This window comes from Arthrobacter sp. 01T428, assembly GCF_056398685.1.
This window is the reverse complement of sequence record NZ_JBFTPW010000019.1, coordinates 1-55318: the sequence shown is the minus strand read 5'-3', so window position 1 is coordinate 55318 and position 55318 is coordinate 1. Positions and strand designations below refer to the sequence as shown.

The window sequence follows — 55318 nt, the reverse complement described above, 5'->3', positions numbered from 1 at the left end:
GGAAGGCCCCCTTCTCAACGCCGTCCAGCAGACCCTGCTTGAGCGGCTCTTGCACCAGGACCTTTCACCGGTGTCCGTCCGTCTCGCGGCAGACGCACAGGACATTGTCCTGCGCGGAGCCGCCGTGATGGTCCTGTGGAACCAGCTTGGTGTGGCCTGAGTGCCGCCCCGCCGTTTCCAACCCTTACTACAGACCAAGCATCCCTTCGAAGGAGCCGGACATGGACACGATTCAGTCCCCCGCTACCCACTCTCTTGCCACAGGGGCCGCCCGCGCCCACCTCCGCCGTCTCGCGGCAGGCACACTCATGCCCGGATTTACCGGCATCGCGGTCCCCGTCTGGATCCTTGAAGCGTACGACGCCGGGTTGGCGGCTGTGTGCCTCTACGGCACCAACGTGGCGTCCCCCGTCCAGTTGCGCGAGCTCTGCGCCGGGCTCCGCGCACATTCCCCGAACACGCTCATCGCCGTCGATGAAGAGGGCGGCGATGTCACGAGGCTGCACTACCTCACGGGATCGACGCAGCCCGGGAACGCGGTGCTCGGGCGTCTGGACGACGTCGAACTGACCGCCGCCAGCGCCAGCGCCATCGGCCACGAGCTCGCAGGCCTGGGCATCAACTTGAACCTGGCCCCGGATGCCGACGTCAATTCCGCTCCGGACAATCCCGTGATCGGCGTGCGTAGCTTCGGGGCCGAACCGGGCCTGGTGGCACGGCATACCGCCGCCTGGATCCGTGGACTCGAAGACGCCGGTGTTGCGTCCTGTGCCAAGCACTTCCCGGGCCACGGCGACACCACCACAGACTCCCATCTGGCGCTCCCCCGGGTCACGGCCGACGCCGCCACCCTGGACGCACGCGAACTGGTCCCGTTCCGCGCGCTCGTCGCGGCTCGCGGGGCCACCGTCATGACGAGCCATATCCTGGTCGAAGCCCTGGACCCGGACCACCCCGCCACGTTCTCCCCGCGCATCCTGCAGGACCTGCTGCGCCGTGACATGGGGTTCGAGGGCGTCATCATCACGGACGCCCTGGACATGGCCGGCGCGTCCGCCCAGACCGGCATTCCGGAAGCAGCCGTCCGCGCGCTGATCGCGGGGGCGGACCTGCTGTGCCTTGGTTCGGAAACCGGACCGGCCCTCTTCGAACAGACGATCACCGCGATCGCCGATGCCGTTGGCGACGGGCGGCTGCCCATGGAACGCCTGGCAGACGCTGTTGCCCGCACGCAAGCACTGTCCTCGCGGTTCCCCGCCGCGGGTGCCGCGGAAATCCAGGAAGCCGCCATCAGGGGCCAGCTCGGCCTGCCCGGCCAGCCGCAGCATGCCGGGGTGCCTGCCGAGCCGAAGGCGCTCGACGGGGAGCGCATCGCCGAGGCCTTCGAGGTGTCCGAAGCCGCCGAAAGGTGGCTGGCGCGGGAGGAACCCGTGGCGATCGTGCAGGTCGAAACCGGGTCCAATTTCGCGGTCGGCCGCGTGCCGTGGGGCCCCGCTGCCGCGACTTCGGCAGTGGTCCGCGAAGGCGAGGTGCCCGACGGCGCGCGGGTCGCCGTCGTCGGGCGCGGCCTGGATGCCGAACACCCGCTGTGGACCGTCTTCGCCCGCTTGAGGGCCGAGGGGCACGCGGTGATCGCCGTCGAGTGCGGCTGGCCGCGCGGCGGGGCGGACATCGTCACCTATGGTGCGTCGCTCACGGTGTCCCAGGCCCTGACGGCGCTGCTGAACGGCACTGCCAAAGCCTGACCGCACCACGCCCAATCCATCGACAGAAAGTTGCCATGGAAGTCATTGTCACGCCCACTCCGGAATCGGCTGCTTCGGCCGCCGCCCAAGCCGTCCTCTCAGGACTCCCTGCGGGCGCGGGACCAGTACTGGGGCTGGCCACCGGTTCGTCTCCGCTGGGACTGTATGCGGAGCTCGCAGCCGCGGCCGCTGCGGGACGCGTGGATTTCTCGACCGCCAAGGGATTCGCCTTGGACGAATATGTGGGCCTTCCGGCTGGACATGTCCAGTCCTACCGCGAGGTCCTGATCCGCGAGGTCTGCGAAGTCATCGGGCTTCCCATGGCCGGGCTGAATGTCCCCGACGGTAGCGGCGCCACCCAGGCCGAGCTCGAAGCGGGAGCGGCTGACTACGACGCCGCCATAGCTGCCGCCGGCGGGGTCGACGTGCAGATCCTCGGCATCGGCGCCAACGGCCATGTGGGCTTCAATGAGCCCGGATCCTCGCTGTCCTCGCGGACCCGTTTGAAGCGGCTCACGGCCCGCACGAGGCTGGACAACGCCCGTTTCTTCGAGCACGACGGCGACGTCCCGACCCACTGCATCACCCAAGGATTGGGGACCGTGCTGGAGGCGCGCCGGCTGGTGCTCATCGCCACCGGCGCCGCGAAGGCCGCCGCGGTCGCTGCCGCCGTCGAGGGCCCGCTGACGGCGTCGTGCCCAGGTTCGATCCTGCAATGGCATGCCGACGCCGTGGTGGTTCTCGACGAGGCGGCAGCGTCCGGATTGGCTAACCGCGAGTACTACGACGACGCCGCGCGCGGCCTGGCTTTGGCCCCCTAGAAAGGCGCGGGCCGCTTTGCGCGACGGCCCCGAGTGGCATCATTCCGCCGCCCCTTCAAGAGGGCTAGGGTGGACGTATGAACGTGGATGAGACAGAACTTCCAGGCCTCGGGGTCCGCAAGGATTTCATCACGGCCTCGGGACGCCGGATCGGTGTTGTCGAGATGCGGGAGGGTGAGACCGAGCTTTTCGTCTCCACGTGGGACGATCCCGATACCTGCCAGGCATCCATCCCGTTGACCGCAGACGAAGCCGCCGCCCTGGGCAACCTCCTGGGCGGTCAGCACATCGCCATGCGTTTGGCCGAAGCCCACAAGGAAATCCCCGGCATTGTCACGCGGCAGTTCTCCATCACCGCTGACTCCCCTTTCAACAACCAGCCCATGGGCAAAGCCCAGATCCGCACCCGCAGTGGTGTCTCGATCGTGGCGATCATGCGCGAAGGCGAAGTGGTTCCCTCACCGGCTCCCGACGTCGTCCTTCACACGGGTGATCTGCTGGTGGCTGTCGGTACGCAGGAAGGTCTTGACTCTGCGGCTGCCATTCTGCGCAACGGCTGACGTTCATGGACCCCCTGGCCCTGACCCTCATTGAGCTGGGCGCAGTCGTTTTCTGTCTCGGCCTCTTGGCTCGCTTGGCCGGCAGGATCGGCATGTCCCCCATTCCGCTCTATCTGGTGGGGGGACTGGCGTTCGGGGCGGGTGGACTGATCAAACTGGATGGCATGCACGAGTTCGCCCATCTTTCCGGCGAAATCGGTGTCATCCTGCTCCTGTTGATGCTCGGCTTGGAATATACGGCGGCGGAACTCGTCACGGGGCTGAGGCGCTCGTGGCAAGCCGGTGTGCTGGACCTGGTGTTGAACTTTCTTCCGGGTGCCGGCATCGCCGTGTGGCTCGGTTGGGGGCTTGTCGGGGCGATCGTCATGGGCGGTGTCACCTATATTTCTTCCTCCGGCATCGCCGCGAAAGTGATCACGGACCTCGGCCGGATCGGTAACCGTGAGACGCCGGTGGTGCTGGCCATCTTGGTTTTCGAAGACCTCACCATGGCCATCTACCTTCCGATCCTGACTGCGATCCTCGCAGGCGTGGGCTTCCTGGGCGGGCTCCAGACGGTGGGTATTGCGCTGGCCGTGGTCACCTTGGTGCTGGTGGTGGCCCTCAAACACGGCCACCGGGTATCCCAGGCCGTGCACAGCGAAAACTCCGAAGTCTTCCTGCTCAATCTCCTCGGAGCCGCGCTCTTGGTGGCCGGCATCGCGTCCGCCCTCCAGGTCTCCGCGGCCGTGGGGGCGTTCATGCTGGGCATTGCCATTTCGGGGGCAACGGCCCACAACGCGACGCGGATCCTTGAACCGCTCCGGGATCTCTTCGCGGCCATCTTCTTCGTAGCCTTCGGCCTCAACACGGACCCGTCCAGCATCCCGCCGGTCCTGGGCTGGGCGCTGCTCCTGGCACTCGCGACAGCCGTGACCAAGGTACTGACCGGATTCTGGGCGGCAAAGCGGGCAGGGATCGCCGTTCCCGGCCGTTTCCGCGCAGGAGCCGCCCTGATTGCCCGCGGTGAATTCTCCATTGTCATCGCAGGCCTGGCCGTGGCCTCGGGAGTCGTGCCGCGCGAGCTTGCCGCCCTCGCTACCGCGTATGTGCTGCTCATGGCCATCATCGGACCGCTCGCAGCCCGCTTCGTGGAGCCCACGGTCAAGGCCTTCCGCAAGTCCTCACGCAAACCGAAGGCATCCGAGCCTATTGCGTCCTTCGAGGCGTGAGCATCGGCCGTTCCCCGACGCTCGCTCACTTTTGGGGCGTTTCCTTTGGACGCTCGCTCACATGATGAGCGAGCGTCGCGGCTATTGCCCACATATCTGAGCGAGCGTCTTGGAAAACCCAAGCAGGCAGGGGCTAGACCGTCGTCCGGTGGAAGTTCAAGTGGCTGCGGCTCGCGGTGGGGCCGCGCTGGCCTTGGTAACGGTTGCCGTATCCGCCGGAACCATAGGGATGCTCAGCCGCCGAGGAGAGCCGGAAGAAGCACAACTGGCCGATCTTCATGCCGGGCCACAGCTTGATGGGCAACGTGGCAACGTTGGACAGCTCCAAGGTCACATGGCCTGAGAACCCGGGGTCGATGAAGCCGGCCGTGGAGTGCGTCAGGAGGCCGAGGCGCCCCAGCGAAGACTTTCCTTCAAGGCGTGCGGCGACGTCGTCCGGCAGGCTCACGGTCTCGTACGTTGAACCGAGCACGAACTCGCCCGGGTGCAGGATGAAGGGTTCGTCGCCCTCCACCTCAACAAGGCGGGTCAGCTCAGGCTGCTCCTCGGAGGGGTCGATGTGCGCGTATTTGTGGTTGTCGAACAGCCGGAAGAAGCGGTCAATCCTCACATCCACCGAGGACGGCTGAACCATCGCGGGGTCGTAGGGCTCCAGGACGATACGTCGGGAGTCGATTTCGGCACGTATGTCGCGGTCAGAGATCAGCACAGGATCAAAAGTACCGTATCCACCCCGTACCCCGTGGTGCCGGAGTGGCGCATGGGACTATAGTGCACCACATAGACTGCCGTTACCGCTGTTGCATTTGGGAACGGTGGCACGATGCGAATCTGGGGAAACATTGAGACGAATTGCGGTGCCCGTTGCCGTAGTGGTGGCCTGCCTTCTCACGGTGATGGCCCCTGCCTCCGGACCGCTAACCGTCGCGGCCCTGCCCTCCGGAACTGCCGCCCCTTCCACCTCAAGCACCACCGCAAGCGCTGAAAGTACGACGACGGCGTCCGCACCGCCGTCGGGATCCGGCCTTCCATGGGCCGCACCTGCGCCGGGGTCACCAACTGCCACCCCCGCAGCACCAGCAGCGGCCGCCCCCGCTCAAGCGGCACCCGCTGCTGCGGGCACCGCGTCAACGGTACAAGCCGCGGCCTCGCCCGCGCAGGCAAGCCCCCCCGTCGCCCCAGGCAACGGCACGTCACCCCAGGCGGCGGCCGGCCCGCCCCCGGTGCCCTCCATCCCGCCGGCTTCGGGCCCGGACCCGCTCCCCGGCGCCGCAGGGGACGTCCCGCCGCCGGATCCGGCTCCAGCCCCGACCAAATCCTCCCCCGCGGCCGTCCCGCTCGTCTCAGCGCAAGCATTGGTCAATGACGACAATTCCGCCCAGGTTCTGGCCGTGTTCAACGCCATCAATGCCTACAGGACGTCGCTTGGCTTGAACCCGGTGAAGTACAACCCCACGGTGTCCACTCTTTCGCAGGACTGGTCCAACAACATCGCCAGCCGCCAAGTGATTGAACACCGCCCCAACTTCTGGACCGATCCCAGGGCCTTGAACCCCAACAACGGCGCAGGTGAAGTCATCGCTGTCCGCTGGGATCGGGATGCCGCCCAGCTTGTCGAATGGTGGAAAAGCTCGCCCGCCCACGACGCACTGCTGCGTGATCCACGTTTCAACGTGATTGGCGTCGGCATCACTTTCACGGACGGCAACTACCAAACCACCCCCAATAGCTTCACGATGTGGGGCGTGGTCAATCTCTTCGGCTACACGACGCTGCCCGCCGGCACAGTCAACAGCCCGGGCGCGGGCACAGCCCCTCCCCAACTTCCGCCACCGACGGTCTGCGACCCCATCGTGAAGCACGAGCCGCCCACGCTGGACCTCAGTACGGCAGCCATCCGCAGCGCAGGTGACCTCGTCGCCGTCGACCCTTCGGGAAACCTGAGGGACTACCCTGCACTTGGCAACGGCACGTTCGGTCCTGCCCGGACAGTCGGGACCGGTTTCGCCGGGGCGAAAGAAGTGATGACCACTGATTGGGACCGCGACGGCGTGATCGATGTCCTCGTCCAGATGCTGGATGGCAGGCTCCTCCTCTACCCCGGAGTGGTGAGCGGCGGGTTCAAGGCCCCAGTGGTGTTGGGCCTATCGGGTTGGCAGTCGATGACCATGGCCGTGGGCATCTGGTGCGGCAACAACCGGCTCCCGCAGATCCTCGCCATTGATTCCAGCGGCGCGCTTTACCTGTACCGGAACGTGGGGCTCACCGCCATGGTGGGGCGGACTCAAGTGGGCACGGGCGTCAGTGCCATCCGGCTCAGCATGGTGGACTACGACGCCGACGGCTTCCAGGACCTGCTGGCCGTGGAAGCAAACGGGAACCTGCGCCTCTACCGCGGCTCCGGGCTCACCACGCCGAAGTCGGAGGCAAGGCTGCTAGTGGGAACCGGATGGACGGACTACTCCGGATTGCGCTCGCTCAACGGTGTCACGGGCCTCAACACGACTGGAATCGCGGGCCTCCTGAGCAACGGAACGATCGAATATTGGGACCTGACCGGCGGACGCCTCACGACGCCGAGCACTCCGGTCACCGGCTTGGGCGGACTCAAGCTGGCGCAGTAACTGGGCCCTAAGCCTCGGAGGTTTGCTCCTCGATGACCGACTTGAGCTGCTCCAGCTGGACTACTTCCTCTTCCATGGTCTTCTGGATCATGCTGTTCATGAGTTTCTGCAAGCCTTTGGGGTGGTACTCCAGGGCGAACCGCAGGCGGGTATTGGGCCCCTCGGTGCTGAGGTAGTAGCCGCCGGTGGGCCGCGCAGGACCGGCAACGACGGCGAAGCGCACTTCGGCGCCCGGCCTGGCTTCAGTGATTTGGAAGTCAGCCGCGATCGGCCGCCCGCCCGGCCCCGCCAAAGTCTGCTGATAAACGGCGCCTTTTTCGCCGGCATGTCCGGAACGGAGGGAAATGCTGCGGATTCCACTGCGCCACAGGGGATTGTTGAGCCCGTCCACCAGGAATTGGTAAACGGTCATGGCGTCGCGACCAATGAGTACTTCATGCTCTGCAAATGCCACGGAATCCTCTTTCGGCGTACGGCTCTTGGACATAGCCGGGTTCCCCATGACACAGCAGCTAACTGCTACAGAATAGTCAGGCGTGGCGCAGCGCAACACACCCACGTCGAGCCTTAACCGAATCTTTACGAGCCCGGCAGGGAATTTGATGAGACCGTGATACCGGTGAGTCTGTGTCCGGATCAGCGCGCCATCTGCGCTAAGCTGGGATCTGCTCCGGCTGGTTTGCGGAGCAATGCGGGCGTAGCTCAATGGTAGAGCGCTAGCTTCCCAAGCTCGATACGCGGGTTCGATTCCCGTCGCCCGCTCCATTTCTGCCCTGATACAAGGTGCCCAAGCCCTTGGGTGTATCGTCAGGAGCTAGGAGCCATTTCGGCTCTGCTCTAGGGAGCGATCATGGCTGACAAATCACCTCGCCAAGCTGCATCGAAAAAATCCGGCAAATCCATCAAAGAAAAGCGCGCCGATAAGAGGGCTTCAGAGTCCTCCGCGACCACGGTGGCCAAGCCGGCAACCGGCAACAAAAAGTGAGCGGCCATATAGGCGCCATGACCCTCGGCATCCTGTCGACATCGCGGAAGCCGGACGAGCGCCGGCTGCCCGTCCATCCCCTGCATCTGGAGCGCATTGCTCCGGAACTCCGGCAACACATCCGGCTGGAGCGCGGCTACGGCGAGCGCTTCGGCTTTTCGGACAGCCAACTTGAGCCGCTGGTCGGTGGCATGGCAAGCCGTGAAGAACTGATCTCGAATTCGGATGTCATCCTCCTGCCCAAACCGCAGCCGGAAGACCTGGCCGACCTCCGCGACGGGCAAGTCCTCTGGGGTTGGCCGCACTGCGTCCAGGACAGGGCCATCACCCAACTCGCCATCGACAAGAAGCTGACCTTGATCGCCTTCGAGGCGATGAACCACTGGGCCAGCGACGGCGGCTTCGGGCTTCACGTGTTCCATAAGAACAACGAACTTGCAGGCTACTGCTCCGTCATCCATGCCCTTGCCCTGACGGGCTCGACGGGTGACTACGGGAGGCGGCTGAGCGCCGTCGTGATTGGTTTCGGAGCTACGGCGCGTGGCGCGGTCACCGCCCTGAACGCGCACGGCATCCACGATGTCCAGGTGCTGACCAACCGCGGAGTTGCGGCGGTCGGTTCGCCCATCCACTCGGTGCGCATAGTGCAGTTCGACCACGACCAGAACGCCCCTTTCCTGAGCGAGGTCATTACCGATCGCGGACGCAAGCCGCTGGCTCCGTTCCTTGCCGCCGCCGACATAGTGGTCAACTGCACGCTGCAGGATCCGAACTCGCCGCTGACGTACCTGCGGACCGAGGACCTGGATGCGTTCCAGCCGGGCAGCTTGATTGTTGACGTCTCCTGCGACGAAGGCATGGGCTTCAGTTGGGCGCGGACCACGACGTTCGCCGAGCCCATGTTCACGGTGGGCGACCACATCAACTACTACGCCGTGGACCACAGCCCGTCCTACCTGTGGAACTCGTCCAGCTGGGAAATCAGCGAGGCGCTCCTGCCGTTCCTCGAGACTGTCATTTCGGGCCCCGAGGCCTGGGACGCCAGCGAAACAATCTCGCGTGCCATCGAGATCCGCGACGGCATCATCCGGAACCCGGACGTGCTCCAGTTCCAAGAGCGCTCAGCCGACTACCCGCACCTCGCGGCGTAGTCGCCTCGTAACCTCATAATGCGGCTGAGCCGGGCGCCTTGTGGGTGCCCGGCTCAGCCGCATTTTGGCGACACTCCGCTACGCCGACTGCGGGACGATCCGCACCATCCGGCGTCGGTCCCGGACATTCACTTTGAGCCGCAACTCAGACTTCCGGGCCAGCACGACGGCGACCGTCGCCGCTGCGAGCGCCGGCACCCCGCCTGACACCAAGAGTGCAGCGTGCGGGTTCAGGTGCTCGGCAAGCCAGCCCATCATGGGTCCACCGATGGCTTGGCCACCAATGAGCACCATGATGTAAAGGCTCATGACGCGGCCGCGGATGCTCATGTTGGCGCTGACCTGGACCAGCTGGTTGGCGGCGGTCAGGAACATGAGGCACCAGAATCCGGAGAGGACCATGGCAGCGGAGAGCCACACCATCGATGGCGCCAACGCGGCCAGGCACAGCATCAAGCCATACATCCCGGCGCACAGCACCACCGAGCGCAGGCGCAACTGGCGGCGGCGGGCCGACGTGATTGCTCCGGCGAGCGCGCCAAGGGCCACCATGGCGTTGAGCAAACCGTAGCCGCCGGCACCGGCATGGTAGATGTGGTCCGCGAAGGCAGCGAGGAGCACGGGCAGGCTCATCGCGAAGACCGCTACAAAGCCGGCCATGAGCCACGGCCAGTAGATCGTGGGCTTGCTGAGTGCGTATCGCAGTCCCTCCTGCAGCATCCCCTTGCGTTTTGGCACGGGCGTGCTGACATAAAGTTCATTCTTGCGCAGCATCAAGAGCATGGTGACCGTGGAGCAGCAAGCAACCGCGTTCGCCGCGAAGGCCCAGCCCGCTCCGACCGCGGTCAGCAGCACGCCGGCCAGGGCGGGACCAATGAGGCCGCCCAACTGGAATGTGGTGGAGTTGACGCTAATCGCATTGCGCAGGTATTTCGGCCCCACGAGTTCGTTGACGAAGACCTGCCGTGCAGGCTGGTCGAGGACCGTCACGAGGCCCAGGACAAAAGCGATCACGTAAACGTGCCACACCTCGATGTGGTGGCTCAACGCCAACACGGCAAGGATGGCAGCCAGGGAGGCCGCGACGCTTTGGCACAGGATGAGGATGCGTCGCTTGGCGAAGCGGTCCGCCATCATGCCGCCCCAGGGGCCCAGGAAAAGCGACGGCGTGAACTGCAATGCCACCGTTATTCCGACGGCGGTGACGGATCCGGAGAGCTGTAGTACCAACCAGTCCTGGGCGATTCTCTGCATCCAGAGTGCGATGACGGCCACGAAGTGGCCTACGGCGAAGATCCGGAAGTTGGGTACTTTGAGGGAAATGAAGGTGTGCCGCCAAGGCAGCCGTTCGTTGACGACGGCGATCGGCTGGGTGACCGTGTCAGGGTCGGCAGCGTGCGGAATTCGGCTGCTTGCGGCGAGTGAATCGATGGCAGGTTGGCTGACGTTTGCCGCTGAGGGCGGTGGGGGTGCCAAAAGTAGTCCTTGGATAGGCGTTTCGCTGGGATGCCTTTAACGCTAGGGTTGGCCGCGGTGATTATGGAAGTGAATTGGCCGTATAACTAGCATTGCGAAGTGCAATACACCGGCGTGAGCGGCGGTGAAGGTAGCTATCCAAGGAGTCCCGTGTTCGAACCCGTGCAGCTGCGGTCCTTCCTGGCCGTGGCCGAGACTTTGAGTTTCACGAAGGCAGCCGAGCGCCTCGGCCTGGCCCAACCCACGGTCAGCCAGCATGTGCGAAAGCTGGAGATGGCGGCCAAACGGGCGCTCGTAGCCCGCGACACCCGGGATGTCCGGCTCACCGACAATGGCGACGCCATGGCAGGCTTTGCCCGCAACATCCTCTCAGCGCACGATTCCGCGGCGAGGTACTTTTCCGGTTCAGCCATGCGCGGCCGTTTGAGGTTCGGAACCGCCGACGACCTCGCGATCACGGGGCTGCCTCGGATCCTGCGCGAGTTCCGGCAGCTGTACCCCCAGATCAACCTTGAACTCACGGTCAGCCAGAGCGACCAGCTCTACAAACGGGTCAATGCGGGCCAGTTGGATCTCGTCTTCGTGAAGTGGGTGGGCGAGGCGAAGGACGGCACGGTGGTGCGGCACGACAAATTTGCCTGGGTCGGGGTCGAACAAACGGTGCTGGACCCGGCCAGCCCCGTGCCGCTGATCTGCTATCCGGCTCCGAGCGTCAGCCGGAAACTGGCCATCGACGCGCTGGAGGCCATGGGCCGGACGTGGCGGGTCACCTGCTCGACCAAGCAGATCGCCGGTGTCCTGGCAGCGGTGCGCGCGGGCATCGGCGTCGCCGTGATGCCGTCGTCGTTGGTTCCCGAGGACCTCACGGTGATCACCAAGCGCTTCGACCTCCCGCCCGTGGGCGACGTCGACTTCACCTTGATCCGCAACCCTTTGGCGAACGCCGAGGTGGTGGATGCGCTGACGCAGGCGATCATCGGCAGAACACTCAATAAGCAGGCGTAGCAAGCGCCACCAAACCGCGCGTGGCTAAACCGCGCTGCGCTCCGGGGCGAGCGCCTGCGCGGCGAGAAGGACGGTCCGGACGATCGCCTTCCGGCGCCGCTCCGCCCTCATTGGCCCCTTGCTGCCGGCCATGAGGCCATCCAGCTCGGGCAGTACCGGCCACGCGTCACACAACGCAATGATGGTGAGCATCAGATCGGCCGCGTCTTCCTTGGACGTCCCCGGCATGGCCCGGATGACACCGTCAACCTTGTTCCTGCAGTTCGCGGCCCGGTCCGGACGGTTCACCACATATTCGCCCCGCTCCAGACCCTCCCAAAACAGCAGCCTCGGAAGGGTGGCGTCCTGGTGGTGATGGTCGAACAGGCGTCCGGCGTAATCGGCCAAGGCTTCGGGACCGGCGCCCTCGATGCGGACTTCGTCCACCACTTTGCTGAGCTGGGACGCGATCACGGCGTCGAAGAGAAGATCCTTCTTACCGAAGTACTGATAGATGCGTTCCTTGTTGACTCCGGCCGCAGCAGCGATGCGGTCCACCCTGGCGCCGGCGAGTCCGAATTGGCAAAACTCGGCAGTCGCCGCCTCAAGGAGGAGTCGCTTGGTCCGCTCGGTATCCCATGCCATGTGTCCACCTTAACAGATTCCAACCAAGTAGTTGCAGTTTTCGAGGGTGGGGTCTAGTCTGAACTCACGCCGAAAGCAACCAATTAGTTGGAGAATGTCATGAACACCCAAATCCCCGTTGCCGCATCCGCGGACAGCGCCGCGGTTGCGGCGTTTGCCGAGCCGGCCGCACACGCGCACTCTGCGCATCTGCCTTCCATGCACACACCGTCGGTGCATATGCGTGCCGTGATCACCTGGCTGGCCATTTTCCCCCTCGTGGCGATCGGCATGACGATCCTCGCTCCGCTCACGGAGTCATGGCACCCCGCGCTGCGCGCCCTCGTCCTGACCCTTGTTGTGGTGCCTACCGCCGTCTACCTCGTTGTCCCCAAACTGATCGCTGGCTACGGCTCGCTGAAGAGGCGGCAGGCACGGAAGGCCGCCGCCAAGGCCTAGCGTGTGTCAGGCATCACCCGGCGATCGGGCGGCCACACGCTAAACTTGTCACGTTATGAACCGCACAATGTTTAAGTCCAAGATCCACCGTGCCACGGTGACCCATGCCGATCTGCACTATGTAGGTTCAGTGACGGTCGACCTGGATCTGCTGGATGCTGCGGATATTCTCCCCGGCGAGCTCGTCTCCATTGTTGACGTGACGAATGGCGCGCGCCTGGAGACTTACACCATTGCCGGTGAACGCGGCTCCGGCGTCATCGGCATCAACGGGGCCGCGGCGCACTTGGTGCACGTGGGCGACGTCGTCATCCTCATCACCTACGCGGAGATGACCACCGAAGAAGCCAAGGCCTACCAGCCCAAGGTTGTCCATGTGGACAGGGCCAACAAGATCGTCCAACTCGGCAGCGATCCCGCCGAAGGCATCACTCCGGGCATCATGCGCCCGCCGCACGCCCTCAACAACGCCCAGCTGAACTAGGCTTCCCGTAGTCGCGGGGCACCTCCTTACGTGGTCCACATGGCGGAACATGCCGCCGTCGTGCCTTACGGGCGAATAAAGCTGATTTAGGCTGGGACTGTGAACCCACGCCGCCCCGCGCCCGTCCCCCGCCGGATGTCGTAGTGCTGGGCGTCCTTTCCGGGTTCTTCGTGGTGTGGGCCATCATCCTGGTGGGCATGTTCGTCGGCAAGCGCGGGATCCTGGGGGACAATGCGCGTTCGGTCCTCAGCGGCCTGACTTTCTTCGTCGCGAGCCCTGCGCTTCTCTTTGAAACCCTGGGCAAGGCCCGTCTTCACGATGTCTTCGCCGCTCCACTCCTGGTCACGGCGGTGGGCGCCGTCGCCACAGGCAGCCTTTTCTTCATCGTCGTGAAGTTCTGGCTCAAACGTTCCCTGCCCGAATCGCTTATGTCCTCCATGAGCGCTTCGCTAGCCAACTCGGCGAACCTCGGCATCCCTATCGCGGTGTTCGTCCTCGGCGACGCCAGCTATGTGGCGCCCCTGCTGATCTTCCAGCTCGCGTTCTTCACGCCCATGTACCTGATGGCGCTCGATGCCAGCACCAGCAGCCACCGCACCACTCCCCTGCGCTTCGTCCTGATGATCGTCCGGAACCCGATGATCGTAGGATCCGCCCTCGGTTTGGTGGTCGCCGGGACGGGCTGGCAGGTGCCTTCGCTCATCATGGAGCCGATCCATTTGATCGGCGGTGCCGCAATTCCCGCGATGCTGATGGCTTTCGGGATGAGCTTGAATGGTTCGCGGCCCCTGCAGAAGGACACGGGCCGCCGGACGGATGCCCTCCTGGCCAGCGGTTTCAAGCTCTTTGTCCACCCCACGATGGCGTACCTGTTCGCCCGCTTCGCGCTGGGCCTGGAAGCGCATGCGTTGTTCGCCGTGGTGGTCACGGCGGCCCTGCCCACCGCGCAGAACGTGTTCGTGGCGGCGAGCCGCTACAACACGGGAATCACCGTGGCCAAGGATACGGTCCTGATCACCACGGTGGTGGCCGTCCCGGCAATGATCGCCGTGGCCCTCCTGCTTACCTAAGCCCAACTGACTCGCATTTGTTGTCGTTTTGGGCGCCGAAAACGACATTAAGTGCGAGTCAGTTGGGTGGGGCGGCTGGCTGGTGTCCTTGCGCCTACTCTTCGTCCACCGAATCCAGATACCTGTCCAGGAGCTGCGCGCAGCGGATGAAGCCCAAATGCGAATACGCCTGCGGGTGGTTTCCCAAGTGGGTTTCCGTGCCGGGATCGAACTCCTCGGGAAGCAGCCCGGTAGGACCGAAGAGCGCCACCAGCTGGTTGAACAACTCCAGCGCATCGTCCAGCCGGCCCACCGCCAGATACGCCTCAATCAGCCAGGTGGTGCAGATGTGGAACCCGCCCTCCAAACCCGGCAGGCCGTCGTCGTACCTGTACCGGAACACGGTGGGACCCACCCGCAGTTCCCGCTCGACGGCGGTGACGGTGTCCAGGAAGCGCTGGTCGCGGACGTCCAGCAGGCCTGAAAGTCCGATGTGCAGGACAGCCGCGTCCAGGTCGGGGCTGTCGTAGGCCACGGTGTAGGAGCTCGCGGAATCATCCCAACCCTCCCGGAGGACCTCCGAGCGGATGGTGTTGGCCGTTTCCTCCCATTCGGCCCCGATGGGACGGCGGAACCGGACCGCCGTGTGCATCGCCCGGTCCAGCGTCACCCAGCACATCACCTTGGTGTAGATATGGTGCCGAGGCGCGCGCCGGGCTTCCCAGATGCCATGGTCCGGTTCGTGCCAGCGGGCCAGCACGGCCGACGCCATCTGCTCCATGAGTTTCCAGTGCTCGTCCGGCAGCGTGCCGCGGCGTCTGCTGAGGGTCTGGATGAGTTCGGCGATCGGGCCGAAGACGTCCAGCTGCACTTGGTGGTCGGCTGCGTTCCCGATCCGCACGGGCCGTGAGCCGGCGTAACCGGGCAGGCTCTCGATAATTGCCTCGGTGGACAGCGGGGAGCCGGTCACGGAGTACAGGGGGTGCAGCCATTCCGGCCCGGGCGCGTTCTCGAGGATGCGGCCGAGCCAGCGGAGGAACCCGTCTGCCTCCTCGGTGGAACCCAGGTCCACGAGCGCATTGACCGTCATGGAGCCGTCGCGGAGCCAGCAGTAGCGGTAGTCCCAGTTGCGGGTGCCGCCGATCCCTTCCGGCAGCGACGTGGTTGGAGCCGCGAGGACGGCCCCGGTCGGCTCGTGCACCAGCGCCTTGAGGACCAGTGCCGAGCGCCGCACCAACGAAGGTTTCATGTCGGGCAGTTCCAGCCCACGGACCCACTGCCGGGATTGGTGCGCGACGGCGGCCCGCCGGGCAAGCTCTCCGGCGGGGTCCGGCGTCGTCGGCTCAGTGTCTCCGCACCTCAGGTTCATGACGATAGGACCGTACGCGAGGCTGACTTCAGCGGTGGCGGTTCCGTGCTTGCCGTCGCTCGTGACCGTGAAGGACACTCCGGGGGCGAACAGGATAATGGGATCCGAGGTGCCCACGACGTGCAGTTCTTCGCCGCGGATCTCCATGTTGAACGGAGCGTTGGCGTAGTCCGGCCGCGGGGCGAAAACAATCCGCGCGCTGCCGGTTCCGGAGAGGACACGGACCAGGCTGGTGATGCCGTCCGGTGCCGGCTCAAGGTAGTCGGTGACCGTGACGTCCGCCCAGCGCGTCTCCACGATCATGGTGTTGTCCACGTAGCGCTGGCCCAGCACCTTCGACGCCTTGACCGGTTCCACACTGAAGTGGCCGGCCGGGTCTCCACCCAGGATGTGCGCGAACAAGGACCCTGAATCCGGGAGGGGATGGCTCATCCAGCAGATCTTGGCCTCCGGGGTGAGCAGCGCCGTCGAGGTCCCGTTGCCGATCATCGAATGCCGCTCCAGCCCCACTGCGTCCTCGCCGAACAGCCACGCTCGGCGCAGTTCGAACAGGATGGCGAGCACTTTGGCGAAGGATTCCGGGTCCGGCAAACGATGGCGCGCCTTGGTTTCTCCGTCTCCGACGTGCAGGCCAAGGTCCGGGCCCCGCAAGGTGGCGATCGCGAGCTCATCGCTGTCCGCGTCGCCGGCAAACAGGGCCGCGCTGGCCCCCAACTGTGTGCGCAGATGCTCCAGCGCGGCGTCTTTGGAGGGTTCCACGATGGACAGGTCCAGAACGGATCCGTCCACAATGAAAAACAGTCCCACTTCACGGGCGATCTGGTGCGCCTCCCGGGTCACCCTGGCGACCACGGCAGGCGTGGCCGGCCGGGTGTGGATGGCTACCGCCACGGGCTTGCGCTCGATGCTGATGCCCTTTTCGAAGCCAATGGATTCGTTGAGGGCCGTGGCTGCCTGTTGAAGGACGGCTTCCGTGGCCATCGAGATGCTGTACGCGTAGGTCATGTCGAACTCGGCGCCGTGCGAGCCCACCAAGTGGACTTCCGCCGGCAGCCGCGACACTGCGGCAAGGTCCCGCAGCGACCTGCCGGAGATGACGGCAGTGTGCGTGTTCGGCAGCGCTGCCAGTGCCCGGAGAGCGACGGCGGCACTCCCCAACGGGAGTGTCTCAGTGGATACGCCTTCCGCGGCGCAGAGTGTTCCACCGTAGTTGCAGGCCACCAGGAGTCCCGGAGTGCGGGCCAGCATCCTCAGTTCCGCGAGCAGCTCCGGAGTGATTCCATCGTGCGCGGCCTCGGATTGGACTGCCGTCCGCAGGAGACCCAGCGGAAGCGATTTTGTCAGCAGTGCCGAATCGGCCACGGACAAATTGAGCGGAGTAGCCATGGGGACGATCCTTCCGGGGTGGATTCGTCCAGTTTCCGCCCGGCGGGTTTCGCCTCCATGACCCGCGTATTGCCGGGGTGTAACGAGTTTGATCGGCACAACAGCCATCCTCCGCGTGCTCGCTCGTTCCTCGCTTAGACGCACGCTTCCGGATAACTGCCGCGCCGATCGCTCAGTCCTTACACCCGCGTCAGCCCCACGGCCTCCGCCACCAGCTCCACCGAACGCAGGCGCTGCTCCGTGCCCGTGCTTTGGTGGGCGACGATCAGTTCGTCGGCGTCGGCGTGGCGGGCAAACTCGTCAAGGTAATCCCGCACGACTTCCGGCGTACCCACTGCCGAGTACTTCACCATTTGCGCGATGTGCTGGCCTTGGGGCGAATCGAGGATGAGGTCCGCTTCGGCGTCGGTGAACTCGCGTCCACCGCCCAGGAAACGGGAGACGCGGTCCCGCTTGACCTCAAGGAAGAGCCGTTGGGCTTCAGCCGCCGAATCCGCGGCCACGACGTTGACGCCCGCGATCACGTATGGCTCCTGCAGCTGCTCGGACGGCTTGAACTCGCGGCGGTAGACGACGACGGCGTCCTGCAGCGCATTGGGTGCGAAGTGCGAGGCGAAGGCGTAGGGCAGGCCGAGCTGCGCCGCCAAATGCGCGCCGAACAGCGAGGACCCGAGGATGTAGAGCGGCACGTTGGTGCCCTTGCCCGGTGTCGCTTCGACCCCTTGGATCCGGGTGGGTCCCGTGAGGTAGCCCTGCAGCTCCAGCACATCCTGAGGGAAGGTGTCCGCGGCCATGGGATCGCGGCGGAGTGCACGCATGGTGTTCTGGTCGCTGCCGGGTGCCCGTCCGAGGCCGAGGTCGATGCGGCCCGGGTGCAGCGTCTCAAGGGTGCCGAACTGCTCTGCGATGGCGAGCGGCGAGTGGTTGGGCAGCATGACGCCGCCTGCACCGAGCCGGATAGTGCTGGTGTTGGCCGCGATATGGGCAATCAGCACGCTCGTAGCCGAGGAAGCGATCGAGCCCATGTTGTGGTGCTCCGCGTACCAAATCCGTCGGTAGCCGAGCCGTTCGGCCAGTTGCGCCATGGCGACGCTCCCGGCGAAACTCTCCGCCGCCGTCTGGCCTTTGCCAATGATTGCCAGGTCGAGGATGGAGAGGGGAACTGTCACGTTGGTGCCGGCCTTTCGAAGGTGGTTTCGTTCAAGGGGCCGGTTTCCCAACCACTCTTGCGACAACGACGGCGGTGCCCGGGTTATTTCTCCAGCTTGCGTGGCTTCCGTCTCAGCTCGCGAAGATACTGCACATCGTTGAACTCGACCTGGACGCGCTCGTCGCCGAGCGAAGAGAACCATTCGGCCGCCATCGACCGCCAAGACTCGATTCCCGTGTATTGCCATTGCCCCCAGGAATCGTAGATGTGGACGTTGTCGTTGTAGAGCGCCGCGAATGCGTCAACGTCCTTCGCGTGGACAGCGGCTGCGTAAGCTTCCAGCGCCTGATTGACCAGGGTTTGCTCGTTGCTCACGAAAAATCTCCTCATGTGTCGGCAGTTGTGTGGGAAGCCTACACCGCGGTTGTTTTGTGACCCTTCGGGACCTCGAATGAACCCCAGTTAACCCTTGTATCCCCGCGTTTCAGAGCGCTTTGACCGGCTCTTGTCGCTGCCGGATAGTTGCAGCAACGCACACCATCCATCACTTTCGAAGGGGATTCCATGGCTATTTCACGACTCAAAACAGGCGCCGTACTGGCACTCGCCGTGACCACGACTCTCGGCCTCGCCGCTTGCTCTGACCCGGGCGCCTCAGCGGCGTCAGCGCCGTCGTCGTCCGCTTCCGCGGGCAAGACTTTCAACCTGTCGCCGGAGCAGAACCGCTTCCCTATCACCAAGGACGACGCCGCTGCGGCGCTCGTCCCGGAGGCCATCAAGGCTGACGGCAAACTCACCGTGGTGACCACAGGCGGCACCGCTCCGTTGAGCCTCTTCGCGACGGACAACAAGACCCTCATCGGCAACGAAGTCGACCTCGCCTACGCAGTCGGAGAAACCTTGGGCCTAAAGGTTGAGGTCCTTCCCGTGGCTTGGGCCGATTGGCCCTTGGGTATTGAATCGGGCAAGTACGAGGCCGTCCTCTCCAACGTCACGGTCACGGAGGCGCGTAAGGAGAAGTTCGACTTCGCCACCTATCGCACGGACCTCCTGGGCTTTTACGCCAAGAGCGACTCCCCGATCGGTGAGATCAAGGAAGCCAAGGACGTGGCGGGCAAGCGGATCATTGTGGGCTCGGGCACCAACCAGGAAGCAATCCTGTTGCGCTGGGACGCCGAGAACAAGAAGAACGGCTTGAAGCCGGTTGAATTCCAGTACTACGACGACGACTCGGCTTCCTCGCTCGCCGTGCAATCCGGCCGCGCGGACCTGACGTTCGGCCCGAACGCTGGAGCGGCGTACAAGGCCGCAAAGGACGGCAAGACCAAGCAGGTGGGAACAGTCAACGGCGGCTGGCCTCTTAAGGCGGACATTGCCTTCACCACCAAGAAGGGCAACGGTCTTGCCGTTGCAGCCCAGGCAGCCCTCAACAAACTGATCCAAAACGGCACGTATGGAAAGATCTTGGACCGCTGGGGGTTGTCTTCAGAGGGTATCGCGAAGTCGGAACTGAACCCGCCGGGCCTTCCGAAGAGCTAGCGCCGGCTCCGGGGTGTAACTTTCCACGTATCCGGAACCGCTGCGGACCGGACAAGCGAAAGGGAGTTCCATGGGCCAGCGCCTTGCCATCCTCGACGACTACCAAGCTGTGGCCTTCGACTACGCGCCGTGGGCCGAGCTCGCCGACGACGGCGTCGATGTCACGGTTTTCACGGAGCCATTGGCGGACGTCGCGGACTCGCTCCGCGACTTCGACATCATCATGGCAATGCGTGAACGGACCACTTTCGACGCCGGGCTCTTCCGGCAACTGCCGAAGCTGAAGCTCCTGGTCACCACCGGGATGGCCAACGCGGCCATCGATCTACTCGCGGCCGAGGAGCAGGGCGTCACGGTCTGCGGGACGGGCGGCTCGCCGGCCGCGGCGCCCGAGCTCACGTGGGCCCTGCTCCTGGCTTTCGCACGGAAAGTGCCGTTCGAGGACCGCCGGCTGCGCGCCGGAAATTGGCAGAGCACCGTGGGTTTCGAACTGTCCCGGAAGACCTTAGGAGTACTTGGACTCGGTAAGATCGGGAGCAAAATCGCCGGCTACGGCAAGGCGTTTGGCATGGAGGTCATTGCTTGGAGTCCCAATCTCACGGAGGAAACCGCGGCTGCGGCGGGTGCGCGCAAGGTGGGCAAGGAAGCACTCTTCCGGGAGTCCGACGTCGTTAGCGTCCACGTGCGGCTGTCGGAGCGGTCCCGGGGGCTCGTCGGGGAGGACGAACTGCGGCTCCTCGGGCCCAACGGTGTCCTGGTCAACACTTCGCGTGGACCGATAGTGGATGAGTCCGCCCTCCTCCGCGGACTGAACGAGGGGTGGCTCGGCGGAGCGGCCCTGGACGTGTACGACGTCGAGCCCCTGCCGGCGGACCACCCCCTGCTCACGGCCCCGCGAACAGTCCTGACGCCGCACCTGGGTTACGTCACGTCGCAAAGCTACGCCCGCTTCTACGGGGAGGCCTTCGAGGACGTCCGGGCGTGGTTGCGGGGCGATCCGTTGCGGGTGCTTACGGGTTAGTGCATCAGTTGGGCTTAGATTGTCAGGTGCCTGCCGAATTCTCGCTCCGCCCCGCCCTGCCCGCCGATGCCGCGTGGATCGCGGAACTGCGCGCCGTCGTCATGCGACCCGATTTGGAGCGGCTAGGGCGTTGGGATCCGGTCCGCGTCAGGGAGCGTTTCTTGAAGGCGTTCCAGCCGGAACACACGTTTGTCATTGCCGTGGAAGGCCAAGCTGCCGGTGTTATCGCCGTCCGCCCGGAATCCGACGCTCTGTGGATCGAACACTTCTACGTCGCTCAGGAGTTCCAGGGGCAAGGGCTTGGTGCCGGCGTGCTCCGGCGGATCATGGGCGAGTCCAAGGACCACCGGCCATTCCGTCTCAACGTGCTCCAGGGCAGCCCGGCCCGACGCCTCTACGAACGCCACGGCTTTGTCTTGGAGACCGAGGATCCGGTGGACGTGTTCATGGTCGCAGGCTGACCTTCAGTCGTGAAGGACCACTTGGTAGAGGTTGTGGTCTTGCCATTTTCCGGCGATCTGCAGGTATCGCGGTGCCATACCAATCTTCTGGAATCCGGCCTTTAGCAGCACCCGCTGCGAGGCAGAGTTGTGGAGAAGAGTGCTCGCCTCGATGCGGTGCAGTCCGAGTTCGTCGCGCGCCATTTCGACTATCGCCTGGACCGTAGCGGACGCCAGCCCGCGGCCTGCGTACTCGCTGTCCACCCAGTAACCGAGCCCCGCGCTCTGGAAGGGCCCACGGACGATTCCTGCCACGTTGAATCGACCGATGAGTCGATCGCCGTCGAACAGGCCGAGCGGATGCGCTTCCCCGGTTTCGTGCGCAACGAGGCGGTTCGCAATGTCGGCGGACTGCCAGGTCTCGGTGTAGTACTCCTCGGGCCGTAGCGGCTCCCACGGTGAAAGGTAGGCACGGTTGCGCACATATGCGGCCGCAAGCGCCGCCGCATCACTGACGCGCAGTACACGCATGCTGACGCTCTCACTGAGTTGGCGCGGTTCAATCATCGGTCAACATTAGTCCCGTCGCAGCCGAAACATCACGGATGGCCGCCTCAACACCGAGCTTGTCGTGCACTGTTAACCGATCCGCGTCCCACTCAGTGACATCGCCGTACGCCGCGCGCGTTCCAAGCGCGCGCAGAAGTCTGCCGGCACTTGAACTGGTAATTCATTGATCGGGAACCAGCGGACGTCATCGCTTTCTTCACTCACGGCGATTTCCACATCCGGGTTTGCTGTCGCGGCGAACCCCACATCCCAATGGGCGGTACATGAGAATCCCCCATGCAGATCGTGTCGGTCAAGATCCACGATTGCTGGAGAAAGCAGAACCAGGTCATCAATTCCGGACTCCTCGCGGGCCTCCCTCTGGGCAGCTTCCGCCACCGACGCGTCGTTCGACTCGACGTGACCGCCGAACTGCACCCAGAACTGCCCCTTGCGATGGAAACACAACAGAACACGATCGAATTCAGGCGAAAACACGAAGCAGGACCCGGTGACATGCTCCGGCCCACCATTTCGACGCAACGCGGCGTCCACCGCCAAGTTCAGGAACTGCAGATACGCGTCCCGTAATCCCGATTCAGGAAGTGTCCTGAGGCTGGCAAGCAGATTGGCAAGAGGCATCCTGCTATTTTGCCGCACAGGGCAACGAACAACTCAATGCCACGACGAGGGGTGTGATGCGTCGGATAGATGTCACCCTGGGTGCCCGTTAGCCGATCCTTTACCGGGACGGGGGACTGATCGTTTCGGTGACGGCGCCGCGCGTGCTCGACTAGTCGCCAGTGTCCACTCGTGGCGCGAGCCGCTTCGAATCAAGCCACTCCTCGTCATTCCAGAGGACAGGTGTGGCGCCGACTGGATCAAAACTAATCCTGGGATCACTGCTCTGCGCAAGGCAGACCATCCTGTGCCCGAATAGAGCCGCTTCGCGGGAGCGCTGGGCGATGATATCCAGAAGGGTCTGCGCCGTCCGGGGACAAGCCAATGCGAAGGCGTCGTATCCGAGGAACGCCAGCACGAAGTCATGCGAGATGACATCCCGAAGGCAGTCATTCAGGGCGTCTAAGTTATGGCCGTAGTAGCTCGGGAAATCAAGCGTCTCGGAGATCGCCCCGTGCATTTCCGCCTCGCTTGACCACGATGATGCGTCCAAAATAGTGACCTGGTAGCCTTGTTCGGCCAGCCATGTGGTTGTCTCATCGAACACATGCCGCCGATAGAACAACGAGACCGCCGTATTAATCAATAGGCGGAAGTCTAGATCGTGCTCAAGATCTGCCTCGGAGTCGAAAGCATTCATGCAGAGATCTTACGGTCCTTCGCCTGATGGCCAGCCTCGAGGAATTGGAGACGACCCCGGCGAGTCGAGAGACACGGGATCGGCACCGACCGAGTCATAAAATGGCCAAGTCCGCCCGGTAGCCGATCGGCTTACGGGCATGCAACGACTGAAAAGTGAACTATCGGAAACAGGCTCCTGAGCGACTTGCCGCGTTGTACGGTGGCATTATGGCGTACCCCGATAATGAGCACGGGAAGAAGGGCTCAAGGCAATGGCCGGCTGATTCGCTCGAAGGGATGCCACGATGTACAACGGTCGAATTTCCGGTGGTGAGGGGTTACCAGGCGCTCATACCTCAAGGGGTCGACCCCCGTGCAGTTCTCCGACAAATGGCCGCGAGGACGCTCGGATGATCACCATTGAATTGGCGCGCGTCCTCGCCGCTATCCGAGAACTCCTTGACGCTCATGGTCAAGCGTCGAAGGCAGCTTGGCTTGCTGACCGCGAGCAGGCGCTCGAAGCCGCCGAGTCCCCGGAAACGGTGAAGCTAACGATCGCGGAGCTTCACTCGATTGTCTTGGGTATGGGCGGCCTTTTTGATCTCCCACTCACGGCGGCCTCAAAGGAGGCTACGGAGTCAGCCCGGACGCGGCTGGATGAACTGGCCGATCAACTGTTCGAGATGACGCGGAATACGTGATCGGGGCCGGCGCCAGTTCTCCGTGCTTGCCATCTGAGTGCTGATGCTTGCCATTACCTTTTTGAGGCTTCGAATTGGGGAAATCCGAGGCGCAAACGGCCCGGATGCTCCCAGGAACTAGACCAAGTTCCCCCGAGATCGCTTGAATTTTGAAAATACGACGCTTCGCCACGGACGCCATGTAAGCCAGTGGTGACTCCTTGGTGTGTCCGTTTAGCCATCCTTTTGCGTGCAGAGGATCGGCGGTTACCAGGTGGCGCGGATGACCTGGAGGACTTCGCTGAGTTCGAGGTTGTCACGCTTGCAGGTGTCGATGAGCTTCCGGGCGGCTCGGGAGACGTCTTTGGAAATTGCTGTGGCGTGTGGGCTGACCCGCGTGCCGGCTCCGATTCGAGTTTCAACGAGTTGTTCTTCTTCGAGTTGCTTGTAGACCTTGGCGACGGTGCCGGGGGCGACCCGGAGATCGGCGGCGAGTTGCCGGACCGATGGGAGGCGTTCGTTTGCAGCGAGTGCCCCGGTGGTGATGAGGCCGCGGATCTGGTCGTGTATCTGTTCTGCCGGCGTTCCGCCGGTCGTGGAAAGGGTGATGATCATGGCGCGGTCTTGATGGTGAGTTGCCGGGCCCGGGCGGTCCATGGAACGGCCGTGAGTGCAACGCTAAGGCAGAGCACTGCGCCGAGGCACGTGGCCACGAAGCTGCTGGCGGAGAGGAATGAGCCCAGTGCGGCGAACGGGGACCCCACGTTGATCACCCCGGCGTCGGTGGCGAGCCCGCCTCCCAATCTGGATGTGCCTGCGAGTGAGCCGAGGATCGCGGCGAGCTCCAAAGCAGGCCAAGTCCGTACTCACCCTCGATGCCATTCGTCTCAGCAAGGAGCTGCCGAAGGTGATCAGGGAGTCTGTGCCCGAGTTGGGCTTCGCACGCTTGGATAGCGTCGGCTGAAGCTGGGGCGCCAAAGGTGACATCACCCCAGCGCTGAATCTTCTCCACGAGCATGGCACCATCATGCCGGACCGGCGTCTATCTCGCTTAAATGCTTGTGAATCGCAGCGATAAGTGGCGGCATTCTCGCAGCGCTAAATGTCACCCCTGGCGCCCGTAAGCCGATGGTCTTACGGGCAACCGAACCCTGATGAAGCCGGGCCGCAACTGGAGTGTTGAAATGGCATATGAGTTCAAAGGCTGCTGAAGCTTCGTATTCGCTGGTGCCGTTTCCATTGAAAGCCCCGCGTCAGGTGCCCTAAACGCTCGTCGGGTTCGTCATGGTCCGTATGTGTGCGGCGACACCGAGTCCGCTCCCACGGGCCGCCCGCTGCCCGGCGCAGCCCCTTACGGCAGGCAGGAATAGAGCCTAGGCTGACATCCGTGGAGGACACCGATAACGGCATCTTTGCTCCGGCACTTCGATACGAGTTCATCGGCGGTGGCTACAGCAACTACCGGTTTCAAGCCGGCCCTCCCTGGATACGCTTCGTCGTCACCCCGGAACAACTGGAGTTCCACGGCCGCGGCCTGAACCTTTTCCACATCGGCCCCTGGATAGTGCCACGGAGCGAGGTCAAGGAGGTCTTCTCCAAGCGGCGGCGGCACCTGCTTCCGCCCATCGTGTGGGAGGTCGAGATCGTCACCACCGACCCCAGCGTGTGGTGGACGTTCTGGTCACCTCACCATTCCGGCCCGGTCCTCCTCTCGATGGAAGAGTGCGGTTATCCCGTTGACTGGACCCCGCACAACTGGGCAGGCATGCCGATCGAGTGAGGGGGCGAAGCTTTCGTCACAGCCTCGTCCCCACTTCCTTAGAACAGGACACCCCTCACTGGGAAACTCCCCGCGCATTGGTGTCGGTTTCCGAAGTCGTCTGCACAACCGCTCCCGGTCCGCAAGGGGATTGCGTGCTCCTAAGAGCTTCCGTAACTATTACTTAGAGGCCCGCTAAGGGATGACCGCTCGGGCAGGGCCCGGATCCTGCCGTACGTGTCGCGGCGCCGCCAGTTGCTCGGCATGAGGGACGATCGTGCCATGGAGTCAATCTCGTGGCCAAAAGCGTGGCAGCCGGAGGCCCGTGCCGCCCTGCTCGAATTCATCGACAGCGAGGACCGAGTCGAGATCACCGTGGGCGATCCCAGCACCTCGATTCACGGCACAGTTCTTGCGGGGTACATCTACCTCGAAGGTGCCGAACTGATGATCGCTTACGAGCGCTCGGGTCGTGCAGACGTTCATCCGTGGCCCCTTCTTGCCGGTCCCGTGCTCGAAATCGTCAAACTCTCACGCCCTCGGCGCAGGTCGATCTATCGGCATCCGAAGTGGCTGAGCCCCCGACATAATTGACCACCGAAAGCCGGGCTTACCGACCGGAATGCTCGCCAGTCCATACGGCTGAAAGATGTCCGCTGGCGGATCCTTTAACGTGCTTGCTTCGCTTGGTGCGCGCGACCGCCCGACCGGACGCCAAACGGGCCGTTCCAGGGCAATTAACGAGGAGGAATCCGGTGAATCAGAACGCCATAGACTGCTGGGACCACGTCAACCTACCTTTTCGGATCGGACCAATGAGCGCGATAGACCTCTCGCAGCCGTTCACCATTCACCTCGACGTGGACGAGCCACAGTTCGAACGCTTCGAAGATGACGCCCTCATGCGTGGAATGATGATCTTTCGACTTGACCTGACAGGCCTGCCAGATAGGACAGCTCTTGCGGACTACCTCGCTCAGGAGTTCATGTACCCCTTCAGGACAGCCGGACTTGACGCAGCAGTTTCACTCATCTCTGATCTTGAATGGTTCGGAAACACCAACGGCCACCTCGTGATTGCACGGGGACTGGCCACTCCATCTGATGTGGGGGACCTATTCGTTTCAATCCTTCCGAACATCACCGATCGCTGGCGTACCCAGGAAATCCCTTTCATTGTCGCCATCGATGGGAAAGGCGACCGCCTCAGGTCGTCGTTGCAGGACGCGAACGACCGCATGGATGAGTTTGCTCGCCGCCCGTGGGCTATTCCGGGATACGACGAAGGTGCCGTGAGTGTGGTCATCCACGGGTCAGGAAATCCCTGACCCCGGGATTGGTGCGGGGATCCTTCGGCCAGGCCCATGCCATGTGCAGAGGGACGGCTCTTCAAGGGGCGCATCGCGGCGCCGTCACCGAAACGACCACTCCCCGTCCCGGTGGAGGATACCCCAAAGGGCGATGGCTCCTCTCGTGCTCACGTGCCAGGCAGGTGGCAGAATTCTTCCCCCACTCGTCTACGGACTCGGCTGGTTAATCGGAGCGTTTTGCCCTCGGGTAGGCGCGTCTCATTGATTCTAAGAAGTAGTCACAAGCATCAGCTTCAGAAAGAAATTCGTGTTCATCGCTTCGAGACCCACGCTCTGTGTAATAGACAAAGAACTTGGACCCTTGCTGTTCGATGTTCAACGTGTCGTTCCGGTCGCTGCCGTGCATGACGTAAGAATCCGGTGAGAAACCTTCTGCCGCGAGGGTAAGTTCGAGCTGCTTTCTGTCCATGCATTGATTATGGAACCAGCAATGGGCAATATGCTCCTCGGGCCTTCCCCCAGCTTCGCCCGACAGCTAGCCGGGAGGGCCTTGTTGACGTCGCATTTTCGAGGGTGCGCCCCCAATCCCTGCACACAGATTTTGTTCAGAACCTCAAGAGCGTCCGGTAAAGGATGCTCAAATGAGACTGGCCGGCGCTGTGCGCTGGACGGGCGGTCTGTGAAAGTCGTCGGGCTCTGAGCTCTGGGTCTGTATCCGCTGAGGTCGGTGATGGTTGCGTGGTGGTGTTTATGCTGTCTTCATGGGTAGCTGGGGTACTGCGATTTTTTCCGATGACGTGGCTGCTGATGTGCGTGCGGACTGGCGGGACGGGATCCTCGACCGAGTCCCTCCCGAGGAACTGACGGCAAAGCTCATCAATTCTTATGCGGCGCAGGCAGACGAGCCGGACGACGGTGTGGTGTTTTGGCTTGCCTTGGCCGCGGCCCAGCATGAGACCGGTCGACTCCGTCCCGACGTGCGGGACACGGCACTGGACATCCTTGACCGCGGGGGCGACGTTGCCCGCTGGGAAGAGGAGGACCCTGGCCTGGCTAAACAGCGGCAGCAGGTGCTGGAGAGGCTACGGAGGAAGCTGGCCGGACCGCAGCCGGCACCGAAGCGTTTGAAGCGTCCGGTGCCGCACGGTGTGGCGTTTGACGTCGGTGATGCTGTGTTGCTGCGGTCTCCGGGCGGTAAGCGCGCGATCGTGGTGGTGGTAGGGCATAAACCCGGCTGGCCAAAAGGCACCGAAAACCCGGTGGTGGAACTGCTGCTATGGGATGACGCAGGAGAGCTGCCGACGCGAGAGTTCATGGCCACCGCACCGCCCCTGTTTACCGACAGTGAAGTTCCCAATCGTTTCAGGCAGGGACCGGCCAGGATACGGCCGGAACTGTTTAGTGTCCTCACAGCGCAGAAAGCCTCAGCGTTCAGCGCGAACATCGGTGAGGTGATCGCCAAGGGTATTCCCCGGCCTCCGGCGGGCGAGTACCGCGACGGGTCCGTAATGAGTGGCGACGTCATCGTGTCCGGGGTTCAATGGAGATGGTTCGGCGTATTCATGGACCAACCCCGTTACGAGGCGATGCGTGAACTGACGCGTGCCCACACGGGCCCTCGGAGGAAACGGTGGACGGACCTCTTCAAAAGAGGTGGCCTCTCATAAACCGCGAGGCCGTGCAGCATTCCGCAACGAGAATGGCCCACCGGGCCGCCTGCAAAAAGCCAGCTCAACGTTCGGCTAACAGGCACCAAGGATACGGTGATCGATCCACTCAGCGCGTGAGGGGATCCCCCACCGGACGGTTCGCACGGGTAACAGCGGATACCTCTCGGGGCTAGATTTGGAGAATGAGGCGGACTGGGCAGAACCCAACCTCGTGGTCCCCTAGCCCCGGCCCGGCGGCCACACACCAGATGGCCTGGAGTGTGTTTGGGCATGGGAGCATGCAGATATGACCCGACCACGAAGGACGCTTCCCTCAAGGAGCTACAGCTCAACAGTTCAAGGACCCGGCGGGGACCCTGCCATCCTTATTGAGTCCTTGGAGGTCCGCCCGGGCCAGAAGATTTGCCTGACGTTCGAGAGCGCCGATCCTGCGTGGCGGCAAGGCCTGTTCCTGGGAACGGCCGGCTTGTTGTCCGTTGTCGGCGCCACCTCGCCTCAGCTGAATCTCTGGACAGACTCGGCCCCGCCCGAAGTCCTCATCGACGTTCTTGAGACGGACGGTTCCCTGGTTCTCTATAACATCTGGGATTCTGGCCGGGGACGCCGATCGCAAAGCCACACCTCAGGAATGATCCTGGAGCACCTTGCCGACAACGGGCGCCGGTACAGGTGCACAGACTTTGGATCAAACCCGGACTTCGGAAAGCTCGTATTCCGGATATCCTTCGACGAACGGTAGGCGTGGGTTGAGGATTTTGAATTTCATTCAAGCGAGGTGATGGCTTGGGCCGCCGACTCGCCGAGTAGCGACACGTGTCACTCACCGTTCGTGTCTGGTTACTCTCACTTGTATGGATGCTCTGTATCAACCGAACAAGACTGGCTTCGATGCTTTGGACGAACTCGACCAGGTCGACTGGAGTCGGCTGGAGCACTGCTACGGAAAAGGCGTCGTGTCGCTGGGCGTCGCCGGAGGCGTGTCACTCGCCATCGCAGGCGACGTGTCGCGATCGTTGGCTGCACTTCGAACTGATTCTTCCTTGGCAATCAGTGACGGGCTTTACTCGAACATCTGCCATCAGGGCACCGTTTATCGGGCAACGGCCTATGCAGTGCCGTTCATCGCAGCTGTGGCGGCCGGCAATGTTCCGGAGGGGATCCGCGTACCTCTGCTAGCGCTCCTGGGCGACATCGCGATAGGAGGGAGTTATGTAGCTCCAGACGGGTCTTACGCGGGCGCCGTCGGAGACCACGTAGAAGTCCTCGTCACCGAATCGCTTGCCACTTCGATGGAACGCCTTTCAACAATCCGAACGCCCAGGCTTGTGGCGCTAATCCAAGCTATCCAGTCGCTTCTTGTTCAATCGACCGACGCGCGCCGCGATGCAGTCGAGTCCGCCATCGACGTTGCCCTTACGCCGCCGGCCACACACTGGGACCGGCGTCCGTAGGCCGATCCCTTGCCGGGCATATCACATCGACTGGACGAGAGCCGGGTCTGGTCGGGCCTGTCAGCGTTACGGAACGAGGTCCTTCGTTAGCCGAAGGATTCCGACGGTCCAAACGCTTAACAGCACGTGCAAGAGGACGAATGAGATTTTTATTGGATCGAACGGTTCGCCCCAGAAGAACATCAGCAGCACGATTGACGCTGCGGAAACTAAAATCGCCGCGACCAACGGTGATCTTGCCGTACTCCTTATGGTTACGAGATTCCAGACTCCGATGATCACGCCAGCAATGGCCACCACGCTGAAGGCCACGATTATGGCGATGATGGACGCAACCCATCCTGCCTGCCGTTGCACTTCTGAAACCCTTAGGTTCTGTATTTGCCCGATGACCGGGATGGAAGCGAGCAGTATAACCCCTCCCATGAACAATCCAGATACCGCCTCGAAAAGTCCCATCCAAAAGCGCCAATGCCGTGATCTCATTGCTTTATCCCAAGAAAAGGCAAAGGTTCGAGTTGCTCGTGGTGTCAGGTCGGGCCGCTTGGATGTCTCCTCGGTCAGCCGCTGCGGTTCTTGGCTCATGTAGTCCGTGCCCTTTCTGGCGACCGAGGCCGCCCCCGCTCTTTCCATGGAGGATTCTACTTGGGCAAGGCGCATGAAACTGACGTGACCGGCAAACGCCAGAGTCAGACAAACGTGGCCCAGTACCCGAGGCTCACGCCGTCCGGTTGCCGGATGGTGGTTATTTTGCGGTGCGGAGGTCATACTCATCCGGCTTCCAGAACCCGTCCGTAAGACGGTGGTTCACCTGACACCCTGGTGCCCGGTAAAGGATCCCTCTTCGGCACGGTTCGCTCGGGCTCCCTCATCAGGCATTACAGGGCATGTCCGCCGGAGCGCTCTCATGGATGCGTTCGTTGGGTAGTCTCAGCTGGTGACTGACTACCGGCAACATCCCAGCGTCGTGGCACACTGGCGCGATGACTCACTCCAGCCCCTTCCAGAAGCTCAGGAAGCGCAAGAGACCCTATGGTTTGCGGTACCCCCTGAACCTGACACGGAGCAGATGTGGGAGGGTCTTCGCGGTCGCTTGGAAAAGGACGGAACGGCGACTGTCCTGGCAGTCCCCGCGTATCTCTATGACGTCAACTTTGGCGACCGCGTGAACGTGATGCGATCGGCGGAGAATGCGCTCGTTGCCACCGGAGTGAAGCGCGACGCTCTCAACTTCACATTCAGAGTCCTGCTGAAATCGGATGACCCCAACGCCTGGCAGCCCCTGGCCTCTGAACTTGCCGAGCAAGGTTGCCTCCTCGATTTCATCTCTCCGGGGTTCTTCGCCATGTCTTGCTGCGAGCCCCAGGCGCGGGAAGTCGCCGACAGATTGTTCGCATTGGAATGCGATGGCGTCCTTCATTATGAGACTGGCCGAACACAACAGTTGAGGTAGGCAGCCGACGGAACGGGTGTCCGGTGAAGGATGGTCCAACGGGCGGCTTCGATTAGCTTCAGCGGCCCAAGAACGTCCGGGCGAAGCCGAGGAGCTCGGAGGCAGTTCGCTCGCGGCGCTGCGGCATTTCGTCCCAGACATCCAGGAGGTTCACGAGCTCGTTCAGCTCCGTTGGCTGTCCCAGAGGGAACCAGCCGACTCGGCACATGAGCCTCGACCCGGGGAGGACGTCAATCCGTCCTTCGACGATTTCCTGGGCCCAATATTTGAGGAGAAACTTCGCCGCGTCCTCATCGTCTTCGTGCCGGACGCTGAGTTCATCGCGGACTGCGTTCCACATGTCTGCTGCGTCGGCCCGGTCTCCTTTCGGAAGGCCTGCCAGTTCGCGAAGTGATGGGGTGTCGTACCCCAAGACGAGGAGTTCGGTGGCAAAGTCAGGCAGCTCGTGTGGCGGGATTAGCCCTGTCTGCTCGCAAAGGAAGATTGCTCGTGCCCTCACGATGGTCTGACTCTCCACGATGTAAATGTAGCCTGGCGGGATCGACCCTGCTCAGTGTCCCAGTGATGGATCCTTTACCGGACGCTTTCCCGCGATGACCTAGCTTTGAGTTGGCGGCCTCTTCGCGGCTCGGCGCAACCACCACAAGCTCGCGACAAGGAAAACGAAGTTCAAACCTTGCGTCGCCCAGTAGGTGAATTGGCACGCCCGGAGCAAAACGGCGCTACCGGTATTAGGCTCTCAACATGAGCGAGACCGGCGACGGCCGCAAACGATTGGAGCCTCGGATGACTCGCGGCTCCTTTCGGTTCATGTTGTGCGCGTGGGCAGGCCAAACTGTCATTAGCGTCCTGCTCGCTCTGAATGGCCTGGTATGGCGGAGCCCGTGGGACCCTCCATCCTTCTTCCTGGCTTTGGGGCTTTTCGTTATCACCGCGGTCTACCTCGTATACCTGCTCCGTGTTCGCAGAAATGATGCGCCGTTCTGGGACGAGGAAGAGGCGCGCCGGGCAGATTGGGACCGCAGGGGAAGGCAGCTGTAACCCAGCCGATCTCTTCGACCCGCTAAGGGATCCTTTACTGAGATGCTCCTACAGGCAAGCGTCCATTTGTGTCGCACCCCGAGTGCCGTATGCCTACCTGAATGCCTCGATTGCCAAGCCTACAAAGGCCAGGGCTCCCATGCACATGTAGATGAAGCCCATGAATTTTATCGTCGGGACATCGGCTAGCGTGAAGCCTTCGGGCGGTATTCCTTTGCTCTCTTTGTACATGCGGGACGAGCCCGTTGCCACGCCGTTGACGTCCCTGAATATGCAGAGGCCAAAAAGGAAGATTGCGAGTCCAGTGATGAAGGCAAACAGCAGCATCAACCATTCCGGACCCTTCAGCGCTCCAACTAGAAAGCTGAGCGCGAAGAACGCGAGGAAGCATCGGAAGAGGGTTTTGGCAGGCTGGGGCATCTCGAGGAACTGACGCTTGATGAGACGGATCGTTCTCATGGTTCCTCCTTCAATTGAGGAGCCCGGACCGCACTTCGCCCACCGTCGAAAGTCTTAAGGCAGCCTCACCGGGAAAGACCTTAAGCTCGCCATGGCACGAAGCGCCAGTCGACGGGAATGGTTACCCTCGCCGTGCACTGCTACCGATCAGTCCTGTTGTTTGTTGTGTTCTGCTGAGGGCCGACCAGGGCTGAATAGGTATCGGTGCCAAATGATGATGTGAGGACCGGCAAGAATCCCGGCAAAAAGGATGCTCATCCATGGAGGCTGGCCGCTGTGAACAACGATCAGAAGTGCCCATGGCACTGAGCAGAACAGCGCCACGATCGACCACAACAGTCTCTTACGCACGTCGGCTGGTTCCATGCCGCCATCGTAGCTGCGCACGGTTACGGGCGACAGCCTCCGAACGAAGAGTTTTCCCGCAGGAGAAAGTGCACGCTGGTGGATCCTTCACCGGACGGATCCGAAACCGATGCTCGATGATCGAGCGACGACGTAGAGTTCGAGCATGTCGAAAGCTTCGGCCAATCTCATGTCGCGGCCGGTTGAGAAGGGTCTCATTGATGGGTAAACAATGGTGGTCGTCTTGGGTGCTTGCTGTGACCCCTTACGGTGTTTTGCTGCGGCTACTTATCGATGGGCGCATCAGCGGCGAGGAGTTCGAGGTTGTGTTCCTTCCCCTTTACAAGAAGGACTCTACTCAGTGGTCCCCGGAGATCTTCGATGTGCTCGACGGCTTGTTTGCCGATGTCGACGACTTCTGTTCGGATCCTGACCTGCTAATAAAGGTTGGCGGAATCGATGAGCTGGAACTTCGCCGCCGGGCAACGTTGGCCTTCGAACGATTGTCGGCGCTGGCTGGTTGATCCCAGAGATCATCTTCTCTCCCACCTTCCCGGAGAAATGCTCGATGGACGGTTTTGAGGAGGTTCGCATAAGCCCGGTAGGCGGAGACTGCTTCTAGATCCTCTGTTCCGGCGCAGCGCAGTTCCTCGACCTGTCCTACGAGGTTCTCGAGCGCACCTAGCACGTCGTGAACAGCAGGCTGCCAGATTCCTCGGTCCATGAACGGCACGACAGATTCGGCGACCCAGGTGTCATAAAGCGCAAGGTTCGCGTGCACCTCGTCCAAAGGGTCAATTGAACTGCCCCGCGGAAGCGGCGCATCGCGCCACGATTGGAAGGCCCCTTCGAAGGTTCTCGTCATACCGGAACCCTAATAATGCTGTCTGCAGGTTGTCGATGAGGTCACCGGCTAGGCGCCCGTAAGTCGGTCCCCCACCGGCCAGCTCGACACCTTCATGCCTGCCCTTCAGGAAAGCCTTAATGTGGGTACTCTCTGATTCCCGTATGACCCGCCCGCAAAAGTGCCCGGTGAAGGCGCCCTAAACGCTACACTTCAGGGCTCCCGGCAGCCCTGAAAATTCGAGGACGCACTAAGGCTTCTCGGCCCGCGAAGGCGTCCCGGTGAACACCGCCCGCGGTGCTCACCGTTTACGGCCTCCATATGAACCAAAGTGATGAATGCCGGCGTTCATCCCCAATTGGCCGCTCAAGAAGTTTGCGGATATGGTTTTGGCTATGGAGATCGAGGTCGACAGAGCCTAGCCACCTGACGTTCGGTGGCCGCCCGGTTGTTTGCGCTCATGCACACCCGGTGAGAAATCTCGCTGTCAGTTGTCTGCAGGCGCTATTCCCTGCGGTCCAGCTTCGCTGAAAGATTCCGTACGTCAGGTGCAGTGCCCTCCGAAGTAGCGCGCGTTTTCGCGCCCCGGAGTGAGCACGTCGACCCATGACTGCGCCCTGGATGGGCAAGAACCAAAGGACTGTGTCTCATGTCAGCACAATCAGCCATCTCCTTGCACGATCTTTCATTCGAGTGGCCCGACGGCACTCCCGCTCTTCAGCGGCTCAATGGCACCATGACCACCGGCCGGACTGGACTCGTCGGCCGCAATGGTGCAGGAAAATCGACCCTGCTCCGTTTGATCGCCGGCACACTGACGCCGACCCTGGGCCGGGTCGAAACCGTCGGTGACGTGGGCTATCTTCCTCAGACCCTCACCCTCGGGCAGCACACGACGGTCGCCGCGTTGCTCGGCATCGACGACATACTCACGTCGCTCCATGCCATTGAGGACGGCGACGTCGATGAGCGCCATTTCGACACGGTCGGCGACGACTGGGACATTGAGTCCCGGGCAGACGAGGCTCTGCACGAAATCGGCTTCTCCGCGGGTGATCTCAAGCGCCAGGTCGGGGAGCTCTCAGGTGGCGAGGCAATGCTCATCGCGCTGACCGGGCTGCGCATCCGCCGCACCCCGGTCACGCTTCTCGACGAGCCGACCAACAACCTTGATCGGCGCACCCGGGCCAAACTTGCCGACTTCGTGGACAGTTGGCCGGGCACCCTCGTGGTGGTCAGCCACGACCTCGAGTTGCTTGAGCACATGGACTCCACTGCTGAGCTTCATGCCGGAAAGCTTGACGTGTTTGGTGGCCCGTACAGTCTTTTCACCGAATATCGCGAGCAGGAACAGGCCGCCGCCATCCAGGCAGCCCGCAGCGCCCAGCAAGCGCTGAAGGTCGAGAAGAAGCAACGCGTCGAAGCCGAGACGAAGCTTGCCCGCCGCGAGCGCACAGCGAAGAAAACCCAAGCCAGCGGCGGCATCCCGAAGATCCTGGCCGGCAACCGGGCTAGCAAGGCGCAGGCATCTGCCGGCTCGATGCGCTCGACCCTCGACGACAAGGTGCTGTCAGCCCAGGCCGCCGTCGACGCCGCCGACGCGAGGGTCAGGGAAGTTGAGCACATCCACCTCCCCCTTCCAGATCCCGACGTGCCACGGAGCCGCCGGATCGCCGAGCTGAGCGACGGTTCCGGCACGATCGTCATCCAAGGCCCCGAGCGCGTGGCCCTGGTGGGACCCAACGGCTCAGGCAAATCGACGCTCCTCAAACACCTCGTCGAGAGGCGCCCTGCAGAATCCTCGGGCCGGATCACCGGAAGGCTGCTGACCGGCCGGGTGGGATACCTCCCGCAACGGCTCGACGGACTGGACGATTCCCGCTCGGCGCTGGACAACGTGCGGGAGGCGGCACCGGCGTCGGCGCCCGGAGACATCCGCAATCAACTCGCACGTCTCCTCCTCCGGGGATCCACCGTTGATCGCCCGGTCTCCAGCCTGTCGGGAGGAGAACGGTTCCGGGTCAGCCTCGCGAAGCTGCTCCTGGCGGAGCCGCCCGCCCAGCTGCTGATCCTCGACGAGCCGACGAACAACCTCGACATTGCCAGCGTCGAGCAGCTCGCCGAAGCCCTGGACGCCTACCGTGGCGCACTGCTCATCGTGAGCCACGACCTCGAGTTTCTCCGGCGCCTCAACATCGACACGGTAGCCGAGCTCGACGGCGAAGGGGGCCTGCGCGAGCGCACGGAGCCACTCACCTAGGGCCCGCAGCAAATCAGAGCTGTTGTTCCCACACGGTCAGTTGGAGCCGCACCAGCTCCGCGTCCGGGTCGCGCGAACCGCCGTCGTCGGTCTGCAAGCCGACGACGGCGGCCGCGACTCGCGCACGGAAGCTCACCGCGCGCCCCCGGCGGGTACCGACTCCAACGACTCCGAGCGCGCCGGCGTCGCGAGGCCCAGGTTCTCGCGGAGGGTCCTGCCGACGTATTCCGTGGGGTACACGCCACGTTCCTGCAGCTCGGGCACCAAGTGGTTCACGATGTCGTCCAGGCCGGTGGGGATAAGCCATGGCGAGATGTTGAAGCCGTCGACGGCACCCACCCGGGCGTACTCGGCCAAGGTATCGGCCACGGCTGTGTAGGATCCGGTGAACGTCGCGTCAACCCTGGACGTCCTGGAGCTCACGAACTGCCGGATGGATAAGCCCTTCTCCTTGGCCTCGGCGCGCCATTGCTCGGCGAGCTGCCGGGCTTTGGCCCCGTGGAACCCGCTCCCCCGGGTCTCGGAGGTCTCCTCCACCACCGGATCGATCTCCGGAAGCGGACCATCGGGATCGTAGGCGGACAGCTCGCGGCCCCAGAACTGTTCGAGATACGCAACTGCCTGCTGCGGCCCGATCTGCAGGCCGCGGACCCATTCCTTCTTCTCGCGGGCTTCCTCGTCAGTCGCAGCGAGGATGAATTCGCTCGCCGGCATGATCTGGACGTCGTTGGCACCCCGTCCGGCAGCCAGGGAGCGCGAGACGATATCGGCGCGGAACTCCACGGCGTCGTCGAACTTCGGGTGCGCCGAGAAGATCACATCCGCTTGGCGGGCGGCGAAGTCGCGTCCTTCCGGGGAATCCCCGGCTTGGAACAGCACCGGCCTGTACTGGGCGCTGCGCGGCAGCCGGGGGGTGACGTCCACGGAATAGTGCTGCCCGGAGTGGTGCACGCGCCGCGCATGGCCGGGAACCGCCCAGGAATCCGCGGAGACGGACGAGGAGACCGCTCCGTCCTCCCACGAATCCCAGATCTTCTTGGCGGTCTCCACGAATGCTTCGGCGTGGATATAGCGATCGGCGTGGTCCAGGTAGCCGCCCCGGCGGAAGTTGGCCCCGGTCCACGCGTTGTCCGTGGTGACGACGTTCCAGGCGGCGCGCCCGCCGGAGAGCAAGTCGAGGGAGGCGAGCCTGTGAGCGAGGTCGGCGGGATCGTTGTACGTCGTATTCTGCGTGGCCACGAGCCCGATATTGGACGTCACCGACGCGAGCGCCGCCAGCATGGTCTGCGCGTCCGGCCTGCCCGCGACGTCCAGGGCGTGCGGTCGTCCGAGATGTTCCCGCAAGCGCAGGCCCTCGCCCAGGAAGAAGGCTGCGAACAGCCCGCGCTCGGCGGTCTGGGCGATCCGTCGGAACGACTCAAAGTCGGTCTGCGAACCGGATTCAGGCGCTTTCCAGATGGTGCCGGAGTTGACGCCCTGGAAGAAGATCCCGAACTGGATCTTCCCGCTCGGCTGGAATTTAGCACGGTTGTGCTGTGTCATAGTCTCTCCTCAGTTTTCCAAGCCAACGACGGCGGCGCCCGCCGCGCCCACGCTCGCGTACCGGCTCAGCGGCCGTTCAAGACCCAGCAGTTCCCGGAACGTGCCGCCCTGCGCAACAGGCTTCAGCACCCCGCGGCGACGAAGCTCGGGCAGGACCAGCTGCGCCAGTTCCTCGAGCTCCACGTCCAGCACAGCCGGATGCAGCCTTACGCCGTCGGCCACGGCCAGCAACCCGGCAAGGAAGTCGACCAATTCCGCCGCCGTGCCGACGAAGTGCGCCCGGGAACTGGTCCACGGAGTAAACGCGTCCAGTTCGGCGAGCCGCGCGGAGGCGCTTTGCCCACGCGAGTCAAGGACGACGTCGAGCTCCGCCACTACCGCCGGGCCGCCCCCAACAGCGGTCCGGGCACGCACGTCCGCAACCTCCTCGGCGAGAAGTGAAGGCGTCGGAGCGGACACCAGCACCACGTCGGCGTCCGAACGAAGCAAGTCGGCCTGCGCAACTACGGGCAATTGCCCCTGCAGCGGGCGCGGAATGATGGAGGGACCCTTCACGGAATACCCGGCCCCTGCGAAATCCGCCGGCGTCTCGAAGTCGATGTAGTGCAGTTTGTCCACGTCAAAGTACCGCCCGGTGGGGACGTCGCGGATCACGGCGTCGTCCTCCCAGGAATCCCAAAGCCGCCGGCTCACTTCCACCGACGCCGCGGCCTCCTGCGCCAAGGCGGCACCTTCAACAAATGAACGCCCGACGGCGGCAGCCTCCTCCGCGGAGCCGCTCGCCGCGACGAGCCAACCCGCCCGTCCGCCCGAGACATAGTCCCAGCTCGCCAGCTGAGTGGAGATGTGGAACGGCTCGGTGTAGACCGTGTCCACTTCCGGTACCAGCACGATGGAACTCGTGACGGGACCCGCGAACGCGGCGCGCTGAAGGGCGTTCAGGCGGCCTGCAACATCTCGCCCGCCAGCGCCGGAGCCGTCAGTCCCAGACCCATCAGCGAACGTCGCCACATGAATCCCGGCCGATTCCGCCGCCAGCACCGTGTTCCGGATCCGCGAACCGTTCAGCAACTCATCCGGGGCATGCCAGGCTTTGCGCCAGGCCGCGGGGTGGGCGCCGTCGCCGTCGAGCTCCAAGGCCAAGAATCCGGGCTGGCCCGGACGGGAGATGCCGCTCATTGCTGCTCCTGCCTTTCGTAAGGGATCTGTTCGCCGGCTTCGATGGCCACGCTCAGCCGGTTTTCCGAGGGTGGGAGCGGGCACGTGGCAAGGTCCGTGTAGGCGCACGGCAAGTTGACGGCACGGTTGAAGTCGAGCACCACGGAGCCGTCCGATTCCGGGGTCACCGTGAGCGAGCGATTGGCCGCGTAGGTGGTCTTGCCCGACGTCGCATCCGTGAACAGCACCGAGAGTGTGCCCGGCGCATGTCCGTTGAAGGCCGTGAGCACCAAGTCCTGGCCCGCGAGGTTGAAGTGGAGCTCGCCGGGCGCCTCGTAGACGTGCTGGATACACTCGACGGCGGCCCCCACTGTGGTCGGTCGGGGAACCTCAAACGGCACGAACGTACCGTTCACCGCGAACGATGCATCCGGTGCGTATGCGGGCGTTCCGCGGTATTCGTTGAGCAGCGGATTCCCGGGGTGCCGCGGCCGGACGATGTACTCGCCGCCGCGCTTGGCGAGCTCGACGACCGTGTCCCCCGCGTTGAGGTTGAGGCCGTCTCGTTCCGCGATGGGGCCGAAAACGACGGTGGCCCCGGCGGCGTCGGTGTTGAGTTCCCGGCCGTCCCGAAGCAGGCTTTCGCCTGGTCCTAAAACCACAGTGACGACGTCGTTCTCCACACTCCAGGTGCCGGGCACCCCGTCGAGCGGAGCAGCTTCGGAACCAAGCCAGTGCAGATGGGTGACAGCGAGGAATCCGTGCGGATCGGCCCGGTGACGCTCGTGCTCGGCGTGCCATTCCTGCCAGGCGGCGGTGAAGGCCGCAGTGGTGGACGTAGCCGTTTCAGTGGGCGTAGGCATGATTCCTCCTGTGGTTTGCGTGGTCTGTGGTGACGGTTCCGGCTGCGTCGAGTGACGTGGCGCCGGCGAATTCCGGACGACCGCCGTAGGGATCCGCTGGCTCCCACAGGGTGGTGGACGCGGCGGCGCGGACGGCCGGGATGACCTCGAGCGCGAACCGCTCCAGGATCTCCAGCTGCTGCTCGAAGGGCAACGTGGTGGGCAAGGAAATGGATTGGAGATCGTGGCCGTAGAGCGAGTGGTAGCTCAGGATTTTGTCGATGACCTGTTCCGGACTGCCCACCAGTGCTGGCCCTTCAGCCACGGCATGCTCGATGTCCCGGAACGGCGAATTGTTGCCCGGGACGTTGCGTCCAGCGGTCAAGGCCTCATAAACAGCCCCGAACTGGCGCTTGGCTTCCTGCGTGGTGTCCGCGACGAACACGCCGCCTGCGCCGGAACCCGAACCGAGGTACTGGTGCCGAGGATCGTGGCCGTGGCGTTCGTATTCCTCGCGGTAGTGGTCGATCAGGATCTTGTAGTTCTCGCGAGGCTGGATGGCGTTGGCCGTGAAAAGTGGATCGCCCCACTGGGCGGCGAGGGCAGCCGAGGTCAGGGTTGTAGCCGAGCCGTGCCAAATCCGCGGCGAACCCGCAAACGGTCGCGGCGTCGTCGTCGTTGCTTCGCTCAATGCGGGCCGGAAACGGCCGGACCAGGTGACGTTTTCTTCACGCCACAGCCTCCGCAACAAGCCATACTTTTCGGCGAGCAGCTCCCACTGATCATCGAGGGAGAGCCCGAACAACGGATATTGCAGCACCTCGTTGCCCTTGCCGATCACGAGTTCCAGGCGGCCCCGGCTCAGCTGATCGATCGTGGCGTAGTCTTCGGCCACCCGCACGGGATCGAGCACCGACAAGACGGTGACGCCGGTCTGCAATCGAATACGGTTGGTGACCGCCGCGATGGCGGCGAGGACCGTCGTCGGGGACGATGAGATGAACTCACCGGCATGCCTCTCCCCCACAGCGAAACTATCGAAACCCAATTCCTCGGCCCGGCGCGCAGTCTGCACCACTTGGTTGAGCCGCTCGGCCGTCGAGACGATTTCTCCCGTCAGCGGGTTCTTCAGGTGCGGAATGATGTCGAGTACCTGGAACTTCACTGTGTTTTCCCTGTCTGGGCACTCCCGAAGTTTGCCTCTGTCACGGTCTTCGATTCCGGCAAGGCTTCCTGCGAAAGGCCCCAGCGGTCCAGGACCTTCCCGTAGGAGCCATCCTTGATCGCCGAATTCAGGGCATCCGTGATGGCCGGAGCCAGGCCGTTGCCTTTGAGGGTGGTGGCCGCGACGAGGGTCTCTGAAGGCCAGCCAGCGTTGACTTTGCCCACCACTTTCAGGTCGTCCCGCGTGTTCTCGCGGTAGGAGACGGACGGATAGGGCGCGATGTTCAGGTCCGTCCGGCCCGAGGAGAGCGCCAGGATGGTGTCGGCGTCGGAGGAGTAGTACTGCAGTGTTGCCGGAGCCTTGCCACGGGATTCCAGGTCCTTGTTCCAGGCCAGGAGGATCTTCTCCTGGTTGGTGCCCGAGCCCACCGAGACCTTCAGCCCGGAGATATCGTCCGCGCCCTTGATGTTGTACGTGGACGATTTCTTGGCTTCGAATCCCATGTACGCGGCGCGGTAGGTGGAGAAGTCGAACAGTTTCACCCGGTCCTTATTGATGCCCACGTTCGAGAAGACCGCTTCGAAATCGCCCGACTGCGTCTTGAGCGGCCAGTTCTCCCAGGAGGTGACCTGCACGTCCAGTGCGAGGCCCAGCTTGTCGGCCACGAGCTGGGCGATGTCCACCTCGACTCCGATCGGGGTCTTGTCATCCGTCGCATGGAAGGACAGCGGGATGGACCCGGCCGTGGTGGCAACGGTCAGTTTGCCGTCCTTGCCGATCGCGGCCGGCAGGGCGGCTGCCGCGGCGGGATCCTTCTGCGCCCGGATACGGTTCTGCTCGGGCGAGGTGTTGTAGACGACGCCGTTGCGGGCGGCACTCGCGGACGGGCTGGCCCCGGCCGCGGAGGCACCGGGGTCGGAGCACCCGGCGAGCCCCGGGAGTACGACGGCGGGCAGCACCGCGAGCGCGAGAAGCCTGGTTTTGATGCGTGGCATTAGGTTGGTTCCTCAGATGTTGAAAGCTGGTTCGATGACTTTGGAGAAGAAGCTCCGCGTCCGGGGTTCACGGGGATTCGCGAAGATCTCCTGGGGACTGCCTTGCTCAACGATCTGGCCCTGATCCATGAAGACCACGGTGTCTGCGACGTCGCGGGCGAAGCCCATTTCGTGCGTGACGATGATCAACGTGGTGCCGGAGGTGGCAAGTTCGCGGATGACGTCCAGGACCTCGTTGACCAGCTCCGGATCGAGGGCCGACGTCGGTTCGTCGAAGAGCAGGATCTTAGGGTCAAGGGCAAGCGCCCGGGCGATGGCAACGCGCTGTTGCTGGCCGCCGGACAACTGCCGCGGATAGGCGTCGGCCCGGTCCTTGAGGCCCACGCGGTCCAGGAGTTCCAGCCCGCGCTTGCGCGCTTCGGCCTTGTTCCGGTGGAGCGCGACGACGGGTGCTTCCGTCACGTTTTCCAGCGCGGTGAGGTGCGGGAACAGGTTGAAGTTCTGGAACACCATGCCGATGTCCGTGCGTTGCTTGAGGATGTCCTTTTCGCGCAGTTCGTGCAGCTTGTTTCCGCGGACCTGGTAACCCACCAATTGGCCGTCGATGGTGATGTACCCGCCGTCCACCTTTTCCAAGTGGTTAATAGTCCGCAGAAGCGTGGACTTCCCCGAGCCGGAGGGTCCCACGATCACGGCGACGCCGCCTGGCGGCACCGTCAGGGACACACCCTTGAGGACTTCCGTTCCCCCAAAGGACTTGCGGACGTTGGTGATTTCCACGTGGCCGCGGGTTGCAGCGGCGGCTGGCGCCGCCGTCGTCGGGCTCTCAGCGGGAAAAGCAGCGGTGCTCATCGGGCGTCCTTCGCTCGGTCAAGGTTCGCTCGGTCAAAATTCACTGGTGCGTGGGTGGCAAAGAACTTCCTTGCCTTCTGCAGCGGAGTGAGCGGCAAGTTGCGGACGGCGCCCTTCGAATAATGCCGCTCGATGTAGTACTGGAAGACGCTCAGGACCGAGGTAATGGCGACGTACCAGAGGGTCGCCACGAGGAGCAGCGGAAGGACTTGCTGGGTGCGGTTGTAGATGACCTGCACGGTGTAGAAGAGCTCGGAATAGGCCAGGACGTAGACGATTGAGGTGCCCTTGACCAGGCCGATGATCTCGTTGAAAGCGGTGGGCAGGATGGCCCGCATGGCCTGCGGCAAGACGATCCTGGTGGAGCGTCGCCACGCCGGAATGCCTAGGGCCGCGGCTGCCTCGAGCTGGCCCTGATCCACCGAGAGGATGCCGCCACGGATGATCTCCGCCGAGTACGCCGCCTGGTTGAGGGTCAGGCCCAGGACTGCCGCCGCGAATTGGCTGATGAGCGTGGTGGTCTGGACCTCGAAGAAGCGGATATCCGTGAAGGGGATGCCCAAGCTGATTTTCTCGTAGAGGTAGCCAAGGTTGTACCAAAGCAGCATCTGCACCAACAAGGGAGTGGAACGGAAGATCCAGGAAAACGTCCAGGACACCGACAGCAGCAGTGGCGAGGCCGACAGCCTCATGAGGGCCAGGATGAAACCGAGGACAAAGCCGAGCGCGCCGGAGATGGCCGTCAGCTTGAGTGTCTCCACGAGGCCGTTCACCACGGACTGCGCGGTGAACCATTGCGCCACCACGCCCCACTCCCAGCGCGGATTCGTCGCGAGGGACCAGGCCACCGCCACGACGCCAAGCGCCACCACAACCGTGCCTACCCAGCGCCATGGATGCCGGGCCGGGACCAGCTTGTAGCCGGAGTAGTCGGTTGGGGCACCCGGGGCGGCAGCACCCTCGGCTGCACTCCGGGCGGCGGCACCCGGCCCGGCGGCCGGCGTCGGGCTTTCCGTGACGGCGCTGGCGGGCGCCGGTTCCGGTGCAGATTGCTGTGCGGATTGCGCCACTGTGGTTGCTGCTGAACTCATGCGCCACCTCGCTTCGTATGGGTTGTTGGCTATCGGATGGCTGCCAATCTAGGGGCGCTCCCGAAGCGGCTGCAAGGCAGGTTTTTGCACTTCTTCATGGGGATTCATCGCGCTTCGCGCGGCTTCATACGGAGCCATATGAGTCCGTTCTTTGCGCTTGTTGACGCACCGTGACGCGTGGTGAACGGCCGTTACCCGGGCCTCGACCGAGGGCCCGCCGGGTCCCTAGGCTCGGGTACCACCAGCCACCGCCAACAGGAGTTGCCATGCCGCCCTTCGCCCCCACGATCGTGTTCATTGGCGGTGGCCCGCGCTCAGCCGGCATCCTCGAACGGCTCGCGGCCAACAGGTCCGGCCTCTTCGACGGGCCCCTCTCCATCCACGTCGTCGAGCCGTACGAACCCGGTTCCGGGAGGATCTGGCGCTATGACCAGAGCCCGGGACTACTGCTCAACTCCACGGCCGCGGACGTCACGATGTTCACCGACAACTCCGTGGCCTGCGACGGTCCCTCCGTTGACGGTCCGGGCCTCGCCACATGGGCAACGGGCGTGCTCGACGGTTCCATCCGCGACGTCCCGGAGTTGGAAGCCCACCTCCTCGAGCAGCTCCGGGTGCTGACACCGGCCTCGTTTCCTAGCCGGCAGCTCCAGAGCAAGTACCTCGAGTGGTTCTTCCGCCGGGCCGTCGCGGCACTCGGCCCGGACGTTTCGGTGACGGTCCACCGGGACACGGCAACCGCCGTCGAACGCCACTCTCCGGAGGGTCCGGGAGGGCCCGACGGCGGTGCGAAGTACCGCGTGCGGCTCGCTTCTGGCGGGGTGCTGGAGGCTGACCTCGTGGTGTACACGCTGGGCCACACGGACTCCCGCGCCGAGCCGGAATCGGCGCGGTTGGCCGAGTTCGCCGCCCGGCACGGCGGGTTCCACGCGGCGCCGTCGTACACCACCGACGTCGACTATTCGGCGATCGCACCCGGCCAGGACGTCCTGGTTTCGGGCATGGGGCTGGCGTTCGTGGACCTTCTGGTGCTCTTGTTCGAGGGCCGCGGCGGCCGCTTCGAAGACAGGCCCGACGGCGGCCTGGACTATGTGCCGTCCGGCGCCGAACCGCGGCTCTGGGCAGGCTCCCGGCGCGGAGTGCCGTACCACTCCAAGATCTCCTCCACCCTGCGCGGCGAACCCGTCGGCGCACCCCGGTACTTCACCGCGGACGCCGTGGAATTGCTGCTCGCCGCGCACGAGGAGCTGGATTTCCGGACCCAGCTGTGGCCCCTCATCGCCAAAGACGCCGGCTACGCCTACTACCGCGAGCTCTTCACCGGCTATCCGGAACGCGTCCACGGCGGCTGGGACGAATTTTCGGCGCGCTTCGATGCCCTGGATTGGTACAGCCGCGAACGCGAAAACCTCGTGGCCTCGGCCGTCCCGGACCCTGCCCTCCGTCTCGACCTCGAGGCCCTGGACCAACCGTTCAGCGGCTGCGCTTTCGCGGACCATGCCGCGGTGCAGAGATCGGTGGCGAGCTACATTGAACGCGACCTCAAGCTCCGCACGAGTCCCGACCATTCGGAAACCTTGGCCTTGTTCACGGCCCTGCTCCGGGTCTACATGGAACTCGGCCGGCTGGTCCCGCAGGAGCGGCTCAATTCGCGCTCCCAACAAGCGGTGCACGGTTGGTGGCACGGCTTCTTCAGCTTCGTGGATTCCGGCCCGCCGCCGCACCGGCTGCGCGAAATCCTTGCCCTGCACCGGGCCGGATTGTTGCAGTTCCTGGGTCCGGGCATGTGGGTGCGTCCGGACGAGGCCAGCGGGCGGTTCGTGGCCGGTTCCTTCCAATCGCCCGTGGTGGTGGACGCGGCGGCGTACATCGAGGCCCGCTTGCCGTCGCCGTCGGTGGCACGGTCCGCCAACCCCGCGCTTGCGGACCTGCACGACGCCGGTTGGGGCACCGAACAGTCGCTCCTCACCTCGGACGGTCCCCACTCCACCGGTAAGCTGTTGGTCTCGAGTTCGCACGAAGTCCTAGCTGCCGACGGCGTGCGGCAGGCGGGGCTTTTCGCCGTCGGACCCTGGACCTCGGGTTGGGGCGCTGGCGCGTTCGCTCGGCCCGGCACCAACGCAGCGCCGTTCCGCGAGAACGACGCCCTGGCCCGCCGCCTCCTGGCCGAACTCGCGGCCCCTCGCCCAAGCACGATCCACCCAACTAGCTCGCAGTTGTTGTCGTTTTGACGCCTCATAACGACAACAACTGCGAGCTAGTTGGGCAAATTCACGAAAGGTAAGCCATGACAACAACGCCAACCCTGCCGTCGTCGGGCCTTTCCGTCCTGACACTGCCCATGCGCGATCCACGCGTCAAGCCACTCCTGGACGAACTCGCCGTCGAATACACCACGCGCTACGGCGACCTCTTTGGCAGCGGCGGCGCGGCCGAGGAACTCAACCGGTACCCGGCCGGCGAGTTTGCCGCACCCCACGGTGCCCTGCTCATCGTGCAGGACAACGGCGAAACCGTGGCGGGCGGGGCATTCCGCCGCTACGACTCCCGCACGGCGGAACTCAAGCGGATCTGGACGCATTCGGCGCACCGGCGTCGAGGACTGGCCCGGGTTGTCCTCGCGGAACTGGAAGCCGAGGCGGCGCGGCGCGGCTACCGCCGGATCTACCTCACCACCGGTCCGCGGCAGCCCGAAGCCAAGAACCTGTACCTGGCCACCGGCTACGCCCCGCTGTTCGACGTCGACGCGGATCCGGAAGAGATCAAGCACTTGGCGTTCACGAAGGACCTGGCGTCCGCTCAGGCGTGACCCTAGCCCACAGCCTGGCGCGCCGCGGCTTCGATCCGTGCCCAGTGGGCGGCCCATTCTTCGGTGCTTCGCTGTGACAAGTTCGGGTCCCCGGGACCTTTTCCGGCCGAACCGTCGATGAGCTCGCGAAGTATGTCGGCATGCCCCAAGTGCTGGGCTGTCTCGACGCACATGTGCACCAGGATGTGGTGAAGCGTCACGTGTCGGCGTTCTTCAGGCCACCACGGCACTTCCCCGGGAGCGTCGAGTGGGAGCGACTCGATGGTTGCATCGCTGTGCTCGGCCGAGTAGCGGTGCAGTTCGATGATCTCTTCCCTGCTCTCCCCCGGAGGAACCCACAGGTCCGCATCGGCTTCGGCGTCGTCGGCAAACCACGGTAATTCCCGGCCGCTGGGCCGGCCAAAGACCTCCCCGAAGTACCCAAGCTCCACGCTCGCCACGTGCTTGACCAGTCCCAGGAGGTTGGTGCCGGTGGGGGTCATAGGCCGGCGGACGTCGTACTCGTCGAGTCCGTCGAGCTTGGCGAGGAGCTCGCCGCGACGGGCGCGCAGATATTTGAGCAGAACCGCTTTGTCATCCATCCGGGCACTATACCGTTGCCGAGCACGGCAAAACTTTCCCGCCACACCGCGGCCCTGGACCACTAGGCTATGCGCATGGCCAAGAAAACAACAGCTGAAAAACTTGCCACGATCCAGCGGGGATACACCCTCGATGGCCCCACGATCGAGCTAGGTGCCGCCATCGTCGACGGCGAAGTCCACAAAGAGGCCCAAGTCCGGTTGCCGCTGTCCATGATGAACCGGCACGGCTTGGTGGCCGGGGCCACAGGCACCGGCAAGACCGTCACCCTGCACATGGTGGCCGAACAGCTGTCCACGGCCGGCGTCCCCGTCTTCCTGGCGGACATCAAGGGAGACCTTTCAGGACTCGCCACCGCGGCGACGGCCAGCGAGAAACTCACGGCCCGCACCGCAAGCCTCGGCCAAGAGTGGGTAGGCAAGGCCTTTCCGGTCGAGTTCCTCTCATTGGGCGGGGATGGCAACGGCGTTCCCGTCCGGGCAACCATCACCTCGTTTGGCCCCATCCTGCTCTCGCGCATCATGGAACTCAACGACACGCAGGAATCCAGCCTGCAGCTGATCTTCCATTTCGCCGACCAGAAAAAACTGGAACTGATCGACCTTAAAGACCTGCGGGCCGTCATCCAGTTCCTGACCTCGGATGAGGGCAAGGCTGAACTCGAAGACCTCGGCGGACTCTCCAAGGCCACGGCCGGCGTCATCCTGCGCGAACTCGTCAACCTCGAGGCCCAAGGCATGGAGAAGTTCTTTGGCGAGCCGGAGTTCGACACCGCAGAACTCCTCCGCACAGCCCCGGACGGCCGCGGCGTGATCAGTTGCCTTGAACTTCCCACGCTCCAGACCAAACCCATGCTGTTCTCGACGTTCCTGATGTGGTTGCTTGCGGACCTTTTCGAAGACTTGCCCGAAGCAGGAGACCTGGACAAGCCCAAGTTGGTGTTCTTCCTCGACGAAGCCCATCTGCTCTTCTCCGACGCATCCAAGGCCTTCCTCGAAGCCATCACCACCACTGTGCGGCTCATCCGGTCCAAGGGGGTCGGGATCTTCTTCGTCACCCAGACACCCAAGGATGTCCCTGCCGCCGTCCTCGGTCAGCTTGCCAACCGGGTCCAGCATGCCCTGCGCGCATTCACCCCGGAGGACGCCAAAGCCCTCAAGGCCACCGTGTCCACGTTCCCGGTGAGCGACTACGACCTTGAGGAAACCCTCACTTCCGCCGGTATCGGCGAAGCGGTCATCACCGTCATGAACGAAAAGGGCGCGCCCACGCCCGTGGCGCTGACCAAGCTGCGTGCCCCGGAATCCGTGATGGGACCCAGCACGGACGAACTGATCCGCAGCACCATCGCCGCTTCCCCGCTGCTGCCGAAGTACGGCACTGCCGTGGACAACATTTCGGCCTACGAGAAACTCACTGACAAAGGGACCGCGCCCTCCACCGGAGAAGCCGCACCGGGTCGGCCACCGGTACCAGCCTCCGTTGATCCTCAATCCGTGGACGCCGAAGCCCGCAGGATCGAGGAAGAAATCCTTGGCCGTCCCAGCAGCCGCCCGCTACCAGGCTCCGAAGCGTGGCCGCCCGCACCCGCGCCGGTCCAAGCACCGGCTCCGCAGCAAGGCGGCGACGGCATGATGGGCGATCTCGCGGGCGTCCTGGGTGGTGCGCTCGGCGGCGGAATCAAAAGCATGGCACGGTCCTTCGGCACGCAACTCGGCCGGGAATTGCTCCGCGGAGTGTTCGGAACCTCATCGCGCCGGCGCCGCTGAAACGGAGCTGCCACCCGCCGTCGGACTCTTCGCAAATGCGTGTCCAGATGTCACGGGAGGGGAAGGATGCCGGGGTATTGCGGAACCGGCGGGTAACGTAAAGGGCGTGCAGTTGAGTCAAGCGTTGGTCAAGACCGCGGCCGGGTGGCTGCTCGGTCTGATGCTTGCTGTGGCCGCTGCGATCGTTTCCATCAACCTGGTGAGCAACTCCATAGCCAGCCCCCAGCAGCAAGTGCGCGATTACCTGTCGGCCCTCCAGCAGGGGCACGGCGGGGAAGCCCTCGGACTCCTGCACGCCTCCGTGCCCAACGCCAATGCGGCCATGCTGGACGGTACCGCCCTGCAGACGGCGGCGTCGAAGATCACTGATATCAAACTCGGCAACGCCGAATCCCGTGGCGGAAACCGGGTGACGGTCCCCATGGACTACCAGATCGACGGCAAGGCGCTGCATTCGGACTTCCTCCTGGAACGGACGGGAACCGAGTGGCCGTTCTTCGGTAAGTGGTCCTTCGTGCCGTCATCCTTGCCGACCATTGAGGTCACCGTGGTGAACGCCAACGAGGCCACCCTGAACGGGGTCCCGGTAAACCTGCCCAACGGCCGCAACAGCTTTGCCGTGTTTTACCCCGGCCAATACGAAGCCAGCCTCGCCGGCAAATACTTCTCGGCGCCGACTACCAGCACGTCGGTGACTACAGGCGCCCTGCCGCAGGCGCCCCTCAACCTTTTGACCAAGCCCACCGACGCCATGATCAAGGTGGTGAGCGACAAGGTCAAGGAATTCCTGGACACCTGCGCCGCGGATGCCACCAAGCAGCAAAAGCTCCAGCCCGATTGCCCGTTCTACCACGTGACCAACAGCCGGGTGGTGGACGGGACCATCAGGTGGCAGATCACGGAGTACCCCAAGGTCAGCATCGACCCCTTTAACGGGCAGTGGGTCGTGGCGCCCCTCAACGGCAAGGCCAAGGTAACCGCCCGCGAAATTGACCTCTTCAGCGGACTGGTCGGCGACCTCAGTGCCGTTCACGACTTCAGCTTCACCACACGGTTGGACATAGGCGCGGACACCATCACGGTCACGCCGCTGGTGAGCTTCTAGGTTCGGCTGCGGCCCGCCCGGTCCAGCCAGCCCCTGCCTAGTCCATCCCGCGCAGGTCAAGCACCAACTCGGAGTCGCCGTCGGCCTGCATGACCACGGGGATGCCCCAGTCCTGCTGGTAGAGGTGGCACGCGGCGTGATCCGGGATTTCGCCGTCCTCAGTTTCCGGGCCATCACACGCAGCCGCGCGGGCCGTAATGTGGAGGATCCCCTCAGGCACGTCCGCGGACAGCTCAAGGGTCCGCAGCAGGCCTACCGACGTGCCACCGCCGGAAAGCAGCAGCTCAGGCGGGGTCGAGGAGATCTTCAACTGCGTAGGGTCGCCCCAGCGGTCGTCGAGCTTCTGTCCGGTCGGGGCCGTGAAGCGCACGGTCAGCTCCACGTTTCCCGGCGCCACGGGGCTCTTGGGCCGCTGCGTCTGGGATGCTCCCTCGTCCACCTGCTGGGCTTCCTTGGGGATGGGAACGAGAACCAGCTGGTGCTTGTTTGATTCCACCACCGCCAGCAGCGGTTCGCCGCCTTCCGGGTAGACCACGACGACGTCGCTCGGCTCGGCGAGACCCCTCGCCAGGGTGGACACGGCCTTAGCCGCCGGATCGTAGCGCCGCACGGCACCGTTGTAGGTGTCTGCGATGGCCACGGAGCCATCGGGGAGCACTGTGACGCCGAGGGGGTGCTGCAGGCGGGCTTCGGGGGCCTCGCCGTCCCGGAAACCGAAATCGAAGAGGCCCTTGCCCACGGCCGACTCAACAGTCACACCTGATTCGCCAACGACCAGCCGGCGGAGCGCCGAGGTTTCGGAGTCGGCCACCCAGATGTTGTCATCCGCATCGACGGCCAGGCCGGAAGGCTGGGCGAACCAGGCTTCCTCGGCGGGGCCGTCAAGCAAACCTTCAAGGCCCGAGCCGGCCAGGATGGATACCTCGCCGCTGAGAGGCTCAAAGGCGAAGATCTGGTGCGTGCCGGCCATCGCGATGACAACGCGCTGCAGCTTCTCGCTCCACACCACGTCCCACGGCGAGGACAGGGACACCCCGGTCCCCACACCAAGTACCCCGACGTCGAGTGCGTCGGCCGCGAAGTCAGCCGGACCGCCGTCGGGGTGTTCAGCCCAAACGCCGGCACCGCTTTCCGTCACACGGGCAGGGCCGGCGTCGAGCAGGCGCTGCACGCCGTTGCCGGCAACAGTCTGCACGTAGCCCGAGCTGAGCGTGACGCCGCGGAGGCGGTGGTTCACGGTGTCCGCGACCACTGCTTCGTAGCCAAGCTGCCAAGCCAGCGACGACGGGAGCACCGCCACGCCCTGCGGCTCGTTGAACTGCGCGATTTCCGCCGCACCATCCAGGTAACCCTTGGTTCCGGAGCCGATGACACGCTCAACCGTCTCAAGGTCAGGACGAAGTTCCACCAAACGGTGGTGGCCGGAATCGACCACCAGGTAGTTGCCGTTGTCCAGCTGGGTCGCCTTGCCGGGGAAGCGCAAGGTGCCCGACGTCGGGACGGGAGCCACGTAGGGGCCGTCGCCGCGGTGAAGGGTCCCCTTGGCTTCGTGCTCGGCCACGAGTTCCTCGAGGAGCACCGCAAGGCCGTCTGCGTGGCCCTCACCGGAAAGGTGCGCCACGATGTAGCCCTCGGGGTCCACAACCACCAGCGTCGGCCAGGCGCGGGCCGTATAGGCCTTCCACGTAGCGAGCTCGGGGTCGTCCAGGACGGGGTGATGGATTTCGTAACGCTCGACGGCGGAAGCGAGGGCCACGGGATCGGCCTCGTGCTCGAACTTGGGAGAGTGCACGCCGACCGTCACCAGGACGTCCGAGTATTTTTCCTCGAGCGGGCGCAGCTCATCCAGGACATGGAGGCAGTTGATGCAGCAGAACGTCCAGAAGTCCAACAGCACGATCTTGCCGCGCAGCGCTTCCAGGTCCAGGGTCTTCCCACCGGTGTTGAGCCAGCCACGGCCCACCAGTTCAGAGGCGCGGACACGCAATTGGGTGCGTACGGTTTCGCTCATCAGCGTCCTTCCAGGTTGGTCTTGCTTTCGGGCTGCTTGGAGTCCCGATCAATCAGTTTCGCATCGCGGTCTGCAAGCCGCGCAAACATATCGTTGTAAGCATTCAGGTCGGCGTCGTTATTCCTGTCCGCCGCCCGGTCGGTGCGTTTGGTCTCCCGCTCATCCGAACGCGACCACATGACCGCGACGCCGATCGCCACCAGCAAGGTGGGAACTTCGCCGATTCCCCAGGCCACGGCGCCGCCTGTCTGCTGGTCCAGCAAAGCCGATTGTCCCCAGGTCCGGCCGAGGTTGCCGAAGTAATCGGCGGCGAGCAGTCCGGTGCCTCCCATGATGGATACTCCGAAGAAGGCGTGGAAGCCCATCGTGGCGAGCAAGAGAAGCAGCCGCATCGGGTAGGGCGCACGACGCGGCAGCGGGTCCGTGCCGATCATGGTGAGGACGAAGATGTAGCCGGTGAGCAGGAAGTGCAGGTTCATCAGTTCGTGGCCCACGTGCTCACGCATCGCCCAGCCGAACGCGTCCGAGAAGTAGAACAGGACGATCGAACCGGCAAAGTTCGCCGCGGCGAAGAGTGGGTGGGTCACCACTTGGGAGAACTTCGAGTGCACGAACACCAGGAGCCATTCACGAAGGCCACGGGAGCCATCTCCGCGTGATCCCTCGCCGCGCGACGGCAGGGCCCGCAATGCCAACGTCACCGGGGAACCCAGGACCAGGAACAGCGGCGCCACCATCGTCAACGCCATGTGGTCCACCATGTGGGCGGAGAACAGTATGCGGCCGTATACCGACGGCGGTCCGGACGTGATGTAGGTCAGGACGAGCAGGCCGATCATCCAGTTCACCGCACGGAACCACGACCAGGAGTCACCGCGGCGACGGACCTTGGCCACGCCAAGGATGTAGCTCGCCGCGCCGAAGAGGGCCACAGCCACCCAAAGCCAGTCGAAGCGCCACTCGGTCAACCATCGCGCGGGCGTCAGTTCGGGCGGCAGCTCGTAACCGGACAGGATGAAGGCCGGCGAGGCGTCGGGCGCGTAGGTGGTGGGCAGCGGCGGTGCCGAACTGGCCAGCGCGACGGCGAGTCCCGACGTGGCGCCCATCACCAGAAGTTCGACCAACACCAGCTGCCACAGCACGCGGCGCGTGGTCATCGACTTGCGGCCCAGCTGCGGGATCACCCACTGGCGGTGCATGAAACCGATGCCGCCGAGGACAACTGTGGCAAGCGCTTTCGCCAGGATGATCTGCCCATAGGGGGTGCCAACCAAGGCCGAAAAACTGGTCACACGAATGCTCGCGTTCACGACGCCCGAAGCGAAGACCAGCACGAAGGCGAAGCCGGCCAACGCGGAGAACCGGCGCAGGGTCTGCTCAGTAATGTCCTTGGTGCCTGTTGCCTTGGAACCTCGCAGGAGGCTCGAGAGGACCGCAAGCATGATGATGCCGCCCACCCAGGTGGACACGCCCACCAAGTGAAGGCCGAGCGAATTGATAGCGCCCTCGTGGTCGTTGGAACTCGCGGAGTGCCCGATCAGCGCACTCGGGATTAGTCCGCCCAGGGCCAGGACGAGCGTCAGCGCTAGTCCCGCCAGCGAGCGGACGCCGAACAGCGCCGTCGTGACAATCGCGGCGATAATCGTCACGGCGAGCCACGCCTGGCCCGTCTGGATGTCCGTCATGAAGTAGACGAGGGATGCAGTGAACTGCGCGTCCCCGGAGAGGCTCTGCCCGGCCACATCCGAGTACGTCAACACAAGGACAGCGACGGCGGAGAGCGTCCAGGCAGCGCCTGCTGCTGCCGCTACGGCCAACGCACGCGCGAACGCCGGGTGTTCCGGGGCGTCATCGCCCCTGGATCGGGACAGGTGCTTGGGAAGGATGACGACGGCGAAGATCAGCCCGCCGATCACAGTCGCCAAGGAGACGTTGTGAATGGCTTTGGCGACGGGCAGCCCCCAACGCACCAAGGCGCCCGGGTCAGAGACTTGGCGCGCGGCCGAGGCGCCGGAGAAGATCAATGCGCCCGCTAGAGCCAGGAAGAGCGCAGCGAAGCCCGCAAGCTGCCACGGTAGGGAGATCCCCTCCACGGCAGCGCCTGCCTTCGTTCCCGGCTTGGAAGCGGGCGAGGGGGCAGTGGAGGGAGTTTTGGCTGATGGCACCTATCCATTGTCCGCTAACGTCGGCGGCGCGGCGAATCGAGCGGGTTAAAGCAGAAAGGCGGCAACCCGCAGGTTGCCGCCTTTCCTAGGCGTTCGCCGAAGTGTCTTACTTCTTGGCGACAGCTGCCTTCAGCTTGGAGCCGGCGGTCAGCTTGACGCTGTGGCCAGCGGCGATCTGGATGGTCTCGCCGGTCTGCGGGTTGCGGCCCGTGCGGGCTGCGCGGTCGGTGCGCTCGATGGCGAGCCAGCCCGGAATGGTGATCTTCTCGCCAGCGGCGACGGAAGTCTCGAAAACTTCGAACAGGGCATCGAGCACGGAGTTGACTGCAGCCTGGCTGGTGCCAGCCTTGCCAGCTACCTCGGAAACCAGTTCGCTACGGTTCTTAGCCATTTGTGTCCTCCTGGACTTTACGATTTTGGAGCCCACACACGGCATGCGTGCGAGCCACTGTTCGAAAACTTACCAGCTTGGGAGGACTCGGCCAGCAAATTCCGCGTGTTTCCGCGCTTTTTTGACCAAATTCACCCTATTTCGGGCGCTTTTGGGGGTCAATTCCGCCGCGGGCGAACTCCCGAACCCCCGACGCTAGCTCACAGATAACCGGTTCTGACCGGACGCTAGCTCACAAATAGGGGGTCCCGGCGGGACGCCCGCTCACTTATGGCGGGTCCCGGCGGGACGCCTGCTCACGTATGCCGGCTCCCGGCGGGACGCCCGCTCACGTATGCCGGGTTCCGGCGGGACGCCCGCTCACATCATGTGGGCGGGCGTGGGCCGTGGAACCGCATATCTGAGCCGGGGTTTGGGATTTCCGGGTCATAGGTGGGCGGGGGTCCGGGGAAACCGGGTCATAGGTGAGCGGGGGTTTTCGTTGGTCGCGGGCTCGTGTGTTGGGGTGTTTTAAGTGGGTCAGGCCCCGACACGGTGTGTCGGGGCCTGGCCGGTGAATGGTTGTCCGGCGGTGTCCTACTCTCCCACACCCTCCCGGGTGCAGTACCATCGGCGCTGTGGGTCTTAGCTTCCGGGTTCG

General features: G+C 63.9%; 59 protein-coding genes, 1 tRNA gene and 1 rRNA gene (1 of these 61 cut by a window edge). 31 read left to right on the top strand and 30 right to left on the bottom strand.

Annotated elements, in window-relative coordinates; translation table 11 throughout:
- The 5 genes from AC1DJB_RS18235 to AC1DJB_RS18215 form a co-directional block, all read left to right on the top strand.
- Positions 1–160 carry the final stretch of an ROK family transcriptional regulator gene (locus tag AC1DJB_RS18235; RefSeq protein ID WP_441432971.1) on the top strand. 992 nt of this gene lie to the left of the window's left edge, so only the last 160 of its 1152 coding nucleotides appear in the window; the start codon falls outside the window, past its left edge; its stop codon occupies positions 158–160.
- A gap of 61 nt (positions 161–221) precedes the next feature.
- Positions 222–1745, top strand: coding sequence for a glycoside hydrolase family 3 protein (locus AC1DJB_RS18230; protein ID WP_441437936.1), 1524 nt, complete (start codon positions 222–224; stop codon positions 1743–1745).
- A 35-nt stretch (positions 1746–1780) separates the two neighbouring features.
- Positions 1781–2566, top strand: coding sequence for a glucosamine-6-phosphate deaminase (locus tag AC1DJB_RS18225; RefSeq protein WP_441432973.1), 786 nt, complete (start codon positions 1781–1783; stop codon positions 2564–2566).
- Between the two features lie 77 nt (positions 2567–2643).
- Positions 2644–3126 carry a cation:proton antiporter regulatory subunit gene (locus AC1DJB_RS18220; RefSeq protein WP_059389838.1) on the top strand — a complete coding sequence of 161 codons (483 nt, stop codon included), beginning with the start codon at positions 2644–2646 and terminating at the stop codon, positions 3124–3126.
- Between the two features lie 5 nt (positions 3127–3131).
- Entirely contained in the window at positions 3132–4337 is a 1206-nt protein-coding gene (locus AC1DJB_RS18215) for a cation:proton antiporter (protein ID WP_059389837.1), read from the top strand.
- A 133-nt stretch (positions 4338–4470) separates the two neighbouring features.
- Here AC1DJB_RS18215 and dcd read toward each other — a convergent pair whose 3' ends face one another.
- Positions 4471–5046: a dCTP deaminase gene (dcd, locus tag AC1DJB_RS18210; RefSeq protein WP_059389836.1), complete on the bottom strand. Its 576-nt coding sequence runs from the start codon at positions 5044–5046 to the stop codon at positions 4471–4473.
- A 148-nt stretch (positions 5047–5194) separates the two neighbouring features.
- Between dcd and AC1DJB_RS18205 the strand changes: the two genes are divergently transcribed.
- Positions 5195–6961, top strand: a complete 1767-nt coding sequence (locus AC1DJB_RS18205; RefSeq protein WP_441432974.1) for a CAP domain-containing protein — start codon at positions 5195–5197, stop codon at positions 6959–6961.
- A 7-nt stretch (positions 6962–6968) separates the two neighbouring features.
- On the opposite strand, the gene AC1DJB_RS18200 is transcribed toward AC1DJB_RS18205, so the two are convergent.
- Positions 6969–7415: an SRPBCC family protein gene (locus AC1DJB_RS18200; protein ID WP_284991138.1), complete on the bottom strand. Its 447-nt coding sequence runs from the start codon at positions 7413–7415 to the stop codon at positions 6969–6971.
- 237 nt (positions 7416–7652) lie between these two features.
- On the opposite strand from AC1DJB_RS18200, the gene AC1DJB_RS18195 reads away from it, so the two are divergent.
- From AC1DJB_RS18195 to AC1DJB_RS18185, 3 genes are all read left to right on the top strand, one after another.
- A tRNA-Gly gene (locus tag AC1DJB_RS18195) sits at positions 7653–7726 on the top strand.
- An 85-nt stretch (positions 7727–7811) separates the two neighbouring features.
- Complete coding sequence (locus AC1DJB_RS18190) at positions 7812–7946, top strand: hypothetical protein (RefSeq protein WP_264637052.1); 135 nt, start codon at positions 7812–7814, stop codon at positions 7944–7946.
- A gap of 17 nt (positions 7947–7963) precedes the next feature.
- Positions 7964–9097, top strand: coding sequence for a N(5)-(carboxyethyl)ornithine synthase (locus AC1DJB_RS18185; RefSeq protein ID WP_370872243.1), 1134 nt, complete (start codon positions 7964–7966; stop codon positions 9095–9097).
- 78 nt (positions 9098–9175) lie between these two features.
- Here AC1DJB_RS18185 and AC1DJB_RS18180 read toward each other — a convergent pair whose 3' ends face one another.
- Positions 9176–10573: an MFS transporter gene (locus AC1DJB_RS18180; RefSeq protein ID WP_059389832.1), complete on the bottom strand. Its 1398-nt coding sequence runs from the start codon at positions 10571–10573 to the stop codon at positions 9176–9178.
- Between the two features lie 150 nt (positions 10574–10723).
- On the opposite strand from AC1DJB_RS18180, the gene AC1DJB_RS18175 reads away from it, so the two are divergent.
- Positions 10724–11578, top strand: coding sequence for a LysR substrate-binding domain-containing protein (locus AC1DJB_RS18175; protein WP_059389831.1), 855 nt, complete (start codon positions 10724–10726; stop codon positions 11576–11578).
- A gap of 24 nt (positions 11579–11602) precedes the next feature.
- Here the strand turns inward: AC1DJB_RS18175 and AC1DJB_RS18170 are convergent, their stop codons facing one another.
- The gene (locus AC1DJB_RS18170) at positions 11603–12202 is read right to left on the bottom strand and encodes a TetR/AcrR family transcriptional regulator (RefSeq protein ID WP_441432975.1); all 600 of its coding nucleotides are present in this window, start codon (positions 12200–12202) and stop codon (positions 11603–11605) included.
- 99 nt (positions 12203–12301) lie between these two features.
- Between AC1DJB_RS18170 and AC1DJB_RS18165 the strand changes: the two genes are divergently transcribed.
- From AC1DJB_RS18165 to AC1DJB_RS18155, 3 genes are all read left to right on the top strand, one after another.
- A complete protein-coding gene (locus AC1DJB_RS18165; RefSeq protein WP_284991136.1) occupies positions 12302–12640 on the top strand; it encodes a putative antibiotic biosynthesis monooxygenase in 339 nt (112 codons plus the stop codon).
- Between the two features lie 55 nt (positions 12641–12695).
- Positions 12696–13124: an aspartate 1-decarboxylase gene (panD, locus tag AC1DJB_RS18160; RefSeq protein WP_172465683.1), complete on the top strand. Its 429-nt coding sequence runs from the start codon at positions 12696–12698 to the stop codon at positions 13122–13124.
- A gap of 143 nt (positions 13125–13267) precedes the next feature.
- Positions 13268–14194, top strand: a complete 927-nt coding sequence (locus AC1DJB_RS18155) for an AEC family transporter (RefSeq protein WP_059389827.1) — start codon at positions 13268–13270, stop codon at positions 14192–14194.
- Between the two features lie 94 nt (positions 14195–14288).
- Here AC1DJB_RS18155 and AC1DJB_RS18150 read toward each other — a convergent pair whose 3' ends face one another.
- The 3 genes from AC1DJB_RS18150 to AC1DJB_RS18140 form a co-directional block, all read right to left on the bottom strand.
- Entirely contained in the window at positions 14289–16928 is a 2640-nt protein-coding gene (locus tag AC1DJB_RS18150) for a trehalase-like domain-containing protein (RefSeq protein WP_441437939.1), read from the bottom strand.
- Between the two features lie 179 nt (positions 16929–17107).
- Entirely contained in the window at positions 17108–18097 is a 990-nt protein-coding gene (locus AC1DJB_RS18145; RefSeq protein WP_476910618.1) for an LLM class flavin-dependent oxidoreductase, read from the bottom strand.
- Between the two features lie 83 nt (positions 18098–18180).
- Positions 18181–18453, bottom strand: coding sequence for a nuclear transport factor 2 family protein (locus tag AC1DJB_RS18140; RefSeq protein WP_306963181.1), 273 nt, complete (start codon positions 18451–18453; stop codon positions 18181–18183).
- 189 nt (positions 18454–18642) lie between these two features.
- Between AC1DJB_RS18140 and AC1DJB_RS18135 the strand changes: the two genes are divergently transcribed.
- The 3 genes from AC1DJB_RS18135 (at position 18643) to AC1DJB_RS18125 (ending at position 21099) form a co-directional block, all read left to right on the top strand.
- A complete protein-coding gene (locus tag AC1DJB_RS18135; protein WP_059389824.1) occupies positions 18643–19617 on the top strand; it encodes an ABC transporter substrate-binding protein in 975 nt (324 codons plus the stop codon).
- A gap of 70 nt (positions 19618–19687) precedes the next feature.
- Positions 19688–20638, top strand: a complete 951-nt coding sequence (locus AC1DJB_RS18130) for a D-2-hydroxyacid dehydrogenase family protein (protein ID WP_306963184.1) — start codon at positions 19688–19690, stop codon at positions 20636–20638.
- 26 nt (positions 20639–20664) lie between these two features.
- Complete coding sequence (locus tag AC1DJB_RS18125; RefSeq protein WP_253257512.1) at positions 20665–21099, top strand: GNAT family N-acetyltransferase; 435 nt, start codon at positions 20665–20667, stop codon at positions 21097–21099.
- 3 nt (positions 21100–21102) lie between these two features.
- Here the strand turns inward: AC1DJB_RS18125 and AC1DJB_RS18120 are convergent, their stop codons facing one another.
- The 3 genes from AC1DJB_RS18120 to AC1DJB_RS18110 form a co-directional block, all read right to left on the bottom strand.
- Complete coding sequence (locus AC1DJB_RS18120; protein WP_059389822.1) at positions 21103–21645, bottom strand: GNAT family N-acetyltransferase; 543 nt, start codon at positions 21643–21645, stop codon at positions 21103–21105.
- Positions 21646–21717: 72 nt separating this feature from the next.
- A complete protein-coding gene (locus AC1DJB_RS18115; RefSeq protein ID WP_084784651.1) occupies positions 21718–22269 on the bottom strand; it encodes an NUDIX hydrolase in 552 nt (183 codons plus the stop codon).
- A gap of 151 nt (positions 22270–22420) precedes the next feature.
- On the bottom strand, positions 22421–22948 hold the full coding sequence (locus AC1DJB_RS18110) for a barstar family protein (protein ID WP_306963188.1): 528 nt from the start codon (positions 22946–22948) through the stop codon (positions 22421–22423).
- 391 nt (positions 22949–23339) lie between these two features.
- Here AC1DJB_RS18110 and AC1DJB_RS18105 point away from each other — a divergent pair, with 391 nt between their 5' ends.
- Complete coding sequence (locus tag AC1DJB_RS18105; protein ID WP_306963190.1) at positions 23340–23630, top strand: hypothetical protein; 291 nt, start codon at positions 23340–23342, stop codon at positions 23628–23630.
- 246 nt (positions 23631–23876) lie between these two features.
- Here the strand turns inward: AC1DJB_RS18105 and AC1DJB_RS18100 are convergent, their stop codons facing one another.
- From AC1DJB_RS18100 to AC1DJB_RS18090, 3 genes are read right to left on the bottom strand one after another with little or no spacing between them, the layout of a single operon-like run.
- A complete protein-coding gene (locus tag AC1DJB_RS18100) occupies positions 23877–24224 on the bottom strand; it encodes a GntR family transcriptional regulator (RefSeq protein ID WP_306963192.1) in 348 nt (115 codons plus the stop codon).
- Positions 24221–24457, bottom strand: a complete 237-nt coding sequence (locus AC1DJB_RS18095) for a hypothetical protein (RefSeq protein ID WP_306963244.1) — start codon at positions 24455–24457, stop codon at positions 24221–24223. The genes AC1DJB_RS18100 and AC1DJB_RS18095 overlap by 4 nt, the downstream gene beginning before the upstream one ends.
- On the bottom strand, positions 24379–24627 hold the full coding sequence (locus AC1DJB_RS18090) for an SMI1/KNR4 family protein (RefSeq protein ID WP_306963194.1): 249 nt from the start codon (positions 24625–24627) through the stop codon (positions 24379–24381). Before AC1DJB_RS18090 ends, AC1DJB_RS18095 begins: the two co-directional genes overlap by 79 nt.
- Before the next feature lie 369 nt (positions 24628–24996).
- On the opposite strand from AC1DJB_RS18090, the gene AC1DJB_RS18085 reads away from it, so the two are divergent.
- The 3 genes from AC1DJB_RS18085 (at position 24997) to AC1DJB_RS18075 (ending at position 26696) form a co-directional block, all read left to right on the top strand.
- Complete coding sequence (locus tag AC1DJB_RS18085; RefSeq protein ID WP_306963196.1) at positions 24997–25389, top strand: hypothetical protein; 393 nt, start codon at positions 24997–24999, stop codon at positions 25387–25389.
- Positions 25390–25650: 261 nt separating this feature from the next.
- Positions 25651–25962 (top strand): hypothetical protein, encoded by a 312-nt coding sequence (locus AC1DJB_RS18080; protein ID WP_306963198.1) that lies wholly within the window; start codon positions 25651–25653, stop codon positions 25960–25962.
- Positions 25963–26123: 161 nt separating this feature from the next.
- Positions 26124–26696, top strand: coding sequence for a hypothetical protein (locus AC1DJB_RS18075; RefSeq protein WP_306963200.1), 573 nt, complete (start codon positions 26124–26126; stop codon positions 26694–26696).
- Between the two features lie 205 nt (positions 26697–26901).
- Here AC1DJB_RS18075 and AC1DJB_RS18070 read toward each other — a convergent pair whose 3' ends face one another.
- Positions 26902–27147, bottom strand: a complete 246-nt coding sequence (locus AC1DJB_RS18070) for a hypothetical protein (protein WP_306963201.1) — start codon at positions 27145–27147, stop codon at positions 26902–26904.
- A gap of 292 nt (positions 27148–27439) precedes the next feature.
- On the opposite strand from AC1DJB_RS18070, the gene AC1DJB_RS18065 reads away from it, so the two are divergent.
- From AC1DJB_RS18065 to AC1DJB_RS18055, 3 genes are all read left to right on the top strand, one after another.
- A complete protein-coding gene (locus AC1DJB_RS18065; RefSeq protein ID WP_476910617.1) occupies positions 27440–28345 on the top strand; it encodes a hypothetical protein in 906 nt (301 codons plus the stop codon).
- 289 nt (positions 28346–28634) lie between these two features.
- On the top strand, positions 28635–29087 hold the full coding sequence (locus tag AC1DJB_RS18060; RefSeq protein WP_306963206.1) for a hypothetical protein: 453 nt from the start codon (positions 28635–28637) through the stop codon (positions 29085–29087).
- Between the two features lie 112 nt (positions 29088–29199).
- Entirely contained in the window at positions 29200–29799 is a 600-nt protein-coding gene (locus tag AC1DJB_RS18055) for a hypothetical protein (RefSeq protein WP_306963207.1), read from the top strand.
- A 66-nt stretch (positions 29800–29865) separates the two neighbouring features.
- Here the strand turns inward: AC1DJB_RS18055 and AC1DJB_RS18050 are convergent, their stop codons facing one another.
- A complete protein-coding gene (locus AC1DJB_RS18050) occupies positions 29866–30573 on the bottom strand; it encodes a hypothetical protein (protein ID WP_441432981.1) in 708 nt (235 codons plus the stop codon).
- 163 nt (positions 30574–30736) lie between these two features.
- On the opposite strand from AC1DJB_RS18050, the gene AC1DJB_RS18045 reads away from it, so the two are divergent.
- Positions 30737–31252 (top strand): DUF4265 domain-containing protein, encoded by a 516-nt coding sequence (locus AC1DJB_RS18045; RefSeq protein ID WP_306963210.1) that lies wholly within the window; start codon positions 30737–30739, stop codon positions 31250–31252.
- 58 nt (positions 31253–31310) lie between these two features.
- Here the strand turns inward: AC1DJB_RS18045 and AC1DJB_RS18040 are convergent, their stop codons facing one another.
- Complete coding sequence (locus tag AC1DJB_RS18040; RefSeq protein WP_306963212.1) at positions 31311–31769, bottom strand: hypothetical protein; 459 nt, start codon at positions 31767–31769, stop codon at positions 31311–31313.
- Between the two features lie 227 nt (positions 31770–31996).
- Here AC1DJB_RS18040 and AC1DJB_RS18035 point away from each other — a divergent pair, with 227 nt between their 5' ends.
- Positions 31997–32293: a hypothetical protein gene (locus tag AC1DJB_RS18035; RefSeq protein ID WP_306963213.1), complete on the top strand. Its 297-nt coding sequence runs from the start codon at positions 31997–31999 to the stop codon at positions 32291–32293.
- A 93-nt stretch (positions 32294–32386) separates the two neighbouring features.
- Here the strand turns inward: AC1DJB_RS18035 and AC1DJB_RS18030 are convergent, their stop codons facing one another.
- The gene (locus AC1DJB_RS18030) at positions 32387–32752 is read right to left on the bottom strand and encodes a hypothetical protein (protein WP_306963215.1); all 366 of its coding nucleotides are present in this window, start codon (positions 32750–32752) and stop codon (positions 32387–32389) included.
- Positions 32753–33318: 566 nt separating this feature from the next.
- Here AC1DJB_RS18030 and AC1DJB_RS18025 point away from each other — a divergent pair.
- Positions 33319–33621, top strand: a complete 303-nt coding sequence (locus AC1DJB_RS18025; protein ID WP_306963217.1) for a colicin immunity domain-containing protein — start codon at positions 33319–33321, stop codon at positions 33619–33621.
- Between the two features lie 969 nt (positions 33622–34590).
- Entirely contained in the window at positions 34591–36201 is a 1611-nt protein-coding gene (locus tag AC1DJB_RS18020) for an ABC-F family ATP-binding cassette domain-containing protein (RefSeq protein ID WP_306963219.1), read from the top strand.
- 13 nt (positions 36202–36214) lie between these two features.
- Here AC1DJB_RS18020 and AC1DJB_RS18015 read toward each other — a convergent pair whose 3' ends face one another.
- The 8 genes from AC1DJB_RS18015 to AC1DJB_RS17980 are packed head-to-tail and all read right to left on the bottom strand — an operon-like array spanning position 36215 to position 43846.
- On the bottom strand, positions 36215–36337 hold the full coding sequence (locus tag AC1DJB_RS18015; protein ID WP_284991125.1) for a hypothetical protein: 123 nt from the start codon (positions 36335–36337) through the stop codon (positions 36215–36217).
- Complete coding sequence (locus AC1DJB_RS18010; protein WP_441432982.1) at positions 36334–37743, bottom strand: NtaA/DmoA family FMN-dependent monooxygenase; 1410 nt, start codon at positions 37741–37743, stop codon at positions 36334–36336. The genes AC1DJB_RS18015 and AC1DJB_RS18010 overlap by 4 nt, the downstream gene beginning before the upstream one ends.
- A 9-nt stretch (positions 37744–37752) precedes the next feature.
- Positions 37753–38922 (bottom strand): LLM class flavin-dependent oxidoreductase, encoded by a 1170-nt coding sequence (locus AC1DJB_RS18005; protein ID WP_476910616.1) that lies wholly within the window; start codon positions 38920–38922, stop codon positions 37753–37755.
- A complete protein-coding gene (locus tag AC1DJB_RS18000; RefSeq protein WP_441432984.1) occupies positions 38919–39764 on the bottom strand; it encodes a DUF1684 domain-containing protein in 846 nt (281 codons plus the stop codon). Before AC1DJB_RS18000 ends, AC1DJB_RS18005 begins: the two co-directional genes overlap by 4 nt.
- A complete protein-coding gene (locus AC1DJB_RS17995; protein WP_441432985.1) occupies positions 39748–40908 on the bottom strand; it encodes an LLM class flavin-dependent oxidoreductase in 1161 nt (386 codons plus the stop codon). The genes AC1DJB_RS18000 and AC1DJB_RS17995 overlap by 17 nt, the downstream gene beginning before the upstream one ends.
- Positions 40905–41903, bottom strand: coding sequence for an ABC transporter substrate-binding protein (locus AC1DJB_RS17990; protein ID WP_441432986.1), 999 nt, complete (start codon positions 41901–41903; stop codon positions 40905–40907). The genes AC1DJB_RS17995 and AC1DJB_RS17990 overlap by 4 nt, the downstream gene beginning before the upstream one ends.
- 12 nt (positions 41904–41915) lie before the next feature.
- Positions 41916–42755, bottom strand: coding sequence for an amino acid ABC transporter ATP-binding protein (locus AC1DJB_RS17985; RefSeq protein ID WP_441432987.1), 840 nt, complete (start codon positions 42753–42755; stop codon positions 41916–41918).
- Positions 42752–43846, bottom strand: a complete 1095-nt coding sequence (locus tag AC1DJB_RS17980) for an amino acid ABC transporter permease (protein WP_441438422.1) — start codon at positions 43844–43846, stop codon at positions 42752–42754. Before AC1DJB_RS17980 ends, AC1DJB_RS17985 begins: the two co-directional genes overlap by 4 nt.
- A 266-nt stretch (positions 43847–44112) precedes the next feature.
- Between AC1DJB_RS17980 and AC1DJB_RS17975 the strand changes: the two genes are divergently transcribed.
- Together AC1DJB_RS17975 and AC1DJB_RS17970 are read left to right on the top strand one after the other, a co-directional pair.
- A complete protein-coding gene (locus tag AC1DJB_RS17975; protein ID WP_476910615.1) occupies positions 44113–46077 on the top strand; it encodes an FAD/NAD(P)-binding protein in 1965 nt (654 codons plus the stop codon).
- Between the two features lie 56 nt (positions 46078–46133).
- The gene (locus tag AC1DJB_RS17970) at positions 46134–46655 is read left to right on the top strand and encodes a GNAT family N-acetyltransferase (RefSeq protein ID WP_441432989.1); all 522 of its coding nucleotides are present in this window, start codon (positions 46134–46136) and stop codon (positions 46653–46655) included.
- A gap of 2 nt (positions 46656–46657) precedes the next feature.
- On the opposite strand, the gene AC1DJB_RS17965 is transcribed toward AC1DJB_RS17970, so the two are convergent.
- Positions 46658–47236 (bottom strand): DinB family protein, encoded by a 579-nt coding sequence (locus AC1DJB_RS17965; protein ID WP_441432990.1) that lies wholly within the window; start codon positions 47234–47236, stop codon positions 46658–46660.
- A gap of 75 nt (positions 47237–47311) precedes the next feature.
- Between AC1DJB_RS17965 and AC1DJB_RS17960 the strand changes: the two genes are divergently transcribed.
- On the top strand, positions 47312–49006 hold the full coding sequence (locus AC1DJB_RS17960) for a helicase HerA-like domain-containing protein (RefSeq protein ID WP_441432991.1): 1695 nt from the start codon (positions 47312–47314) through the stop codon (positions 49004–49006).
- Between the two features lie 112 nt (positions 49007–49118).
- Positions 49119–50111, top strand: coding sequence for a hypothetical protein (locus tag AC1DJB_RS17955; RefSeq protein WP_476910621.1), 993 nt, complete (start codon positions 49119–49121; stop codon positions 50109–50111).
- 37 nt (positions 50112–50148) lie between these two features.
- Here AC1DJB_RS17955 and AC1DJB_RS17950 read toward each other — a convergent pair whose 3' ends face one another.
- The 4 genes from AC1DJB_RS17950 to rrf all read right to left on the bottom strand — a co-directional run.
- A complete protein-coding gene (locus AC1DJB_RS17950; RefSeq protein ID WP_476910614.1) occupies positions 50149–52122 on the bottom strand; it encodes an NHL domain-containing thioredoxin family protein in 1974 nt (657 codons plus the stop codon).
- On the bottom strand, positions 52122–54287 hold the full coding sequence (locus AC1DJB_RS17945; protein ID WP_476910613.1) for a bifunctional copper resistance protein CopD/cytochrome c oxidase assembly protein: 2166 nt from the start codon (positions 54285–54287) through the stop codon (positions 52122–52124). The genes AC1DJB_RS17950 and AC1DJB_RS17945 overlap by 1 nt, the downstream gene beginning before the upstream one ends.
- Before the next feature lie 106 nt (positions 54288–54393).
- On the bottom strand, positions 54394–54678 hold the full coding sequence (locus AC1DJB_RS17940) for an HU family DNA-binding protein (protein ID WP_184739845.1): 285 nt from the start codon (positions 54676–54678) through the stop codon (positions 54394–54396).
- Between the two features lie 563 nt (positions 54679–55241).
- Positions 55242–55318 (bottom strand): 5S ribosomal RNA (rrf, locus tag AC1DJB_RS17935); the annotation flags it as partial.

Bases quoted from the DNA above. Each gene is read 5' to 3' on its own strand.
- AC1DJB_RS18060 (WP_306963206.1), top strand. From the start codon at position 28,635: ATGACCCGACCACGAAGGACGCTTCCCTCAAGGAGCTACAGCTCAACA.
- AC1DJB_RS18005 (WP_476910616.1), bottom strand. From the start codon at position 38,922: ATGAGCGGCATCTCCCGTCCGGGCCAGCCCGGATTCTTGGCCTTGGAG.
- AC1DJB_RS18215 (WP_059389837.1), top strand. From the start codon at position 3,132: ATGGACCCCCTGGCCCTGACCCTCATTGAGCTGGGCGCAGTCGTTTTC.
- AC1DJB_RS18220 (WP_059389838.1), top strand. From the start codon at position 2,644: ATGAACGTGGATGAGACAGAACTTCCAGGCCTCGGGGTCCGCAAGGAT.
- AC1DJB_RS18135 (WP_059389824.1), top strand. From the start codon at position 18,643: ATGGCTATTTCACGACTCAAAACAGGCGCCGTACTGGCACTCGCCGTG.
- AC1DJB_RS17980 (WP_441438422.1), bottom strand. From the start codon at position 43,846: ATGAGTTCAGCAGCAACCACAGTGGCGCAATCCGCACAGCAATCTGCA.
- AC1DJB_RS18190 (WP_264637052.1), top strand. From the start codon at position 7,812: ATGGCTGACAAATCACCTCGCCAAGCTGCATCGAAAAAATCCGGCAAA.
- AC1DJB_RS18170 (WP_441432975.1), bottom strand. From the start codon at position 12,202: ATGGCATGGGATACCGAGCGGACCAAGCGACTCCTCCTTGAGGCGGCG.
- AC1DJB_RS18185 (WP_370872243.1), top strand. From the start codon at position 7,964: ATGACCCTCGGCATCCTGTCGACATCGCGGAAGCCGGACGAGCGCCGG.
- AC1DJB_RS18065 (WP_476910617.1), top strand. From the start codon at position 27,440: ATGGGTAGCTGGGGTACTGCGATTTTTTCCGATGACGTGGCTGCTGAT.
- panD (WP_172465683.1), top strand. From the start codon at position 12,696: ATGAACCGCACAATGTTTAAGTCCAAGATCCACCGTGCCACGGTGACC.
- AC1DJB_RS17975 (WP_476910615.1), top strand. From the start codon at position 44,113: ATGCCGCCCTTCGCCCCCACGATCGTGTTCATTGGCGGTGGCCCGCGC.
- AC1DJB_RS18050 (WP_441432981.1), bottom strand. From the start codon at position 30,573: ATGAGTATGACCTCCGCACCGCAAAATAACCACCATCCGGCAACCGGA.
- AC1DJB_RS18025 (WP_306963217.1), top strand. From the start codon at position 33,319: ATGGGTAAACAATGGTGGTCGTCTTGGGTGCTTGCTGTGACCCCTTAC.
- AC1DJB_RS17970 (WP_441432989.1), top strand. From the start codon at position 46,134: ATGACAACAACGCCAACCCTGCCGTCGTCGGGCCTTTCCGTCCTGACA.
- AC1DJB_RS18000 (WP_441432984.1), bottom strand. From the start codon at position 39,764: ATGCCTACGCCCACTGAAACGGCTACGTCCACCACTGCGGCCTTCACC.
- AC1DJB_RS17965 (WP_441432990.1), bottom strand. From the start codon at position 47,236: ATGGATGACAAAGCGGTTCTGCTCAAATATCTGCGCGCCCGTCGCGGC.
- AC1DJB_RS18105 (WP_306963190.1), top strand. From the start codon at position 23,340: ATGATCACCATTGAATTGGCGCGCGTCCTCGCCGCTATCCGAGAACTC.
- AC1DJB_RS18110 (WP_306963188.1), bottom strand. From the start codon at position 22,948: ATGAATGCTTTCGACTCCGAGGCAGATCTTGAGCACGATCTAGACTTC.
- AC1DJB_RS17985 (WP_441432987.1), bottom strand. From the start codon at position 42,755: ATGAGCACCGCTGCTTTTCCCGCTGAGAGCCCGACGACGGCGGCGCCA.
- AC1DJB_RS17940 (WP_184739845.1), bottom strand. From the start codon at position 54,678: ATGGCTAAGAACCGTAGCGAACTGGTTTCCGAGGTAGCTGGCAAGGCT.
- AC1DJB_RS18120 (WP_059389822.1), bottom strand. From the start codon at position 21,645: ATGATTGAACCGCGCCAACTCAGTGAGAGCGTCAGCATGCGTGTACTG.
- AC1DJB_RS18090 (WP_306963194.1), bottom strand. From the start codon at position 24,627: ATGCTCGTGGAGAAGATTCAGCGCTGGGGTGATGTCACCTTTGGCGCC.
- AC1DJB_RS18150 (WP_441437939.1), bottom strand. From the start codon at position 16,928: ATGGCTACTCCGCTCAATTTGTCCGTGGCCGATTCGGCACTGCTGACA.
- AC1DJB_RS18230 (WP_441437936.1), top strand. From the start codon at position 222: ATGGACACGATTCAGTCCCCCGCTACCCACTCTCTTGCCACAGGGGCC.
- AC1DJB_RS17960 (WP_441432991.1), top strand. From the start codon at position 47,312: ATGGCCAAGAAAACAACAGCTGAAAAACTTGCCACGATCCAGCGGGGA.
- AC1DJB_RS18100 (WP_306963192.1), bottom strand. From the start codon at position 24,224: ATGATCATCACCCTTTCCACGACCGGCGGAACGCCGGCAGAACAGATA.
- AC1DJB_RS18130 (WP_306963184.1), top strand. From the start codon at position 19,688: ATGGGCCAGCGCCTTGCCATCCTCGACGACTACCAAGCTGTGGCCTTC.
- AC1DJB_RS18225 (WP_441432973.1), top strand. From the start codon at position 1,781: ATGGAAGTCATTGTCACGCCCACTCCGGAATCGGCTGCTTCGGCCGCC.
- AC1DJB_RS17950 (WP_476910614.1), bottom strand. From the start codon at position 52,122: ATGAGCGAAACCGTACGCACCCAATTGCGTGTCCGCGCCTCTGAACTG.
- AC1DJB_RS18030 (WP_306963215.1), bottom strand. From the start codon at position 32,752: ATGAGAACGATCCGTCTCATCAAGCGTCAGTTCCTCGAGATGCCCCAG.
- AC1DJB_RS18115 (WP_084784651.1), bottom strand. From the start codon at position 22,269: ATGCCTCTTGCCAATCTGCTTGCCAGCCTCAGGACACTTCCTGAATCG.
- AC1DJB_RS18055 (WP_306963207.1), top strand. From the start codon at position 29,200: ATGGATGCTCTGTATCAACCGAACAAGACTGGCTTCGATGCTTTGGAC.
- AC1DJB_RS18010 (WP_441432982.1), bottom strand. From the start codon at position 37,743: ATGACACAGCACAACCGTGCTAAATTCCAGCCGAGCGGGAAGATCCAG.
- AC1DJB_RS18035 (WP_306963213.1), top strand. From the start codon at position 31,997: ATGAGCGAGACCGGCGACGGCCGCAAACGATTGGAGCCTCGGATGACT.
- AC1DJB_RS18080 (WP_306963198.1), top strand. From the start codon at position 25,651: ATGGAGTCAATCTCGTGGCCAAAAGCGTGGCAGCCGGAGGCCCGTGCC.
- AC1DJB_RS18165 (WP_284991136.1), top strand. From the start codon at position 12,302: ATGAACACCCAAATCCCCGTTGCCGCATCCGCGGACAGCGCCGCGGTT.
- AC1DJB_RS17990 (WP_441432986.1), bottom strand. From the start codon at position 41,903: ATGCCACGCATCAAAACCAGGCTTCTCGCGCTCGCGGTGCTGCCCGCC.
- AC1DJB_RS18020 (WP_306963219.1), top strand. From the start codon at position 34,591: ATGTCAGCACAATCAGCCATCTCCTTGCACGATCTTTCATTCGAGTGG.
- AC1DJB_RS18070 (WP_306963201.1), bottom strand. From the start codon at position 27,147: ATGGACAGAAAGCAGCTCGAACTTACCCTCGCGGCAGAAGGTTTCTCA.